General features: G+C 61.9%; 51 protein-coding genes (1 of these 51 running past the window's edge). 42 read left to right on the forward strand and 9 right to left on the reverse strand.

Going from position 1 to position 57,671, the window contains the following annotated elements; translation table 11 throughout:
* The first annotated feature begins 206 nt into the window (after positions 1-206).
* The 31 genes from ASN89_RS13800 (at position 207) to tatC (ending at position 30,479) form a co-directional block, all read left to right on the forward strand.
* Positions 207-3,311: a DEAD/DEAH box helicase gene (locus tag ASN89_RS13800; protein WP_058049653.1), complete on the forward strand. Its 3,105-nt coding sequence runs from the start codon at positions 207-209 to the stop codon at positions 3,309-3,311.
* 49 nt (positions 3,312-3,360) lie between these two features.
* Positions 3,361-4,488, forward strand: coding sequence for a PAS domain-containing sensor histidine kinase (locus ASN89_RS13805; protein ID WP_058049654.1), 1,128 nt, complete (start codon positions 3,361-3,363; stop codon positions 4,486-4,488).
* Between the two features lie 137 nt (positions 4,489-4,625).
* The gene (locus ASN89_RS13810) at positions 4,626-5,306 is read left to right on the forward strand and encodes a response regulator transcription factor (RefSeq protein ID WP_034753797.1); all 681 of its coding nucleotides are present in this window, start codon (positions 4,626-4,628) and stop codon (positions 5,304-5,306) included.
* Between the two features lie 18 nt (positions 5,307-5,324).
* Positions 5,325-5,471 carry a hypothetical protein gene (locus ASN89_RS29305; RefSeq protein ID WP_200969039.1) on the forward strand — a complete coding sequence of 49 codons (147 nt, stop codon included), beginning with the start codon at positions 5,325-5,327 and terminating at the stop codon, positions 5,469-5,471.
* A 143-nt stretch (positions 5,472-5,614) separates the two neighbouring features.
* Positions 5,615-6,322: a transposase gene (locus ASN89_RS13815; RefSeq protein ID WP_058049655.1), complete on the forward strand. Its 708-nt coding sequence runs from the start codon at positions 5,615-5,617 to the stop codon at positions 6,320-6,322.
* A 194-nt stretch (positions 6,323-6,516) separates the two neighbouring features.
* Positions 6,517-11,217 carry a glutamate synthase-related protein gene (locus ASN89_RS13820; RefSeq protein ID WP_058049656.1) on the forward strand — a complete coding sequence of 1,567 codons (4,701 nt, stop codon included), beginning with the start codon at positions 6,517-6,519 and terminating at the stop codon, positions 11,215-11,217.
* Between the two features lie 79 nt (positions 11,218-11,296).
* The gene (locus tag ASN89_RS13825; RefSeq protein WP_058049657.1) at positions 11,297-12,760 is read left to right on the forward strand and encodes a glutamate synthase subunit beta; all 1,464 of its coding nucleotides are present in this window, start codon (positions 11,297-11,299) and stop codon (positions 12,758-12,760) included.
* Positions 12,761-13,021: 261 nt separating this feature from the next.
* Entirely contained in the window at positions 13,022-13,831 is an 810-nt protein-coding gene (locus ASN89_RS13830; protein WP_082654569.1) for an ABC transporter ATP-binding protein, read from the forward strand.
* Positions 13,828-14,610 carry a lipid asymmetry maintenance ABC transporter permease subunit MlaE gene (mlaE, locus tag ASN89_RS13835; RefSeq protein ID WP_058049659.1) on the forward strand — a complete coding sequence of 261 codons (783 nt, stop codon included), beginning with the start codon at positions 13,828-13,830 and terminating at the stop codon, positions 14,608-14,610. The genes ASN89_RS13830 and mlaE overlap by 4 nt, the downstream gene beginning before the upstream one ends.
* A gap of 80 nt (positions 14,611-14,690) precedes the next feature.
* On the forward strand, positions 14,691-15,161 hold the full coding sequence (gene mlaD / locus ASN89_RS13840) for an outer membrane lipid asymmetry maintenance protein MlaD (protein ID WP_034753810.1): 471 nt from the start codon (positions 14,691-14,693) through the stop codon (positions 15,159-15,161).
* Positions 15,158-16,039: a VacJ family lipoprotein gene (locus tag ASN89_RS13845; protein ID WP_046683188.1), complete on the forward strand. Its 882-nt coding sequence runs from the start codon at positions 15,158-15,160 to the stop codon at positions 16,037-16,039. Before mlaD ends, ASN89_RS13845 begins: the two co-directional genes overlap by 4 nt.
* Positions 16,040-16,110: 71 nt before the next feature.
* Positions 16,111-16,746 carry a phospholipid-binding protein MlaC gene (locus ASN89_RS13850; protein ID WP_046683189.1) on the forward strand — a complete coding sequence of 212 codons (636 nt, stop codon included), beginning with the start codon at positions 16,111-16,113 and terminating at the stop codon, positions 16,744-16,746.
* Positions 16,747-16,798: 52 nt separating this feature from the next.
* A complete protein-coding gene (locus ASN89_RS13855) occupies positions 16,799-17,146 on the forward strand; it encodes a lipid asymmetry maintenance protein MlaB (protein WP_046683190.1) in 348 nt (115 codons plus the stop codon).
* A 211-nt stretch (positions 17,147-17,357) separates the two neighbouring features.
* On the forward strand, positions 17,358-18,275 hold the full coding sequence (locus ASN89_RS13860) for an ABC transporter ATP-binding protein (protein ID WP_058049660.1): 918 nt from the start codon (positions 17,358-17,360) through the stop codon (positions 18,273-18,275).
* The gene (locus ASN89_RS13865; RefSeq protein ID WP_034753822.1) at positions 18,272-19,033 is read left to right on the forward strand and encodes an ABC transporter permease; all 762 of its coding nucleotides are present in this window, start codon (positions 18,272-18,274) and stop codon (positions 19,031-19,033) included. Before ASN89_RS13860 ends, ASN89_RS13865 begins: the two co-directional genes overlap by 4 nt.
* Positions 19,034-19,079: 46 nt before the next feature.
* Positions 19,080-19,316, forward strand: a complete 237-nt coding sequence (locus tag ASN89_RS13870) for a BolA family protein (RefSeq protein ID WP_010402134.1) — start codon at positions 19,080-19,082, stop codon at positions 19,314-19,316.
* A gap of 4 nt (positions 19,317-19,320) precedes the next feature.
* Entirely contained in the window at positions 19,321-20,571 is a 1,251-nt protein-coding gene (gene murA / locus ASN89_RS13875; protein WP_046683192.1) for a UDP-N-acetylglucosamine 1-carboxyvinyltransferase, read from the forward strand.
* 12 nt (positions 20,572-20,583) lie between these two features.
* Positions 20,584-21,252: an ATP phosphoribosyltransferase gene (gene hisG, locus ASN89_RS13880; RefSeq protein ID WP_034753828.1), complete on the forward strand. Its 669-nt coding sequence runs from the start codon at positions 20,584-20,586 to the stop codon at positions 21,250-21,252.
* A gap of 24 nt (positions 21,253-21,276) precedes the next feature.
* Positions 21,277-22,602: a histidinol dehydrogenase gene (gene hisD, locus ASN89_RS13885; RefSeq protein ID WP_058049661.1), complete on the forward strand. Its 1,326-nt coding sequence runs from the start codon at positions 21,277-21,279 to the stop codon at positions 22,600-22,602.
* Positions 22,599-23,540, forward strand: coding sequence for a DNA-methyltransferase (locus ASN89_RS13890; RefSeq protein ID WP_058049662.1), 942 nt, complete (start codon positions 22,599-22,601; stop codon positions 23,538-23,540). The genes hisD and ASN89_RS13890 overlap by 4 nt, the downstream gene beginning before the upstream one ends.
* Positions 23,541-23,573: 33 nt before the next feature.
* Positions 23,574-24,668, forward strand: coding sequence for a histidinol-phosphate transaminase (hisC, locus tag ASN89_RS13895; RefSeq protein ID WP_058049663.1), 1,095 nt, complete (start codon positions 23,574-23,576; stop codon positions 24,666-24,668).
* Positions 24,669-24,687: 19 nt separating this feature from the next.
* Complete coding sequence (gene hisB / locus ASN89_RS13900) at positions 24,688-25,278, forward strand: imidazoleglycerol-phosphate dehydratase HisB (RefSeq protein WP_010402123.1); 591 nt, start codon at positions 24,688-24,690, stop codon at positions 25,276-25,278.
* A gap of 35 nt (positions 25,279-25,313) precedes the next feature.
* Positions 25,314-25,952 (forward strand): imidazole glycerol phosphate synthase subunit HisH, encoded by a 639-nt coding sequence (gene hisH, locus ASN89_RS13905; RefSeq protein WP_082654566.1) that lies wholly within the window; start codon positions 25,314-25,316, stop codon positions 25,950-25,952.
* 54 nt (positions 25,953-26,006) lie between these two features.
* Positions 26,007-26,780: a 1-(5-phosphoribosyl)-5-[(5-phosphoribosylamino)methylideneamino]imidazole-4-carboxamide isomerase gene (gene hisA, locus ASN89_RS13910; RefSeq protein WP_034753842.1), complete on the forward strand. Its 774-nt coding sequence runs from the start codon at positions 26,007-26,009 to the stop codon at positions 26,778-26,780.
* 60 nt (positions 26,781-26,840) lie between these two features.
* On the forward strand, positions 26,841-27,602 hold the full coding sequence (gene hisF / locus ASN89_RS13915; protein WP_058049664.1) for an imidazole glycerol phosphate synthase subunit HisF: 762 nt from the start codon (positions 26,841-26,843) through the stop codon (positions 27,600-27,602).
* 33 nt (positions 27,603-27,635) lie between these two features.
* Positions 27,636-28,073, forward strand: a complete 438-nt coding sequence (hisI, locus tag ASN89_RS13920; RefSeq protein ID WP_034753847.1) for a phosphoribosyl-AMP cyclohydrolase — start codon at positions 27,636-27,638, stop codon at positions 28,071-28,073.
* A complete protein-coding gene (locus ASN89_RS13925) occupies positions 28,070-28,441 on the forward strand; it encodes a phosphoribosyl-ATP diphosphatase (RefSeq protein ID WP_034753849.1) in 372 nt (123 codons plus the stop codon). Before hisI ends, ASN89_RS13925 begins: the two co-directional genes overlap by 4 nt.
* A gap of 15 nt (positions 28,442-28,456) precedes the next feature.
* Positions 28,457-28,828: a histidine triad nucleotide-binding protein gene (locus tag ASN89_RS13930; protein WP_046683196.1), complete on the forward strand. Its 372-nt coding sequence runs from the start codon at positions 28,457-28,459 to the stop codon at positions 28,826-28,828.
* Positions 28,829-28,908: 80 nt separating this feature from the next.
* A complete protein-coding gene (gene tatA, locus ASN89_RS13935; RefSeq protein ID WP_058049665.1) occupies positions 28,909-29,145 on the forward strand; it encodes a Sec-independent protein translocase subunit TatA in 237 nt (78 codons plus the stop codon).
* Between the two features lie 48 nt (positions 29,146-29,193).
* A complete protein-coding gene (gene tatB / locus ASN89_RS13940; RefSeq protein ID WP_046683198.1) occupies positions 29,194-29,727 on the forward strand; it encodes a Sec-independent protein translocase protein TatB in 534 nt (177 codons plus the stop codon).
* Complete coding sequence (tatC, locus tag ASN89_RS13945; RefSeq protein WP_035823092.1) at positions 29,724-30,479, forward strand: twin-arginine translocase subunit TatC; 756 nt, start codon at positions 29,724-29,726, stop codon at positions 30,477-30,479. The genes tatB and tatC overlap by 4 nt, the downstream gene beginning before the upstream one ends.
* Positions 30,480-30,563: 84 nt before the next feature.
* Here tatC and ASN89_RS13950 read toward each other — a convergent pair whose 3' ends face one another.
* From ASN89_RS13950 to ASN89_RS13970, 5 genes are all read right to left on the reverse strand, one after another.
* Entirely contained in the window at positions 30,564-30,944 is a 381-nt protein-coding gene (locus ASN89_RS13950; protein ID WP_046683199.1) for a hypothetical protein, read from the reverse strand.
* A 171-nt stretch (positions 30,945-31,115) separates the two neighbouring features.
* A complete protein-coding gene (locus ASN89_RS13955; protein ID WP_058049695.1) occupies positions 31,116-32,975 on the reverse strand; it encodes a DUF885 domain-containing protein in 1,860 nt (619 codons plus the stop codon).
* Between the two features lie 141 nt (positions 32,976-33,116).
* Positions 33,117-33,605: a hypothetical protein gene (locus ASN89_RS13960; RefSeq protein ID WP_058049666.1), complete on the reverse strand. Its 489-nt coding sequence runs from the start codon at positions 33,603-33,605 to the stop codon at positions 33,117-33,119.
* Positions 33,606-33,660: 55 nt separating this feature from the next.
* A complete protein-coding gene (locus tag ASN89_RS13965; RefSeq protein ID WP_058049667.1) occupies positions 33,661-37,830 on the reverse strand; it encodes a DEAD/DEAH box helicase in 4,170 nt (1,389 codons plus the stop codon).
* On the reverse strand, positions 37,827-39,770 hold the full coding sequence (locus tag ASN89_RS13970; RefSeq protein ID WP_058049668.1) for a prolyl oligopeptidase family serine peptidase: 1,944 nt from the start codon (positions 39,768-39,770) through the stop codon (positions 37,827-37,829). The genes ASN89_RS13965 and ASN89_RS13970 overlap by 4 nt, the downstream gene beginning before the upstream one ends.
* Positions 39,771-39,970: 200 nt before the next feature.
* Between ASN89_RS13970 and hemE the strand changes: the two genes are divergently transcribed.
* Positions 39,971-41,056 carry a uroporphyrinogen decarboxylase gene (gene hemE / locus ASN89_RS13975; RefSeq protein WP_035823084.1) on the forward strand — a complete coding sequence of 362 codons (1,086 nt, stop codon included), beginning with the start codon at positions 39,971-39,973 and terminating at the stop codon, positions 41,054-41,056.
* Between the two features lie 841 nt (positions 41,057-41,897).
* Positions 41,898-43,955 carry a primosomal protein N' gene (locus ASN89_RS13980; protein WP_058049669.1) on the forward strand — a complete coding sequence of 686 codons (2,058 nt, stop codon included), beginning with the start codon at positions 41,898-41,900 and terminating at the stop codon, positions 43,953-43,955.
* 1 nt (position 43,956) lies between these two features.
* On the opposite strand, the gene ASN89_RS13985 is transcribed toward ASN89_RS13980, so the two are convergent.
* On the reverse strand, positions 43,957-44,847 hold the full coding sequence (locus ASN89_RS13985) for an ArgP/LysG family DNA-binding transcriptional regulator (protein WP_058049670.1): 891 nt from the start codon (positions 44,845-44,847) through the stop codon (positions 43,957-43,959).
* A gap of 129 nt (positions 44,848-44,976) precedes the next feature.
* Here ASN89_RS13985 and ASN89_RS13990 point away from each other — a divergent pair, with 129 nt between their 5' ends.
* Positions 44,977-46,425, forward strand: a complete 1,449-nt coding sequence (locus tag ASN89_RS13990) for a dihydrolipoyl dehydrogenase (RefSeq protein WP_058049671.1) — start codon at positions 44,977-44,979, stop codon at positions 46,423-46,425.
* Between the two features lie 166 nt (positions 46,426-46,591).
* On the forward strand, positions 46,592-47,713 hold the full coding sequence (locus ASN89_RS13995; protein WP_235501968.1) for an HD-GYP domain-containing protein: 1,122 nt from the start codon (positions 46,592-46,594) through the stop codon (positions 47,711-47,713).
* A 1-nt stretch (position 47,714) separates the two neighbouring features.
* On the opposite strand, the gene ASN89_RS14000 is transcribed toward ASN89_RS13995, so the two are convergent.
* Positions 47,715-48,200 carry an SRPBCC family protein gene (locus ASN89_RS14000; RefSeq protein ID WP_058049672.1) on the reverse strand — a complete coding sequence of 162 codons (486 nt, stop codon included), beginning with the start codon at positions 48,198-48,200 and terminating at the stop codon, positions 47,715-47,717.
* A gap of 209 nt (positions 48,201-48,409) precedes the next feature.
* On the opposite strand from ASN89_RS14000, the gene ASN89_RS14005 reads away from it, so the two are divergent.
* On the forward strand, positions 48,410-50,470 hold the full coding sequence (locus ASN89_RS14005) for a UvrD-helicase domain-containing protein (protein WP_046683205.1): 2,061 nt from the start codon (positions 48,410-48,412) through the stop codon (positions 50,468-50,470).
* Between the two features lie 7 nt (positions 50,471-50,477).
* Here the strand turns inward: ASN89_RS14005 and ASN89_RS14010 are convergent, their stop codons facing one another.
* Both ASN89_RS14010 and ASN89_RS14015 read right to left on the reverse strand, forming a co-directional pair.
* Complete coding sequence (locus ASN89_RS14010; RefSeq protein ID WP_058049673.1) at positions 50,478-50,834, reverse strand: addiction module antidote protein; 357 nt, start codon at positions 50,832-50,834, stop codon at positions 50,478-50,480.
* Complete coding sequence (locus tag ASN89_RS14015) at positions 50,831-51,217, reverse strand: type II toxin-antitoxin system RelE/ParE family toxin (protein ID WP_200899209.1); 387 nt, start codon at positions 51,215-51,217, stop codon at positions 50,831-50,833. The genes ASN89_RS14010 and ASN89_RS14015 overlap by 4 nt, the downstream gene beginning before the upstream one ends.
* A 160-nt stretch (positions 51,218-51,377) precedes the next feature.
* Between ASN89_RS14015 and ASN89_RS14020 the strand changes: the two genes are divergently transcribed.
* From ASN89_RS14020 to ASN89_RS14045, 6 genes are all read left to right on the forward strand, one after another.
* Complete coding sequence (locus tag ASN89_RS14020; protein ID WP_046683207.1) at positions 51,378-51,596, forward strand: SlyX family protein; 219 nt, start codon at positions 51,378-51,380, stop codon at positions 51,594-51,596.
* Positions 51,597-51,750: 154 nt separating this feature from the next.
* Positions 51,751-53,910, forward strand: coding sequence for a M3 family metallopeptidase (locus tag ASN89_RS14025; protein WP_235501969.1), 2,160 nt, complete (start codon positions 51,751-51,753; stop codon positions 53,908-53,910).
* Positions 53,911-54,139: 229 nt separating this feature from the next.
* Positions 54,140-56,293, forward strand: a complete 2,154-nt coding sequence (locus ASN89_RS14030) for a M3 family metallopeptidase (RefSeq protein ID WP_058049675.1) — start codon at positions 54,140-54,142, stop codon at positions 56,291-56,293.
* 109 nt (positions 56,294-56,402) lie between these two features.
* Positions 56,403-56,615, forward strand: coding sequence for a VF530 family DNA-binding protein (locus tag ASN89_RS14035; protein WP_034753881.1), 213 nt, complete (start codon positions 56,403-56,405; stop codon positions 56,613-56,615).
* A gap of 11 nt (positions 56,616-56,626) precedes the next feature.
* Positions 56,627-56,905: a DUF4404 family protein gene (locus ASN89_RS14040; protein ID WP_034753883.1), complete on the forward strand. Its 279-nt coding sequence runs from the start codon at positions 56,627-56,629 to the stop codon at positions 56,903-56,905.
* A gap of 227 nt (positions 56,906-57,132) precedes the next feature.
* Positions 57,133-57,671: the 5' portion of a YgiQ family radical SAM protein gene (locus tag ASN89_RS14045; protein ID WP_058049697.1), read on the forward strand. It continues 1,723 nt past the right edge of the window; only the first 539 of its 2,262 coding nucleotides appear in the window; its start codon is at positions 57,133-57,135; the stop codon falls past the right edge of the window.

Raw genomic sequence — 57,671 nt, forward strand, 5'->3', positions numbered from 1 at the left:
ATCCGTCCAGTGGAGGCGAAAATGGCCCGCGACGGGCCATTTTCGCCTTCTGCGGACCTCAAGTGTCGTATTAAATACTTATTTTTTAGGCATCGCGCATTAAAACTGCTCAAAGAGCGTGTGTGAATCAAGCCAGCAACGGCTGTATGGCGGATAATATTGCCTGTTGCCGATTTGGATACGACCTTTACACAAAAATGCGCCCCATGGATTTTACCCGCGACGAAACCAGTGAAACCCCAGTTGCCCCGGCCAGCGCGCCGGGAGCGCCTTTGCCGTATGCCGTCGCTACCTGGCTGCAGCGGGTGGAGGCTGCCGCCCATCCGAAGGCCGTGCTGACGATTGCCGAGCCTGATCCCAAACTCAACGCGCATCGATTGATCTACGTGCTGGCGCCCACCAGCGGTGGCCGCCACGTGGCCCTGTGCCTGTACAAGGCGCGGCTGCGGCCAAATGGCGACGTGGCGGCGGCGTCGCCCATCAGCGAAATCTTCTCGCTGCTGTCCGCGCCGCCCAGCTTTTTGACGCCGGCCGACGAAGACCTCGTGCGTTTCTTCGTGGCCATGCGCAGCGGGCAGAATTCGCAGACGGGCAGCGCCACGGAGCCGAAGGGCAAGGTCGGCGCGGCCCTGCTGAAAATGCTGGCCGAGCAGGATAAGCTGCTGTGGGCCAATTCCTGGGCCGACGTCGGCAATGGCCTCGTGTACCCGCTGAAGGAAGGTCCCGTGCGTCCCGCCCGCCTGTTCTGGCGCGACGAAGGCAAGACCATGCGCCTGGGCTGGCAAGTGGACCCGCCGGAAGGCGCGAAGCACCATGGCGCCGACCAGATCGACTACATGCTGCCCACCGATCCGCCGTGGTACATCGACAATCTGTCGTGCGGCGTGCTGGAACTGAACCAGGGCGGCTCCGACATTTCCCTGGCCGACTTGCAGGCACTGGTGGCGCAGGCGCCGCCGTTGAACGCGAACGACAAGGTGCGCGTGTCGCAACTGCTGCTGGCGCAAGGCTTGCAGCATTTGATGCCGCTGCCGCAACCGTTGCCGCAGCGTTTGCGCAAGGACGTGCCGGCGCAACCGGTCTTGCTGCTCGATAGCGCCATGCTGGCCGATGGCAGCATCCAGCGCTGGAGCGACTTCGCCGTGCTGTCCTACGACTACGACGGCGAGCGCGTCTCGTTCGATCCGTCGCAGCGCGTGGTGCGGCAAGTGGGCGAGGTGACGGAAATTATCCATAGAAATACGGTCGATGAAGCGCGCGCGCTGGCCACCCTGGCCGAGCTGCAATTCAAGAAGCCGGGCTCGGCCCCCTTGAGCGGCTTGAAGGGCGCCTTGCAACTGCCGTCCCAGGCGGAATGGCTGCGTTTTGCCGAGTCCGGCATCGACGCCTTGCTGGAGCAGGGCTGGATCGTGGAAAAGACGGCCAAGTACCGCTACGACGTGAGCGACGTGGGCGACTGGTACGCGGAAATCGATGACCAGGACCCGGACAGCGGCAACGCCTGGTTCGAGCTGGAACTGGGCATCGTCGTCAACCACGAAAGAGTGCCGCTGCTGCCCGTGCTGGTGCAGCTGATCCGCAACGCGCCCAACGATTTCAATCCGAAAGTCATCGAAGCGCATGCGGACGATGACCAGATGCTGGCAACCTTGCCGGACGGCACGCGCGTGGCCCTGCCGTGGGGCCGTGTGCGCCCCATCTTGAACACCTTGGGCGAACTGTATTTCAGCGACAAGATCAAACATGCCGTGCGCATGTCTACCCTCGATGCGGCGCGCCTGGAAGAGCTGGCACGGGGCCTGGAGATGCAATGGACGGGCGGCGAGCAGCTGCGCGCCATGGGCCGCAAGCTGAGCCAGTTCGGTTCCGTGCAAAAAGTGGCGGCGCCAGCCGGCCTGCAGGCGACCTTGCGCGATTACCAGGCCGATGGCTTGGCGTGGATGCAATTCCTGCGCGACCATGACCTGGCGGGCATCCTGGCCGATGACATGGGCTTAGGTAAAACCGTGCAAACTCTGGCGCATATCCTGGTGGAAAAGGAAGCGGGCCGTCTCACGCATCCGGCGCTGGTGATTGCACCGACGAGTTTGATGGGCAACTGGCAGGACGAGGCGGCCAAGTTCGCGCCTTCGCTGAAAGTGCTGCTGCTGCAAGGCAAGGACCGCGCGCAGCAATTCGACCAGATCGATCAATGCGACCTGGTGCTGACGACGTACGCGCTGTTGCCGCGCGACGAGGAAACCTTGCGCGAGCACGATTTCCACCTGGTCATCCTCGACGAATCGCACTACATCAAGAATACGCGCAGCAAGGCGGCGCAAAGCGCGGGCCTGCTGCGCGCGCGCCACCGCCTGTGTTTGTCCGGCACGCCGCTGGAAAATCATTTGGGCGAACTGTGGTCGCAATTCCACTTCCTGCTGCCGGGCTTGCTGGGCGACGAGAAGACGTTCAATACGCAGTTTCGTCATCCGATCGAGCGCCAGGACGACCCGCTGCGCCGCATGCTGCTGAACCGCCGCATCAAGCCTTTCCTGTTGCGCCGCACGAAGGACAATGTGGCCAAGGAACTGCCGCCGAAGACGGAAATGGTGCGCAAGGTGGAATTGACGGGGCCGCAGCGCGACCTGTATGAAACCGTGCGTCTGGCGATGGATCAAAAGGTACGCGAAGAAATCGACAAGAAGGGCGTGGCCCGCAGCCAGATCGTCATCCTTGAAGCGCTGCTGAAATTGCGGCAAGTGTGCTGCGACCCGCGTCTCGTGAAATCCTTGCCGGCGAAGAAGCAGTCGGCCGGTTCGGCCAAGCTGCTCGACTTGATGCAGATGGTGGAAGACTTGCTCGACGAAGGGCGCAAGATTCTTGTGTTCTCGCAATTTACCAGCATGCTGGAATTGATCGAGGAAGAACTCGAGTCGCGCGACATCCCGTACGCGCTTTTAACAGGCGAAACGAAGGACCGGGGCGCGCAAGTGGCGGCCTTCCAGCAGGGCGCCGTACCGATCTTCCTGATCAGCCTGAAAGCGGGCGGCGTGGGCCTGAACCTGACGGCGGCCGACACGGTCATCCACTACGATCCGTGGTGGAATCCGGCGGCGGAAAACCAGGCCACGGACCGTGCCTGGCGTATCGGCCAGGACAAGCCCGTGTTCGTCTACAAGCTGATCGCGAAAGGCACCTTGGAAGAAAAAATCCAGCTGCTGCAGCAAAAGAAATCGGAACTGGCGCAATCGATCCTGGCCGAAGGCGAGTCGCAGAAGATGGCCCTCACGCAGGAAGACTTGCAGCAGATTTTCGCCCCGCTGGAAGATTGACGCTGCCGCGCGCTTATACTTGGCGATTCTTTCCTGCCAGGTATAACGCATGCTGCCCTTCCTCCTTCTGCTGCTTGCCGGCGTCATCCTCATGGCGCTGCGTTTCGTCCAGTTGCGCCGCGCTCTGCTGCGCGCGCGGGCGGGCGAAGCGCAGTTCCGCCTGCTGGCCGAACACGGCCGCGACGCGGCCTTCCTGCTCGACGCCACCACCCTCGAATTGCTCTACATCAGCCCCGCCGCGCAGCGCCTGACGGGCCATGACCTGCCTGCCTTGCGCGAGCACGCTGCGCACCTGGCGGCGGACGTGCCGGCCCGGCTGCAGCGCTGGCGCGACGGCGACACCAGCCGTTTGACTTTGCTGCGCGAAGTGGAATTGCCGCATGCGGACGGCCACCAGCTGGCGCTGGAAATCAGCTCGACCATCGTGCCCGCGGCGGCTGGCCGGGGCATGACCCTGGCGGGCACGGTGCGCGACGTCAGCGCGGCCCAGGCGCAGGAAGCGGAACGGGAAAAGGAGCAAAAGCGCTTCGCCTCGATGCTGTCGCATGAATTCCGCACGCCGCTGGCCACCATCGACGGCGCCATCCAGCGCCTCGTCTCGACATCGAAAGATGCCGACGAGGCCACGCGCAAGCGCTACGTAAAAATCCAGACGGCCGTCGACCGCCTGCTGGCCATGATCGACGATTATCTGTCGCCCGAACGCATGGCGGCCATCGGCCGCGAGCGGGCCGCCGACGGCATCGCGCCGCTGGCCTTGCTGCAGCAGGCGGCCGCCACCGTGCCTGCCAGCCACCCGGTGCAGCTGGAACTCGACGAAGACTTGCCGGCCCGGCTGCGCTGCGACGTGCCCGGCATGGCCCTGTGCCTGAAGATACTGCTCGACAACGCCGTCAAGTTCAGCCCGCCCGGCAGCGCCATTACCTTGTCGGCCAGGCTGGTGCCCGAAGGCGGCGTGGCGCTGTGCGTGCGCGATGCGGGGTCCGGCTTGCGGGAAGAAGAACTGGCGCAGCTGTTCGAGAAAGGAAGCCGCGGAAGTCATGCGACGCATCCGGGCGCCGGGCTGGGCTTGTACATGGCGCGCGCCGTGGTGGACGTGCATGGCGGGAGCTTGCAGGGGCATAATCTGCCCGAAGGCGGGGCAGTTTTCCGGATTTGGCTGCCGCTTCCTGGCTAGACAAGGAAAAGCCTTGCTTCCGCTGAAGGCAACCGTGATAATTCCTTGACGTAAACCTATTGTGCCGTCCATCATGGTGCAGAAGTGAATGGCATGGTTTGCCCACGGTAGCTCACTAACGGAAGAATGGCGTTGCAATGACGAAAATACTGATCGTCGAAGACAATCTGGACTACGCCGAAGACATGGCGGAGTTTCTCGTTGAGCTCGAACACGAAGTTCATATCACCAGCTCCGCTGGCGGGATGTGGACGGCGTTGAGTCATGGCAATGTCGGCGTGGTCGTGCTGGACCTGGGCTTGCCCGATGAGGATGGCTTCAACGTCATCCCCCGCATGCGCCAGCTGTATCCGCAAATCGGCGTGCTGGTGCTGACGGGGCGTGTCGCTTTCGACAGCCGCATCCTGGGTCTGCGCCTGGGTGCCGACCACTATCTGACCAAGCCGATCAAATTCCCCGAACTGGCCGCTCACATCGAAGCGCTCGACCGCCGCGTCGGTCCGCAAGACCCCGTGCCCGAGCCGGGCAAGTGGACCTTGAAGGTAAGTGCTCGCCAACTTGAGCTGATGGGCGCCGTCATCGCCCTGACGGAAAAGGAATTCAATTTCCTGCATCTGCTGACCATCAACACCCGCCCCGTACCGCGCGACGTCATCGTGGCCGGCATGGGCGGCGAAGATCCCGATGCGGGCCGCCGGGTCGACATGCTCGTCTACCGCCTGCGCAAGAAAGCCAAGACGGGCCTGGGCCAGGACTTGCCGCTGCGCAGCGCGTATGGCGAGGGTTACAGCCTGTCGGCCAGCTTTAATTTGTCCTGACCGCCACAGGCGGTCCACATGAAACTGCGTTTCCTGCTTGGGCTGTTGCTGATCGTTGGGTTGTCTTGTGCTGCCCTGTGGCTGCGTCAGGAATGGAAAATCGACAGCTGTCTCGACAATGGTGGCCGCTGGAACTATTCCCTTGCCGTTTGCGACGGCGCATGAGGCGCATAAGTATCCTGTTTTGCAATTAAGGGACAGAGTAAGCCGTTTTTTTCAGTATATAAGATAAAACAGGGTCAGAGTCGCGTCTCGCGCGCACAAGTGTGTAAAATCAAGGCCTTAGCCTATTTTTACCGAGTCTTGCCATGGCCCGTTTGCCCCGTCTTATCATTCCCGCACTGCCCCATTACGTGATCCAGCGCGGCAGCAACCGCCAGCCCGTGTTCCAGGACGCGGCCGACTATGCGCAATTCCTCTCGTGGCTGAAAACGGGCGCGAAAATGTTCAAGGTGGCCATTCACGCCTACGTTTTATTGCCTGATCAGCTACATTTTTTGGCCACGCCCAGCGATGCGACGGGCCTGGGGCAGTTGATGCAGTGGCTGGGACGCTATTACGTGCCGTATTTCAACCAAAAATACGGCCGCGAAGGGGCGTTGTGGCAGGGACGCTACAAAACTTCCGTCATCGATCCCGACAATTTCTTCCTCACATGCTGCCGCTACCTCGAATGCGTGCCCGTGCAAACGGGCGTGGCAGCCCAGGCGCTCGACCATGCGTGGTCGAGCTATGCCCACCATGCCGGTGTCCGCCCCGACTCCGTCATCACCGACCATGCACTGTACTGGGCGCTGGGCAACACGCCGTTTGACCGCGAGGCGGCGTATCTGCGCCTGTTCGAGCAAGGCCTGGGCGGCAGCCAGATGAAAGTGGTGGAACAGGCTGTATTGAAGGGCTGGCCGCTGGGTTCCGAGCCGTTCAAGCAGGCGCTGGAGCAGAAAATGCAGCGCCAAGTGCTGCCAGCCAAGCGGGGCCGTCCCCGCAAAATCGTGGCCGTAGCGGACGTCAATTGAAACCCGTTCGCATTTAAAACAAAAAATGATTCCTTTCTGACGTTTTATTGAAATCGCTTTGACTGTGTCCCTATTAAATTTTCATGGCGACGGAATCGAATTTAATTCGACTCCGACCCTAATTGTTCTGGTTGAGTTTTTTGTTGCGTTGCACTACTCTAGTTTTTCGATAGTCATATGCAGCGGAGAAGCCCATGAAAGCGCAAGGCCTGTACGACCCAGCCAATGAACACGATGCCTGCGGCGTCGGTTTCGTCGCCCATATCAAGGGCAACAAGACCCATTCGATCGTCGAACAGGGTTTGCTGATACTGAAAAACCTCGATCACCGGGGCGCCGTGGGCGCCGACGCGCTGATGGGCGATGGCGCCGGCATCCTGATCCAGATTCCCGATCAGTACTACCGTGAAGAAATGGCCAAGCAGGGCGTGGAATTGCCGCCGCCTGGCGAATACGGCGTGGGCATGGTCTTCCTGCCGAAGGAACACGCGTCGCGCATCGCTTGCGAACAGGAAATCGAACGCGCCGTGCGCATCGAGGGACAAGTCGTGCTGGGCTGGCGCAACGTGCCCATCGATACGGACATGCCGATGTCGCCCACCGTGCGCGCCAAGGAGCCCGTCATCCGCCAGATTTTCATCGGCCGCGGCCCGGACATCATGGTCACCGACGCGCTCGAGCGCAAACTGTATGTGATCCGCAAATCGTCGGGTCACGCCATCCAGGCCTTGAAACTGCTGCACGGCAAGGAATTCTTCGTGCCGTCAATGTCGGCCCGTACTATTGTGTACAAGGGCTTGCTGCTGGCCGACCAGGTGGGCGTGTACTACAAGGACTTGCAGGACGCGCGTTGCATCTCGGCCCTGGCCCTCGTCCACCAGCGTTTCTCGACGAATACCTTCCCGGAATGGCCGCTGGCCCACCCCTACCGCTTGATTGCGCACAATGGCGAGATCAACACCGTCAAAGGCAACTTCAACTGGATGCGCGCGCGCGAAGGCGTCATGAAGTCGGCCGTGCTGGGCGACGACCTGCAAAAGCTGTTCCCCCTGATCTATGAAGGCCAGTCCGACACGGCGTGCTTCGACAATGCGCTGGAACTGCTGTTGATGGCCGGCTACCCGATCGCCCAGGCGATGATGATGATGATTCCGGAAGCGTGGGAAAACCACACGACGATGGATGACAACCGCCGCGCCTTCTACGAATACCACGCTGCCATGATGGAACCGTGGGACGGCCCGGCCGCCATGGCGTTCACGGACGGCCGCCACATCGGCGGCACCCTGGACCGCAACGGCTTGCGTCCGGCCCGCTACATCGTCACGGACGACGACCTGGTGGTGATGGCGTCGGAATCGGGCGTGCTGCCGATTCCCGAATCGAAGATCATCCAGAAATGGCGTTTGCAGCCTGGCAAAATGTTCCTGATCGACCTGGAAGCGGGCCGCATCATCGACGACCAGGAATTGAAAAACACCTACGCCAACGCCAAGCCCTATAAAGCGTGGATCAACTCCGTGCGCATCAAGCTCGACGAGATCAAGCTGGCCGAAGGCCAGGCAAAGCTGGACCGCGCGCAGGGCGAAAAAGCCCAGCCGTCCTTGCTCGACCGCCAGCAGGCGTTCGGCTACACGCAGGAAGACTTGAAATTCCTCATGGCGCCGATGGCTGTCGCCGGCGAAGAGGCGACGGGCTCGATGGGCAATGACTCGCCGCTGGCCGTCATGTCGAACAAGCTCAAACCGCTGTATAACTACTTCAAGCAGCTGTTCGCGCAAGTGACGAACCCGCCGATCGATCCGATCCGCGAAGCGATGGTGATGTCGCTCGTGTCCTTCATCGGCCCGAAACCGAACTTGCTCGATACGAATAACGTCAACCCGCCGATGCGCCTGGAAGTGGCGCAGCCCGTGCTGGGCTTTGACGACATGGCCCGTCTGCGCAACATCAGCGCCCACACGGGCGGCAAGTTCAAGTCCTACGAACTGGACATCTGCTACCCGCTGGCCTGGGGCAAGGAAGGCGTCGAAGCATGCCTGGCCTCGCTGTGCGCGGAAGCCGTCGACGCCGTGAAATCCGGCCACAATATCCTGATCGTCTCGGACCGCGCCATTTGCGCCGACCAGGTGGCGATCCCTGCGCTCTTGGCCACGTCCACCGTGCACCAGCACCTGGTGAGCAAGGGCTTGCGCGCTTCCACCGGCCTCGTCGTGGAAACGGGCTCGGCCCGCGAAACCCACCACTTCGCCTTGCTCGCTGGCTATGGCGCGGAAGCCGTCCACCCGTATCTGGCCATGGAAACCCTGGCCGACATGGCGCATGGCTTGCCAGGCGATTTGTCGGGCGACAAAGCCATCTATAACTACACCAAGGCTGTCGGCAAGGGCTTGATGAAGGTCATGTCGAAGATGGGTATTTCGACCTACATGTCCTATTGCGGCGCGCAAATCTTCGAAGCCATCGGCTTGAACAAATCGCTGGTCGACAAATACTTCAAGGGCACGGCGTCGAACGTGGAAGGTATCGGCGTGTTTGAAGTGGCGGAAGAAGCGCTGCGCCTGCACGCGCTGGCCTTCGGCAACGATCCCGTACTGTCCGACAAGCTCGACGCGGGCGGCGAGTACGCGTTCCGCGTGCGCGGCGAAGACCACATGTGGACGCCGGACGCGATTGCCAAGCTGCAGCATTCCACGCGCAGCAACAATTTTTCCAGCTATAAAGAGTACGCACAAATCATCAACGACCAGAGCCGTCGCCACCTGACCCTGCGCGGCCTGTTCGAGTTCAAGCTGGACCCGACCAAGGCGATCCCGCTCGATGAAGTGGAACCGGCCAAGGAAATCGTCAAGCGCTTTGCCACGGGCGCCATGTCGCTCGGTTCGATCAGCACGGAAGCGCACGCAACGCTTGCGGTGGCCATGAACCGCATCGGCGGCAAGTCGAACACGGGCGAGGGCGGCGAAGATCCGAACCGCTACACGCAGGAATTGAAGGGCATCCCGATCCGCCAGGGCGACACCATGGCGTCCATCGTGGGCGCCGAGCAGATCGTCGTCGATATTCCGCTGCAGGAAGGCGATTCCATGCGTTCGCGCATCAAGCAGGTGGCGTCCGGACGTTTCGGCGTCACGGCCGCCTACCTGAACTCGGCCGACCAGATCCAGATCAAGATGGCGCAAGGCGCGAAACCGGGCGAAGGCGGTCAGTTGCCGGGCCATAAAGTGTCGGAATACATCGCCAGCCTGCGCTTCTCCGTACCGGGCGTGGGCTTGATTTCGCCACCGCCGCACCATGACATCTATTCGATCGAAGACCTGGCGCAGCTGATCCATGACTTGAAGAACGCCAATCCGCGCGCCTCGATTTCCGTAAAACTGGTATCGGAAGTGGGCATCGGCACGGTGGCCGCCGGCGTCACCAAGGCGAAAGCCGACCACGTGGTCGTTGCCGGCCACGACGGCGGCACGGGCGCCTCGCCATTGTCGTCCGTGAAACATGCGGGTACGCCGTGGGAACTGGGCCTGGCCGAAACGCAACAAACCTTGGTGCTGAACGGCTTGCGCAGCCGCATCCGCGTGCAGGCCGACGGCCAGATGAAGACGGGCCGCGACGTGGTCATCGCCGCCCTGCTGGGCGCCGACGAGATCGGTTTCGCCACGGCGCCGCTGGTGGTCGAAGGCTGCATCATGATGCGCAAATGCCACTTGAACACCTGTCCGGTGGGCGTGGCCACGCAAGATCCGGTGCTGCGCGCCAAGTTCTCGGGCAAACCCGAGTATGTCGTCAATTACTTCTTCTTCGTTGCCGAAGAAGCCCGCCAATTGATGGCGCAGCTGGGCATCCGCACGTATGACGAACTGATCGGCCGTGTCGACTTGCTGGACAAATCGAAGGCGATTTCGCACTGGAAGGCGCAGGGCCTGGACTTCTCGGCCATCTTCCACAAGCCGGAAACACCAAGCGGCCAAGCCTGCCGCCACGTGGAGTTCCAGGACCATGCGCTGGAAAAAGCGCTCGATCACAAGCTGATCGCGCAAGCGCGCGCGGCGCTGGAAAAGGGCGAGCGCGTCTCGTTCATCTCGCCCGTACGCAACCTGAACCGCACGGTGGGTACCATGCTGTCCGGCGAAGTGGCGAAGAAATACGGCCATGCCGGCTTGCCGGATGACACCATCCATATCCAGTTGCAAGGCACGGCGGGTCAGTCGGCCTGCGCCTTCCTGGCGCACGGCATCACGATCGACCTGGTGGGTGAAGGCAACGATTACGTGGGCAAGGGCTTGTCGGGCGGACGCATCATCGTGCGGCCCAATACCGAGTTCCGCGGCTGGGCCGTGGACAACATCATCATCGGCAACACGGTGCTGTACGGCGCCATCGCCGGCGAAGCTTTCTTCAATGGCGTGGCTGGTGAACGCTTTGCCGTGCGCAACTCGGGCGCCACCACGGTGGTCGAGGGCCTGGGCGACCATGGCTGCGAATACATGACGGGCGGCACGGTAGTGGTGCTGGGCAACACGGGACGCAACTTTGCGGCCGGCATGTCGGGCGGCATCGCCTATGTGTATGACCCGGCCGGCGACTTTGCCAGCAAGTGCAACACGGCCATGGTCAGCCTGGACAAGGTCGTGTCGGCAGCGGAACAGCATGTCGACCGCGACGCCTGGCATACGCAGCACCGCGATGGCGTGCCGGAAGCGGATGAGGTCATCCTGAAGCGCCTGATCGAGCGTCATTTCAAGCACACGGGCAGCACCCGCGCCCGCGTCTTGCTGGACGACTGGGCGGCGGCGCGCGGCAAGTTCGTGAAGGTCTTCCCGAACGAGTACAAGCGCGCGCTGATTGAAATGGCAGCTGACGCCGCCATGGAAGTCCAAGCCGTCGCCGCCTGAGCCAGCCAAGCTCATTGCCTAATGAATGACCAGGGAGCGGCCCGGCCGCTCCCCGCCAGCCAAATACAAAGGAACTATCGTGGGTAAAATTACCGGCTTCATGGAATTCAAGCGCCAGGACGAACACTATCTGGAGCCTGCCGCGCGCCTGAAGAACTACAAGGAATTCGTCTTGCACCTGTCGGACGCGCAAGCGACCGTGCAAGGCGCGCGCTGCATGGATTGCGGCATCCCCTTCTGCACCACGGGTTGCCCCGTGAATAACATCATTCCCGACTGGAATGACCTGGTGTACCGCGGTAACTACCGCGAAGCGCTCGACGTCTTGCATTCGACGAATAACTTCCCGGAATTTACGGGCCGCATCTGCCCGGCGCCGTGCGAATCGGCCTGCACCCTGGGCATTCATGAAGATCCGGTCGGCATCAAGTCGATCGAGCATAAAATCATCGACATGGGCTGGGAGCACGGCTGGGTCACGCCGCAGCCGGCAGGTTTTAGTACGGGCAAGAAAGTGGCCATCGTCGGTTCCGGCCCCGCCGGCCTGGCGGCGGCGCAGCAGCTGGCACGCGCCGGCCATGCCGTCACCGTGTTTGAAAAGAGCGACCGGGTCGGCGGCTTGCTGCGTTACGGCATCCCCGACTTCAAGATGGAAAAGTCGCACATCGACCTGCGCGTGAAACAGATGGAAGCCGAAGGTGTCGTCTTCCGCACCAGCGTGCTGGTCGGCAAGGATTTCCCGGCCCACGTGAATAACTGGGCCAAGGAAACCATTTTCCCGGAAGACCTGGAAAAAGAATTCGACGCCGTCATCATGGCCGGCGGCGCCGAGCAGCCGCGCGACTTGCCCGTGCCGGGCCGCGAGCTGAAAGGCGTGCATTTCGCCATGGATTTCCTGCCGCTGCAAAACAAGGTCAACGCGGGCGACAAGCTCAAGGACCAGATCAAGGCGACGGGCAAGCACGTGGTGGTGATCGGCGGCGGCGACACGGGTTCCGACTGCGTCGGCACCTCGAACCGCCATGGCGCCGCCTCGGTGGCTCAGTTCGAACTGATGCCGCAGCCGCCGGAACAGGAAAACAAGCCGCTCGTCTGGCCGTACTGGCCGACCAAGCTGCGCACCTCGTCTTCGCACGAAGAAGGCTGCGAGCGCGACTGGGCCGTGGCTACCAAGCGTTTCGAAGGCAAGGGCGGCAAGGTGGAAAAGCTGATCGCCTGCAGAGTCGAGTGGAAAGACGGCAAGATGAGCGAAGTGCCGAACTCGGAATTCGAGATGAAGGCGGACCTGGTCTTCCTGGCCATGGGCTTTGTTTCACCAGTACAACAAGTGCTGGAAGCGTTCGGCGTCGATACGGATGCGCGCGGCAATGTCAAGGCGACAACGGATGGCGCCGCCTGCTACCAGACCTCGGTGCCGAAAGTCTTTGCCGCCGGCGACATGCGCCGTGGCCAGTCGCTGGTGGTCTGGGCCATCCGCGAAGGGCGCCAGTGCGCGCGCGCCGTCGATGAGTTCCTGATGGGCGCATCGCTGCTGCCGCGCTAAAAAAACGAGCAATTGTCCGTTTTTTTGACAGGGCCACGGCGCGGATCGCGACGTGGCCCTTGTTATTTTTAGTTATCAAGTCAACAGCCATGCATGCCATCGGGCAGGGACGCGATGTGGCGGCCGAATTTCCACTACAATATCTGACTTTCGATTCATTAGTGTTGTATTCTTCCCCTTTCCGGGGCTGTCCCAAGGGGTGTCTCAGCAGAGGTTGGCGTTTCTGCACTACAATACGCCATTAAAATAGTGAGCTTCGTCGTGCCAAATCTTGTTGAGATCCGTGATTTACACTTTGCCTATGGAGAACGTTCGATTTTATCGGGCCTTCAAATGGATTTCCCACGTGGAAAAGTTGTGGCCGTCATGGGTGGCTCCGGCAGTGGCAAGACGACCGTACTGCGCCTGATCGGCGGGCAGCTGCGCCCCAGTTCCGGTTCCGTGAATGTGGACGGCCAGATCGTGCATACGCTGGGGACCGACGAGTTATACCAGCTGCGCCGCAAGATGGGCATGCTGTTCCAGCACGGCGCGCTGTTTACGGACTTGACGGCGTTCGAGAACGTGGCGTTCCCTCTGCGCGAACACACGGACTTGAATGAAGAGCTGATCCGCACCCTGGTGCTGATGAAGCTGCACGCCGTGGGCTTGCGCAATGCGGCGCAATTGAAGCCGGCCGAAATCTCGGGCGGCATGGGCCGCCGCGTCGCGCTGGCGCGCGCCATCGCGCTCGACCCCGAACTGATCATGTACGACGAGCCGTTCGCCGGCCTGGACCCGATTTCCATGGGCGTGACGGCCAATTTGATCCGCAATTTGAACGATGCGCTGGGCTCCACGTCTATCCTGGTATCGCACGATGTGAAGGAGTGTTTCGCCATCGCTGATTACGTCTATTTTCTGTCATCGGGCAAGATCGTGGCGCACGGCACGCCGGCCGAGATGGCCGTGTCGATGCATCCCTACGTCAAGCAGTTCGTCAATGCCGAGGCCGATGGCCCCGTGCCCTTCCATTATCCGGGCAAGTCGCTGGCCGACGACCTGGGTCTGCAGGCGGGGGGCGGCCGATGATCGCGCGTTTCCTGGCGTCGATCGGAGCGTGGTTGCGTCGTTCGGTACAAGACCTCGGCTTTGCCGTGCGTTCGTTTTTTATCATCATCGCCTCGTCGGGCGGCCTGTGGCGCCGTCCGCGCCTGGTGATTGAGCAACTGTTTTTTATCGGCAACCGCTCGCTGGTGATTACCGCCGTCTCCGGCCTGTTCGTCGGCATGGTGCTGGGTTTGCAAGGCTATTACACCTTGACCACGTATGGCGCCGAGCAGTCGCTGGGCTTGCTGGTGGCGCTGTCGTTGACGCGCGAACTGGGCCCCGTCGTGACGGCGCTGCTGTTCGCCGGCCGTGCCGGCACGTCGCTGACGGCGGAAATCGGCCTGATGAAGGCGGGCGAGCAATTGTCGGCCATGGAAATGATGGCCGTGAACCCGATCCAGCGCGTGCTGGCGCCCCGTTTCTGGGCCGGCGTGATCGCCATGCCGATTCTGGGCGCGATCTTCACGGCCGTCGGCATCGTCGGCAGCTACCTGGTCGGCGTGGTGCTGATCGGTGTCGATGAAGGCTCGTTCTGGTCGCAGATGCAAGGCGGCGTGGATGTCTGGAAAGAAGTGGGCAACGGCACCATCAAGAGCCTGGTGTTCGGCATCGCGGTGACGTTCATCGCGCTGTTCCAGGGTTATCAGGCACAGCCGACGCCGGAAGACGTGTCCGGCGCGACTACGCGCACGGTGGTCATTTCGTCGTTGATGGTGTGGTGGCTCGATTTCATGATGACGGCTTTGATGTTTAGCAAGTAATTGCCCATAGGCGAAAAAATTATCGGCCTGGGCAGTGTTCTGCGCAGGTGGCGGCAAGTAAAAATTATTTAGGATTGTTTATGCAACGTAAATCTTTGGATGTCTGGGTCGGCTTGTTCGTCTTGCTGGGTGTGGCGGCATTGATGTTTCTGGCGCTCAAGGCCGGCAATATGAGCTCGCTGTCTTTCAGCAAGACGTATACCATTAGTGCCAAGTTCGACAATATTGGCGGCCTCAAGCCGCAGGCGCCCGTCAAGGGCGCTGGCGTGGTGGTGGGCCGGGTCTCGGAAATCGTCTTTGACGACAAGACTTACCAGGCGCTGGTGAAACTCGACATCGAAGATGGCTACAAATTTCCGAAAGACAGCTCGGCCAAGATTTTGACGGCCGGTTTGCTGGGAGAGCAATATATCGGCCTGGAAGCAGGCGGCGATCTGGCGAACCTGGCAGAGGGCGACAAGATCGCCCGTACTCAATCGGCCACAGTGCTGGAAGACCTGATCAATCAGTTCATCTACAGCAAGGCAGCGGAAGGAAAGGACAGCAAATGAGCGAGTCGACCAAACAATCCCAAGGCAGCCTGGCGCGTATCGGCCTGGCCTTGGCCATCGCCGCCAGCGTGAGTGCTTGCGCCACCGGCACCAATCCGCGCGACCCGCTGGAAGGGTATAACCGCGCGATGTTCAAGTTCAACGACACCGTCGACCAGGTGGCCTTGAAGCCAGTCGCCACGGCCTACAAGAAGGTGACGCCATCGTTCGTGCAAACGGGCGTGGGCAACTTCTTCGGCAACTTGTCCGATGTGTGGAGCGCCGTGAACAACTTGCTGCAAGGCAAGGGTGAGGCGGGCTTGCAAGACGTCGTGCGCGTCAGCATGAACTCGACTTTCGGTATCTTCGGCCTGATCGACATCGCCTCGCAGGCCGGCATTCCGAAGCATAACGAAGATTTTGGCCAGACCCTGGGCTGGTATGGCGTCCAGTCGGGTCCGTACGTGATGCTGCCGCTGCTGGGCCCGTCGACCGTGCGCGACACGGCGGCCCTGCCGCTCGATATCGCAGGCGACCCATGGCGCTACAAGGATCCGGTCAATGTGCGCAATATCGGCACCGTGACGCGCGTGGTCGACAAGCGCGCCGCGCTGCTCGACGCGACCAATTTGATGGAAGCGGCCGCGCTGGACCGTTATGAATTCATCCGCGACGGTTTCCTGCAGGCGCGCGAAAGCAAGGTTTTCGATGGCGATACGGACCGCCGCGACCGTAAAGTGCCAAAAAACGACACCAGCGATTACGAGCCGGAGTACGAGGCAAAACCGCAGCCTGCCAATGACGCGCCTGCGGCAACGGCCGCCGCTGTGCTGGCGCCTGCGGATCTCGTAACATCTGGTAGCAATACCGTTGCTTCCGAGGCAAAGCCGCAGGAGTAAACTGGACGCAAGAACACCACGGCTGCGATCAACGCCAGCCGGTGCATAGCAACACCATGAAAGGTAAAACCATGAAATTGATGAAACAACTGCTGGCGATGGCCACAATCGCCTTTGCCACCGCCGCCCAGGCCGCCCCTGCTGTCGAAGCGCCGGACGTCCTGGTCAAACGCATCAGCCAGGACGTGATCGACACGGCCAAGGCCGACAAGGGCATCCAGGCTGGCGACATCAAGCGCGTCACCGAACTGGTGGAAAGCAAGATCTTGCCGTATGTGGATTTCCAGCGCATGACGTCGCTGGCAGCCGGCCGCCACTGGCGCGACGCCACGCCCGACCAGCAAAAGCAGCTGGCTGCGGAATTCCGTACCCTGCTGATCTACACGTACTCGGGCGCCCTGTCTCAGATCAAGAACGAAACGGTGGAATTCAAGCCGCTGCGCGCCGACCCGGCCGACACGGAAGTGGAAGTGCGTTCGCAGGTGAACGTGGCGCGCGGCGAACCCGTGCCCCTGAACTACCGCGTGGCGAAAACCCCGTCCGGCTGGAAGATCTATGACATCAACGTGCTGGGTGCGTGGCTGGTGGAAACGTACAAAAGCAGCTTTGCCAGCGAGATCAGCAAGGGCGGCATCGATGGCCTGATCAAGACCTTGCAGGCAAAAAACAAGGCCCTGGCCAGCCGTCCCGCTGCCAAAGCCAAATAATCGGCTATCATATAGCTCCTGACCCAGCTCCAGACCAGCGCAGCCCGACGCCATGCCCGACTCTCTCGACACCTTGCAGTCCCTGACTTCCCTGACCGTGCACAATGCCACTTCGGCATTGGAGCAGGGTCTGGACGCCATCCGCTCGGGTCAGACGAAGTTCGACTTGCGCAACGTCAAGGCCGTCGATTCGGCCGCCGTTTCCGTCATGCTGACGTGGCAGCGCGCCGCGCAGGACGCCGGCGCCGTGCTGGAGCTGAAAAACCTGCCGAACAACCTGAAAAACCTCACCAAGCTGTATGGCGTCTGCTCGCTCGTCTCGAGCACCTTGAGCGCCGACGACTGCGGCAGCGCCGGCGGCCACGCCGAACGCAGCCCGTCCGACCTGCATCATCATTGATCCTGTCCCACTCCCCGCATCAGCAGTAGCTTTCAAGCCGGCAGGCCAGCAGCGTCGCCGGATTGATCTCCAAGTGTTCCACGAATTTTCCAACTATAATTGACTGTTGCGCCGTCCTCGCCTGAAGGTGGCGCCCTGCACCGGCCTGCCGGCCTGGATGTCTCCGGCAACTGGCGCATCACACCAGACGCATTACACTTGAAACAAGCACATGACCGCAATTCAAATAACGAATGTAGAAAAGAGCTATAAATCGCTCAAGGCGCTGGGCGGCGTGTCGCTGGCCATCGAAGAAGGCGAGTTTTTCGGCCTGCTCGGTCCCAACGGCGCCGGCAAGACCACCCTCATTTCCATCATCGCCGGCCTGATACGCCCCGACGCGGGCACCGTCAAGATCCATGGCCACGACGTGGTCAAGGACTTCCGCAACGCGCGCCGCAACTTGGGCGTGGTGCCGCAGGAACTGGTGTTCGATCCGTTTTTCACCGTGCGCGAAACCCTGCGCCTGCAGTCCGGTTACTTCGGCCTGCCGAACAACGACAAGTGGATCGACGAGGTCATGGAAAACCTCGACCTGACCGGCAAGGCTGACACGAACATGCGCGCCCTGTCCGGCGGCATGAAGCGCCGCGTGCTCGTGGCGCAGGCGCTGGTGCACAAGCCGCCCGTCATCGTGCTCGATGAACCGACGGCCGGCGTCGACGTGGAACTGCGTCAGACCTTGTGGAAGTTCATCTCGCGCCTGAACCGCGAAGGCGGCCACACGGTCGTCTTGACCACGCACTACCTGGAAGAGGCGCAAGCCATGTGCCAGCGCGTGGCCATGCTGAAGACGGGCAAGGTGGTGGCGCTCGACACCATGTCGGCCCTGATCCGCCGCATCGCCGGCTCGCAGCTGCAGGTGCACCTGAAAAACGGCAGCCTGCCGGACGACCTGCGGCACCTGGTGCTGCATGCGGAAGAACAGCAGGCGCCGAACAAGTTCAGCTTGCGCGTCAACGAATACAGCGAAGTCGAGAAAATCCTCGCCTGCCTGCGCGAAGCGGGTGCCGAGATCGATGAAATGCAATTGCAACAAGCCGACCTGGAAGATATCTTCTTGCAGATCATGGATAAAGGTACCGTATGATTTCGACAGGATTTCGCACCCTCGTCTACAAAGAGACGCTGCGCTTCTGGAAAGTGGCGACGCAAACCGTGGCCGCGCCCGTGCTCACGTCGATGCTGTACCTGCTGGTGTTCGGCCATGTGCTCGACGGCCGCGTGGAGCCGAGCCCCGGCGTCAGCTACACGGCCTTTCTGATTCCCGGCCTAGTGATGATGAGCGTGCTGCAAAACGCGTTTGCCAATTCCTCGTCCTCGCTGATCCAGTCGAAGATCACGGGCAACCTGGTGTTCGTGCTGCTGACGCCCCTGTCGCACTGGGAAATCTTCTCGGCGTATGTGCTCGCTTCCGTCGCGCGCGGCCTGGCCGTGGGCTTTGGCGTGTTCGCCATCACCTGCTGGTTTGCCGACCTGTCGTTTGTCGCGCCGCTGTGGATCGTTGTCTTCGCGTTTCTCGGCGCCGCCATGCTGGGCACCATGGGCTTGATCGCCGGCATCTGGGCCGAAAAATTCGACCAGCTGGCCGCCTTCCAGAACTTCCTGATCATGCCGGCCACCTTTTTGTCGGGCGTGTTCTATTCGATCCACTCGCTCCCCGCCTTCTGGCAGACGGTGTCGCATCTGAACCCCTTCTTCTACATGATCGACGGCTTCCGCTACGGCTTCTTCGGCGTGTCCGACGTCAGCCCGTGGCTCAGCCTTTCCATCGTCGCCGGCTTCCTCGTGATCCTGGCGCTGGCGTCGATCCGCCTGCTGAAGAGCGGTTACCGATTGCGCCACTAACTGCGGCACCTCACATCACTACATTATTCAATATCAAGGACTTATCGTGACCACCACTCCAGAACTGATCCACGGCTATCTGTCGGCCGGCCTCGAATGCACGCACCTCGAAGTGGAGGGCGATGGCCAGCACTTCCAGGCCGTGATCGTCTCGCCCGCGTTTGCCGGCAAGCGCCTGATCGCCCGCCACCAGATCGTCTACGCGGCGCTGGGCGACCGCATGCGCGAGGAAATCCACGCGCTGTCGATGAAAACCCTGACACCTGAAGAATTCCAAGGATAAGCACATGGACAAGCTCCTCATCAACGGCGGCAACCGCCTGAACGGCGACATCGCCATCTCCGGCGCGAAAAACGCCGCCCTGCCCATCCTGTGCGCGGGCCTGCTGACCGCGGGCGACCTGGACCTGACCAACGTGCCGCATCTGCACGACGTGGCCACGATGCTGAAACTGCTGGGCCAGACTGGCCTGAAAGTGCAACAGGACGGCGACCGCGTGGTCCTCAACGGCAGCGCCATCGACACCCTGGAAGCGCCGTATGAACTGGTGAAAACCATGCGCGCCTCGATCCTCGTGCTCGGTCCCATGCTGGCGCGCTTCGGCGAAGCCAAGGTCTCGCTGCCGGGCGGCTGCGCCATCGGTTCGCGTCCCGTCGACCAGCACATCAAGGGCCTGGAAGCGCTGGGCGCCGAGATCCGCATCGAAGCGGGCTACATCTACGCCAAGTGCGCCAAGCTCAAAGGCGCGCGCATCGTCACCGACATGATCACCGTCACCGGCACCGAGAACCTGCTGATGGCCGCGACCCTGGCCGAAGGCGAGACCATCCTGGAAAACGCCGCCTGCGAACCGGAAGTGACGGACCTGGCCCACCTGCTGGTGGCCATGGGCGCGAAGATCGACGGCATCGGCACCAGCCGCCTGGTGATCCAGGGCGTGGACGCCTTGCACGGCGCCTCGCACGCGGTGATCGCCGACCGTATCGAAACGGGTACCTTCCTGTGCGCCGTGGCGGCCACCGGCGGCGATATCACCCTGCGCAACGTGCGCACCGATATCCTCGACTCTGCGCTCGACAAGCTGCGCGCCATGGGCCTGACGATGACCTTCGGCGCCGACTGGATCCGCGCCGAGATGTCGGCCCGTCCGAACCCCGTCAGCTTCCGCACGACGGAATACCCGGGCTTCCCGACTGACATGCAGGCGCAGTTCATGGCGGTGAACACCATCGCGAATGGCGCCAGCCGCGTCACCGAGACGATTTTCGAAAACCGCTTCATGCACGTGCAGGAAATGAATCGCCTGGGCGCCGACATCACCATCGAGGGCAACACGGCCATCATCGCCGGCGTCAAGCAGCTGCGCGGCGCGCCCGTGATGGCGACCGACTTGCGCGCTTCGGCGTCGCTGGTGATCGCGGCCCTGGCCGCCGATGGCGAAACCCTGATCGACCGCATCTATCACCTCGACCGCGGCTACGACCGCATGGAAGTGAAACTGTCGGCCGTCGGCGCGAACATCGTACGCATCAAATAACAAGGAACGAGCATGAACGGATCGAACAACGGTGACAGCTCCCAGCTGATCTTGGCGCTGTCGAAAGGCCGCATTTTTGAGGACACCATGCCGCTGCTGGAGGCGGCCGGCATCAAGGTGCTGGAAAACCCGGAAACCTCGCGCAAGCTGATCTTGGCCACCAACGATCCGAACGTGCGCGTCATCATCGTGCGCGCCAGCGACGTGCCGACCTACGTGCAGTACGGCGCGGCCGATTTCGGCGTGGCGGGCAAGGATGTCTTGCTCGAACACGGCGGCGAAGGCCTGTACCAGCCGATCGACCTGAATATCGCCGCCTGCCGCATGTCGGTGGCGGTGCAGGCCGGTTTTGACTACGAAAAGGCCGTGCACCAGGGCGCGCGCTTGCGCGTGGCCACCAAGTTCGTGCACACGGCGCGCGAGCACTTCGCCGCCAAGGGCGTGCACGTCGACCTGATCAAGCTGTATGGCTCGATGGAGCTGGCGCCTTTGGTCGGTTTGTCCGACGCCATCGTCGACCTGGTCAGCACGGGCAGCACCCTGCGCGCGAACAACCTCGTCGAGGTCGAGCACATCATGGAAATTTCGTCGCGCCTGGTGGTCAACCAGGCTGCGCTCAAGCTCAAGCGCGAGCGCTTGCAGCCGATTATCGAGGCGTTTGAACGCGCTTCGCAAGCCTAGACATTCAGTAGCAGAAAGCCGATTATGCCGATACAGATACGCAAGCTCGATTCAAGCCAGGATGGTTTCCAACAATCGCTCGACACCTTGCTGGCGTTCGAGGAGGGGACCGATGCGGCGATTGAAACGTCGGTCGCAAAAATCCTGGCCGACGTGAAAACGCGCGGCGACGCCGCCGTACTGGAATACACCAACCGTTTCGACCGCATCCCGCATGGCGGCGCGGCGGAAATGGCGGCCTTCGATATTTCGCAGGCCGAATTGCAGGCGGCCCTGAACGGCTTGCCGTCGGCCCAGCGCGAGGCGCTGCAGATCGCCGCCCAGCGCATCCGCGCCTTCCACGAACGCCAGCGCGAAGAACTGCGCGGCTTTACCTACACCGAGCCCGATGGCACGGTGCTGGGCCAGAAGATCACGCCGCTGGACCGGGTCGGCATCTACGTCCCGGGCGGCAAGGCAGCGTATCCGTCGTCCGTGCTGATGAACGCGATTCCCGCGCACGTGGCGGGCGTGAGCGAGATCATCATGGTGGTGCCGACGCCCGATGGCGTGAAAAACCAGATGGTGCTGGCCGCCGCCGCGATCGCCGGCGTGACGCGCGTGATCACCATCGGCGGCGCGCAAGCCGTCGGCGCGCTGGCGTATGGCACGCAGACGATCGCCGCCGTGGACAAGATCGTCGGTCCCGGCAACGCTTATGTGGCGGCCGCCAAGCGCCGCGTGTTCGGCATCGTCGGCATCGACATGATTGCCGGGCCTTCCGAAATCCTCGTGCTGTGCGATGGCACGACGGATCCGGACTGGGTGGCCATGGACCTGTTTTCGCAGGCCGAGCACGACGAACTGGCGCAAGCGATTCTGCTGTGCCCGGACGCCGATTACATCGCCAAAGTCGAAGAGAGCATCGCCAAGCTGCTGCCGACGATGCCGCGCCAGGCCACCATCAGCACCTCGCTGGCGGACCGCGGCGCCCTGATCAAGGTGCGCAGCATGGCAGAGGCCTGTGAAATAGCCAATTCCATCGCCGCGGAACACCTGGAAATCTCGGCGGAAAACCCGCAGCAGTGGGCCGAGCAGATCCGCCATGCGGGCGCCATGTTCCTCGGCCGCTTCTCGTCCGAATCGCTGGGCGACTATTGCTGCGGTCCCAATCACGTGCTGCCGACGTCGCGCACGGCGCGCTTTTCGTCGCCGCTGGGCGTGTACGACTTCCAGAAACGCTCGTCCATCATCTACGTGAGCGAAGCGGGCGCGCAAACCCTGGGCCGTGTCGCCGCCACGCTGGCGTACGGCGAAGGCTTGCAGGCGCACGCGCGCAGCGCCGAACTGCGCCTGAAGCCGCAGCCATGACGAAGTTGGCGGAGCAGCCGGACTGGGTCAACCGGGTCTATTGCGAAGATGCGCTGGCGGGGCTGGCGCGCATTCCCGATGGCTCGGTGGACCTGATCCTGACGGATCCGCCGTACAACCTGGGCAAGGATTACGGCAATGCCTCGGACCAGCAGTCGGTGGCCGACTACCTGCGCTGGACGGAAGAGTGGATCGATGCGGCGCTGCCCAAGCTGAAGGCCAACGGCAGCCTGTATATCTTCTTGACCTGGCGCTATTCGCCGGAGATCTTCGTCATGCTGAAACAGCGCATGGCGATGATGAATGAAATCATCTGGGACCGCCGCGTGCCTTCCATGGGCGGCAGCGTGCGCAGCTTTTCATCGGTGCACGACACCATCGGCTTCTTCGTCAAGCGCAAGGATTACTACTTCGACCTTGACGCGGTGCGCATTGCCTACGACGCGGCCACCAAGAAAGCCCGTTCGCGCTCGATCTTCATCGGCGCCAAATGGCTGGAAGTGGGCTACAACCCGAAAGACTTGTGGAGCGTATCGCGCCTGCACAAGGAACACCCGGAACGGGCCGACCACCCGACGCAAAAGCCGCTCGAAATCATCGAGCGCATGGTCAAGGCGTCATGCCCGCCCGGCGGCGTGGTGCTCGACCTGTTCATGGGCAGCGGTACCACGGCCCTGGCGGCAAAGCGCTGCGGGCGCGATTTCGTCGGCTTTGAATTGAACGCCGACTATTGCGCCATCATCGAACAGCGTCTGGCGGCGCTGACGCAGGAACTGGCCGAACCGGCCACATTGGCCGTGCCGAAGGCTGCCAAGGCGGCAGCGAAAAAGCCGGTGGCGGCCAAAAAGCTTGCCGTCGTGAAGAAACCGCCCGCCGTGAAAAAAGCGCCGGCCCGCAAGGCGCGCAGCGTCGCCGTGCCGGAAGACGTCGTCATTTAGTCTCCATTTAATTCCATCAGGAGTGTTTGCAGCATGTCTTTCCTCGATCAGTTAATCAGCAACACCGTGCGCGCCGATGTGCGGGCCGTCAAAAGCTACCAGGTCGCCGATGCCAGCGGTTACATCAAACTCGATGCGATGGAAAACCCGTATCCGCTGCCGCCGCATCTGCGCGAGGAACTGGGCGCGCGCCTGGCCGGCGTGGTGCTGAACCGCTATCCGCCGTCGTACGCCAGCCTGCAGGCGGCCATTTGCGCCAAGCTGGGCGTGCCCGCCGGCTACGATGTCATGCTGGGCAACGGTTCCGATGAACTCATTTCCATCCTGGCCATGGCCTGCGCCCATCAGGAGCCAGGCAAGCGCGCCGTGCTGCTGGCGCCCGTGCCCGCCTTTGTCATGTATGCGCGCTCGGCGCAGTTTGCCGGCATGGATTTCGTCGGCGTACCCTTGTTGCCGGACTTCAGCCTGGATATGCCGGCCATGCTGGCGGCCATTGAAGAACACCGCCCGGCGCTGGTCTTCCTCGCGTATCCGAACAACCCGACGGGCAACCTGTTTGCCAGCGCCGACATCGAGCGCATCCTGGCGGCCCTCGGCGACACGGGCATCGCCGTCGTCGACGAAGCGTATGAGCCGTTCGCGCAGCACAGTTTCATGGGCCGCCTGCCCGAGTTCGAGAACCTGGTGGTGATGCGCACCGTGTCGAAACTGGGCCTGGCCGGCATCCGCCTTGGCTATATGTCGGCCGCGCCGGCCCTGCTGGCGCAATTCGAGAAAGTGCGCCCGCCGTACAATGTGAATGTACTGACGCAGGCGGCGGCCGAATTCGCGCTCGATCACATCGACGTGTTGAATGCCCAGGCGGCCTTGCTCAACAGCGCGCGCGACGCGCTGGCGCTGCGCCTGGCGCAGCTGCCCGGCGTGACGGTATTTCCCTCGAAGGCAAATTTTCTTCTGATTCGTGTGGCTGATTCCGACGATGTTTGCGCAAAACTGCTTGCCCGCAGGGTTTTAATTAAAAATATGAGTAAAATGCATGCTGCGCTGGCCAATTGCCTGCGCATCAGCGTCAGCACCCCGGAAGAAAATTCCCTTTTTTACGATGCCTTCAAGGCATCCCTCGTTTAGCCTACCGCCAGAGCCTCCCATGAACCGCACCGCAGAAATCACGCGCAACACCAATGAGACGCAAGTTCGCGTCGCCCTCAACCTGGACGGCACGGGCCAGCAAAAGCTCAATACCGGCGTGCCCTTCCTCGACCATATGCTGGACCAGATCGCCCGCCACGGCTTGATCGATCTCGATATCGAAGCGACGGGCGACGTGCATATCGACAACCACCATACGGTGGAAGACGTGGGCATCACCCTGGGCATGGCCGTGGCCAAGGCCATCGGCGACAAGAAGGGCATCCGCCGCTACGGCCACGCGTACGTGCCGCTGGACGAGGCGCTGTCGCGCGTGGTGCTCGATTTCTCGGGCCGCCCTGGCATCGAATACCACATCCCGTTTACGCGCGCCATGATCGCCGGTTTCGACGTCGACCTGACCCTGGAATTTTTCCGCGGCTTCGTCAACCATGCGGGCGTGACCTTGCATATCGACAACCTGCGCGGCACGAATGCCCACCATCAATGCGAAACCGTGTTCAAGGCCTTTGGCCGCGCGCTGCGCATGGCTGCCGAGCTCGACGAGCGCGCGGCCGGCATCATTCCATCGACCAAGGGCAGCCTGTAAGCGCCCGCGAACCACTGTAGATTCCGAGATCAAACATGAATAAAATTGTGGTGGTGGATTACGGCATGGGCAATTTGCGCTCGGTGGCGCAAGCGTTGCGCGCCGTGGCGCCCGAAGCCGACGTGCGCATTTCCGGATTGGCGCAAGACATCGACAGCGCCGACCGCATCGTCTTGCCTGGCCAGGGCGCCATGCCCGACTGCATGCGCAGCCTGCGCGAATCGGGCGTGCTCGAAGCGCTGCTGCGCGCCGCCGACAGCAAGCCCGTGCTGGGCGTGTGCATCGGCGAGCAGATGCTGTTCGACGGCAGCGAAGAGGGCGATGCGGCCGGTTTGGGTTTGCTGCCAGGCAAAGTCGTGCGCTTCCAGCTCGACGGCCAGGTGCAGGAAGACGGCTCGCGCTTCAAGGTGCCGCAAATGGGCTGGAACCAAGTGTGGCAAACGGCGTCCCATGTCATGTGGGATGGTATCGACGATAACGCGTATTTTTACTTTGTGCACAGCTATTTTGCTCAACCTCAAGAGGCGTTGCACACGGTGGGCGAGACTGTCTATGGTGCGCCGTTCGCTTGCGCCGTCGCCCGTGATAATATTTTCGCCACACAGTTCCATCCTGAAAAAAGTGCTGCCGCTGGCTTGCAGCTGTACAAGAATTTCGTTCACTGGCAACCTTAACGTTAGCTATCCGGCTTTTTTTCGCTTCCCACTCACTCTGATACCACACTGACCATGCTGCTCATTCCCGCCATCGACCTGAAAGACGGTCACTGCGTACGCCTGAAACAAGGCGATATGGAACTTGCCACCGTATTTTCCGAAGACCCGGCCGACATGGCCCGCCATTGGCTGATGCAAGGCGCGCGCCGGCTGCACCTGGTCGACCTGAACGGCGCTTTTGCCGGCAAGCCGAAGAACGAAGGCGCCGTCAAGGCCATCCTGAAGGCCGTGCAAGATTTCGCCGTGGAAAACGACATCGAGGAAATCCCCGTGCAGCTGGGCGGCGGCATCCGCGACCTCGACACCATCGAGCGTTACCTCGACGCCGGCATCACCTACATCATCATTGGCACGGCGGCCGTGAAAAGCCCCGGCTTCCTGCACGACGCCTGCAGCGCCTTCCCGGGCCACATCATCGTCGGCCTCGATGCCAAGGATGGCAAGGTGGCAACGGATGGCTGGAGCAAGATGTCGGGCCACGAAGTGATAGACCTGGCGAAAAAATTCGAAGCCTACGGCGTCGAATCGATCATCTACACGGACATCGGCCGCGACGGCATGATGGGCGGCATCAATATCGACGCCACCGTCAAGCTGGCGCAAGCCGTCAAGATCCCCGTCATCGCTTCGGGCGGCCTGCACAATATCGGCGACGTGGAAGCGCTGTGCGCGGTACAGGCCGAAGGCATCGAAGGCGTCATCTGCGGCCGTTCCATCTATGAAGGCACGATCGACCTGGCGCAGGCGCAAGAACGCGCCGACGAACTGACCGACGCCGCCGTTTAAGCCTGCCCAGCCGGGAGCGTGCCTGCGCACGCCCGGCCTGGCGACAATCTGGATACCATCATGCTTGCAAAACGTATCATCCCCTGCCTCGACGTGACCAATGGCCGCGTCGTCAAAGGCGTCAATTTCACGGAATTGCGCGACGCCGGCGACCCGGTGGAAATCGCCCGCCGTTATGACGAGCAGGGCGCCGACGAAATCACTTTCCTCGACATTACCGCGTCCAGCGACAACCGCGGCCTGATCTTCGACATCATCGAAGCCGTGGCGTCGCAAGTGTTCATTCCGCTGACCGTCGGCGGTGGCGTGCGCGTGGTGGAAGACGTGCGCCGGCTGCTCAACGCGGGCGCCGACAAGGTCAGCATCAACACCTCGGCCGTGACGAATCCTCAACTGGTGTACGAGGCGTCGCAGAAGCACGGCTCGCAGTGCATCGTCGTCGCCATCGACGCCAAGCAGGTGTCGCCCGGCAAGTGGGAGGTGTTTACGCATGGCGGGCGCACCGCCACGGGCCTGGACGCGTTCGCATGGGCGCGTAAAATGGAAAGCCTGGGCGCCGGCGAAATCTTGCTTACCAGCATGGACCGCGACGGCACCAAGGTCGGCTTCGACCTGGGCCTGACGCGCGGCGTGTCCGACGCCGTCAGCATCCCAGTCATCGCCTCTGGCGGCGTGGGCGGCTTGCAGGACCTGGTCGATGGCATCAAGGTGGGCCGCGCGGACGCCGTGCTGGCCGCCAGCATCTTCCACTATGGCCAGCACACGGTGCAGGAAGCCAAGCGTTTCATGGCGCAGCAGGGCATCCCCATGCGCCTGGCGTAAACAGAAGCAGTAAAATCAGCAGGATAGAAGAACATGCAAAACGGAACCATCGTAGCAAGCAATGCCAAGTGGCTGAAAAAGGTCAAATGGGACGAGCACGGCCTGGTGCCCGTGATCGCGCAGGAAGCGGGCAGCAATGACGTGCTGATGTTTGCCTGGATGAACCGCGACGCGCTGGCGCGCACGGTGGAACTGGGCGAAGCCGTGTACTGGAGTCGTTCGCGCAAGAAACTGTGGCACAAGGGCGAAGAGTCCGGCCACACGCAAAAAGTGCTGGAAATCCGCCTCGATTGCGACGAAGACGTAGTCTTGCTGAAAATCGAGCAGGCGGGCGGCATCGCCTGCCATACGGGCCGCCACTCGTGTTTCTTCCAGAAATTTGAAGGCGATGAAAAAACGGGCGAATGGCAAGTCACGGACCCCGTCCTGAAAGACCCTGAGACGATTTACGCGGAAAGCAAGAGCAAATGAGCGAAACCCTGAAGCGCCTGGCCGCCGTGATCGAATCGCGCAAGCTGGCCAACGGCGGCGACCCCGCCACGTCGTATGTCGCGCGCCTGTTTGCCAAGGGCGATGATGCGATTTTGAAAAAAATCGGCGAGGAAGCGACGGAAACCGTGATGGCCGCCAAGGATGCGCGCCGCGACAACGACCCGTCGAAGGTCCTGTACGAATGCGCCGACCTGTGGTTCCACTCGCTGGTGATGCTGGCGCAGTTCGACCTGACGCCGCAGCAGGTGCTCGACGAGCTGGCGCGCCGCGAAGGCCTGTCCGGCTTGGAAGAAAAGGCGGCGCGCAAGGACGAGCTGCGCGACGCCGGCGAAACAGACAAACACTGACCTACTGGAGCGTGCGTGGATAACTGTATTTTCTGCAAGATTGCTGCAAAACAAATTCCTTCGACCATCGTGTATGAAGACGAAGACTTGCTGGCCTTCAAGGACATCAACCCGGCCGCGCCCGTGCACCTGCTGCTGATCCCGAAGCGCCACGTGGCCAGCCTGTCCGACTGCGACGATAGCCATACGGACATGCTGGGCAAGTTGCTGCGTTTGGCGCCGAAACTCGCTGCCGAGTTCGGCTGCGCCGTCACGTATGACGCCGATGGCGTGCCTGCCGGCGGTTTCAAGACCATGATCAACAGCGGCCCGAACGGCGGGCAAGAGGTGTATCACCTGCACATGCATGTGTACGGCGGTCCCCGTCCCTGGCGCGGTCAACACTGATTTCGCTGCGCGCCGGGTTCACGTGTATACTACCGGCATTGGTTGACGCTATTCGGGCACCGTCCCGCAAGGAGAATGTGATGGGTTCATTGAGTATTTGGCACTGGGTGATCGTTCTGGTCATCGTGATGCTGGTCTTCGGCACCAAGAAACTGGGCAATATCGGCGGTGATATCGGCAAGGCCGTCAAAGGCTTCAAGGACGGCGTCAAGGGCGACGATGACGCGCCGGCAGCCAATGCCCCTCCTGCTGCGCCATCGCAAGTGGCCGACAAAAGCACCATCGACGTCGAGACGAAAGAGAAAAGCAAGTCCTGATAGCGTGGCGGGGCGCTTGCCTCGTCCGGTAACAGCCCTTGTCCGCTTATGATCGATCTCGGTCTCTCTAAAATCGCCATCATCGGCGTGGTTGCGTTGATAGTCATCGGCCCTGAAAAGTTGCCGAGAGTGGCACGCATGGCCGGTACCCTGTATGGCCGCGCGCAACGCTACCTGAACCAGGTGAAATCCGAAGTCTCGCGCGAAATTGAAATGGAAGAGCTGAAAAACCTGCAGAAGGAAGTGCAGGACGCAGCCCATTCCGTCAAGCAAAGCGTGGAGAAATCCATGCATGGCGTGGAAAACTCGATCTCCGGCAATCTGGCCGAGGTGGAAAACGCCTGGCGCGGCGATTCGAGTTCGTATGATGAGCATCACGATGCCCATGAAGCCATGCTGCGCGCCACCAATGAAGACCTGGCTCGCAAGGCGCGCGAATTCCGCCGCAAGAAGCTGGTGCGCAATTCCGCCATCCCTGGCTGGTACAAGCAGCGCCATGGCGGCAAGCTGCACGTGCAGTCGGCGGCCGCCCGCGTGGCGCGCTTCCGTCCGCGCGCCAGTTCCTCCTCCTTTTACTCATGAGTAGCAAATCCCCGGTGGAAGAAACTTTTATCTCGCATCTGGTCGAGCTGCGCAACCGCCTGGTCAAGGCCTCGATCGGCATCGCCGTCGTCTGCGCCGTGCTGTTCTACTGGCCCGGCCCTTCTCACATCTACGATTTTATTGCGGCGCCGATGATCGCCTCGCTGCCGGCCGGCTCGAAAATGATCGCCACCGGCGTCATTTCGCCGTTCCTCGTGCCGATGAAAGTGACCCTGGTGATCGCCTTCATCGTCGCCTTGCCCTGGGTGCTGTACCAGATGTGGGCGTTTATCGCGCCCGGCCTGTACACGCATGAAAAACGCCTGATCGCGCCGCTTGTCATCTCGTCTTCCCTGCTCTTCATGGCCGGCGTGGCTTTCTGTTATTTCTTTGTGTTTGGCCGCGTCTTCCACTTCATCAGCGACTTTTCGCCGTCGTCGATCGCCGTCACGCCCGATATCGAAAACTACCTCGATTTCGTCATGTCGATGTGCCTGGCCTTTGGCGCCACCTTCGAAGTGCCCGTGGTGGTGGTGATCCTCGTGCGCATGGGACTTGTTTCCATTGCGAAACTCAAGGAAGTGCGCCCCTACATCATCGTCGGCGCCTTCGTGATTGCCGCCATCGTCACGCCGCCGGACGTCGTCAGCCAGTTCTCGCTGGCCATCCCGATGTGTTTGCTGTTCGAACTGGGCCTGCTGGTGGCGCCCATCTTCGTCAAGGCCACCCAGGCACCGGAAGAAGCGTCCTAGACGGTTTGCAATACGCGCAAGCAAAAGCCGCTGGCCTCTTTCGTGAGCAGCGGCTTTTTCTTTGGGCAATCACTTGGTGCGTGCTTACTGCAGCATCAGTTTGCTGAGGATGCCCAGGTTCAGCAGGATCAGGGTGCTCATCATCCAGTACACGTGCTTCATGTCCGCGCCATGGCGCAAGTCCATGCGTTCCAGGCGGGCGTCGAATTTTTGCTCCAGTGCATCTATTCTGGTATCGAATTTCAGTTCCAGTGCATCCACTCTGGTATCGACCTTTTGCGACACCAGCTTGATTTCCCCCAGCATATTGCGCTCCAGGGCCGCCAGTTCGCCATGCACGACCACGGCCGAGCCCAGTACTTCGCCCAAGGCCGTGGCATGGGCTTCCGCCTGCTGCGTGGGCACGCCGGCCGAGGCGAGGCGTTTGGCGTAATCGAGGGTGTCGAACTGGATGGGCATATGCATGGACGCTCCTGTATCCAGCCTAGCAGGAAAATCGGCAATTGCCAGTGAGGAGTGCGGTGGCGCCTGCCTTCCCGTCAGCGTAATGGACAGGCACGCCGGCGGTTTGCGGTGGCGCAAACGCATGCAAAAAGGGCGCCGCGGCGCCCTTTGCAAGGAGAGGATGCGTACGAGTTAATTCATCAGTTCCTTGATGACTTTCACGGGCGCGCTGCCGTAGCTGAGGAATTGTTCGTGGAAATCCTTCAGCACGAACTTGCTGCCCAGCGCTTGCTTGCGCTGTTCGCGCAAGTCCATGATTTCGCTGTAGCCGCTGAAATAGCTGGTCAGTTGCACCGAGCTCAGTTGCACGCGGCGCCATTTTTCCTTGGCTTCACGCTGGGTCTGGAAGGCCTGGCGCGTCAGCAGGTCGAGCGCTTGCGCTTCCGTCATGCCCAGCACGTGCACGCTGTAGTCGAGGATGGTGTTGGTGACGCTGCGCAAGTTCCACTTCGAATACATCAGCCACATTTCCGGCGCGTTATTGCCATAGCCCGATTCGAGCATCATGCGTTCGCCATACACGGCCCAGCCTTCGATCATGGCGCCATTGCCGAAGATGGACTTGACCAGGGACGGCGACTTGTTGGCGTAGACGAGCTGCGTGTAGTGGCCGGGGATGGCTTCGTGGATATTCAGGATCTGCAAGATCCAGTGGTTGTATTCGCGCAAGCTGCTTTCCGCCTGTTCCGGCGTTTCGCCATCGAGCGGCGTCACGTTGTAATAGGTGCGGTCCTGTGGGCGGTACGGGCCGGGCGCCTCGATGCTGGCGCCGGCCACGCCGCGCTGGTAAGCGGGCGTTTCACGCACGACGAGGGGCTTTTTCGGGTCCATCGTCAGCAGGTTGTGGCTGGTCACCCATTCCTGCAGCTCGGGGATCTGGCGGCGGATTTCCGGCACGAAGTCGGCGGCCGCCACGTGGTTGCTGGAGAGTTTGTCGATCACCATGCCGATCTTTGCCGTGCGGTCCGCCGGCTTGGCCGTTGCGCCCATGGTTTTCACCCACAGCTCGTCGGACAGGCTATCCATGTGCTCGAGCAGCTTTTCGCGCGCGGCCAGGGCCTTCTGGTACATCTGCTCGGCGCTCACGCTGGCCTGGATATCGTAGGCAAATTTCTGTTCATACAAATCCTTGCCGATGCGGAAGGAGCGCGCATTGCCGTTCTGCGCCAGCGCCGCATCCTGTTCCGTCAGCCAGGCCGCGTAGCCTTGCACGGCCGTGCGGGCTGCGGCGATGCGCGCGTTGTACAGCTGTTTTTCCGTCGGCGTCAGGATGGAGCCCTGTGCCGTCTTGTTCAGGTCGTCAAGCACGCTGAGCACGCCGGCGCTCTGGGCGATGGCCAACTGCGTGTGTTCGCGCGTGGGATTGACGATGCTGGCGCGCGCGGCCGCATAATATTGCGGCACGGTGGCGATGCGCTTGAGCAAGGTGCGCAGGCGCTGCGGCTGGGCCGCGTATTCCGTGTTCAGGATGAAGTCGATGGAACCGGCCACGTTGTACCGGGCGGGATTCCATTCGAATTCGCGGAAGGTGGTCAGATACCAGCGGTCCGATTGCAGTTTATTCGTCAGCAAGGCCAGGTCGGTACGCTGCTTGTCCGACATTTTGCCGGCATTCAGCTTGCCGAACTTGCCCAGCCATTCTTCGATGAAGGCCAGTTGCTTCTGGCGGCTGGCCGCGTCGGGAATGCTCAGGTTGGCGGCGCCATCGTACTTGCCGACGGAAATCGCGCTTTCCGGGTCCAGGCGCCACAGGGCCGTGAGGAATTGGCCGCTCAGGTTATTCATGGAGCGGTCGCTGCTGTTCTCGCTGGCGACGGCCGCGACCGTGGCTGCCGTGGCCGCCGTGACGACGGCCGCTTTCTTGGCGACGTTTTTCTTCTTGCTGCTGCTGGTGCTGGCCTTGCCGCTTTTCTGCGGCTTCTTGGCGGCGCTGGCCGGTGTCAGGGTAAAAGCCATCATCAATGCGGCGAGCGCAACTTTATTTCTTGTCAGCATAGTTTATCTCTTGAATATTTTGTCGTTTGTTCCTATCAGAAAATAATAAACTGATAATATAAGTAACAAACAACTATTGAAAGGTTGGCCTTGCTTGCCTGGGCGGCCCAAAGATTAGCACTAATTGTCCATGCGGCGCTAGACGATGATGGCGCTGCCGTGCAGCTGCTCCTGGTGGCGCGCATTGATGGCCGCCACGGCATCCTTGCCGCGCGCCATGCCGGTGGCGTGGATTTCCGTTTCCTGCGTGTAGCGCTGGCTGACGCGTACCGTGTAGGACTGGAACAGCCAGCTCCAGAAGTTCGTTTCATAGACGGCTTCATCCATGTCGCGCCATTTGAAGCCCGTCAGTTTCTTTTTCCACGGCAAGATGCCGGACGCCAGCCACACGCCCGCCTCATCAATGTACAGCTGGTAGCTGCGGATGGTCAGCAGGCGGTAGCCGACGATCAGGGCCGAGCCGATCAGCACGACAAAAGCGGCGCGCGCGTTGTACTTGAAGGCCAGCGGCAGGGCGGCAAAAAACAGCAGCACGGCGATGATGAACGTGCTGACATAGGCGGTCCAGGATTTGCCGCACAAAAAGGTGGCGCGCTGGCCGGCGCTGGTGGCGATATAGTCGGTCATGGCGTGGGAGAGCAACAGGAAAAATGGATCATCGCATGGAACGCGGCGGCGCCGTTCATTTTTTCAACCCCTCCTGCAGCATGCCCAGCATGTCATTGGCCGACATGCGCGCGGCCGCGTCGCTGCCTTCCAACAGACTGTCGGCCAGGTCGCGCTTGTGCTGGTGCAATTCGACGATGCCTTCCTCGATCGTGTGCTTGGCCACCAGCCGGTAAATGGTGACAGGGCGCAATTGGCCCATGCGGTGGGCGCGGTCCGAGGCCTGGTCTTCCACGGCCGGGTTCCACCAGGGGTCCATGTGGATCACGTAATCGGCCGCCGTCAAATTGATGCCCATGCCGCCCGCCTTCAGGCTGATGAGGAAGACGTCGCCGTCGCCCGCCTGGAATGCATCGACGCGGCGCTTGCGCTCCTGCATGGGCGTGCTGCCGTCGAGATACTGGTAACTGACGCCATGCTGCTCCAGGTGCTGGCGGATCAGGGTCAGATGGTCGACGAACTGGCTGAAGACGAGCACCTTGTGGCGGTTTTCCAGCAAGCCCGACAGCAATTGGGCGAAGGCCGCCAGCTTGCTGCTGGCCAGGCCCAATTCCGGCGCCACCAGTTGCGGATTGCAGCAGGCGCGGCGCAGCTTCATGATCTCGGCCAGGATCTGGATGGCTTTCTTGGATGCCGGCCCTTCCACCATGGCCAGTTTTTCCAGTGCTTCGCGGCGCAACGATTCGTACAGCGCCGTTTCCTGCGGCGACAATTCCACTTCCAGCACGATTTCCGTACGCGACGGCAATTCCGACAGCACTTGCGTCTTCGTGCGGCGCAGGATGAAAGGCGCGATCAGGCGGCGCAAGCGCAGGCGCGCGCCTGCCGCCGCCCGCTTGTCCTGATCCTTCTCAATGGGACCGGCGAAGCGCAAATTGAACTGGTCGAGCGTGCCCAGCAAACCGGGGTTGATGAAGCGGAACAGATTCCACAATTCGCCCAGGTGGTTTTCCAGCGGCGTGCCGCTGGCCACCATGCGAAAATCGCCTTGCAAGGCCATCACGGCTTGCGAGCGCTTGGTGGCGCCATTCTTGATTGCCTGCGCTTCGTCGAGCACGATCGTATGCCAGCGTACGCCGGCAAACATGGTCGCTTCCTGCTGCAGCAAGCCATAGCTGGCCACCACCACGTCGAAGGGCTGCAATGTGTCCAGCATGTCGGCGCGGTCGCCGCTGCCGAACAGTTTGATGTTCAAGGTGGGCGCGAAGCGCTGCGCTTCGCTGATCCAGTTCATGCAGACGGACGTGGGAGCGACGACGAGGGTGGGGCCGTTCGGCGCGCGCGCCAGGATCAGGGCCAGCGCCTGCAAGGTCTTGCCGAGCCCCATGTCGTCGGCCAGGCAGGCGCCCACGCCCCAGTGCGCCAGGCGCGCCAGCCATTCGTAGCCGGCCAGCTGGTAGTCGCGCAAGTCCGCCTGCAGTGTGCTGGGCAGCTGCGGTTGATAGTCGTCGAGGGCGCGCAGGCGCAGCAAGTGTTCGCGCCACAATTTGTCGGCCTTCACTCCACCCGCGTCATTGGCCAGCTCTTCCAGCGCGAAGGCGGCCAGCGGGTGGAGGTGCACGCCGTCGGCATGCGCCTCGCCATACGCGGCCAGTTCCGACAGACGGCGGTGCAATTCGTCGCTGAGCGCCAGGAACTGATTGTCGCCCAAGGCCACGAAGCGGCTTTTATTGTTCTGCATCAAGTCGAGCAGGGCGCGCAAATCCATCACCTTGTCTTCATCGATCTGCACTTCGCCGCTGGCGGCAAACCAGTCTTTTTCGCTCTTGATGTTCAGGCGCATCTGGCCGCTGTCGATGCGTTTCGACACGCGCATGGTTTCGCCTTCCGGCCAGGCCAGCACGATGCCAGCGGGGTCGAGCGCCTGCAGCTCGACCAGCAGTTGCAAGCCCAGCGCAGGCTGGCCCAGCAGCCACTCGCCATGCTCTTCTTCCGCCTCTTCCAGCACCAGGCATTTACCGATGAGCTGGCGCTGCGCTTCGCGCTCCGCGTTCAGGTCGCGCCGCGCCTGCACGGCCCGGCCCGCCACGTCGGCAAACACGCTTTCGGCGCCGCTGCCCGGTGCGTAATAGGCGCCGTTGTCGAGCAGCGGCCGTACCAAGATCTGCATTTTCAGGCCTTGCTGGTAGGGCAGCAGGTGCACGTGCAGGCGGTGGTCGGCCGTGATCGCTTCCGCGTCGCCGGCGCCGCCGCCGATGTCGGACTGTACGGTGACCATGGACGAGATGGCGCCGATCGCCTGCATGACCTGTTTCTCGGCATGCAGGGGCACGGACAGGCCCAGGCCCACGATGGCGCCGATGCGCCGGTGCTCGTCGAGGATGTGCACGACGCGCAAGCGCGTCGGCGTCTCGCGCTGCACCACGACATTGCTGCCGCTGTCCGGCAGGGGCGGCTGCATGCCCAGCCACAACTGCCCCTCGTGCGACTTGATCAGGAGCTCGGGCGCGCCGGCGATCAGTTCCACGCGCGTGTCGGGGTTGTCGAGCCAGAACACGAGCGGGTGGCCGACGAGCAGGACGGCGGCTTTGTCGAGCTCGACTTCATAGCGCGGCGCCGATGAATAGTATTGTTTGAATGGTGCGATGCTGCCCGCCGCGCGGGCGTCTTGCGGCGTGAGGAAATCGATGTCGCCCGCTTCCTCGGCCAGGCGTTTGAGCCCCATGGCGCGACCCTTGCTCCAGCCGCCGCGCGCGTCGCGTTTCTGTTCGCGCACTTCCACGGCCGTGAGACCAAAGCGCGGGTCGAACGCCACCAGCCACACGAGGCGGGAGACGCCGCCCAGCGCTTCGGCGGGCGCGTTCTGCTGCAGGTTGATGAGCGCGCTCAGCTGGCGCTGCCACGCTTCCTGGCGCTCGAACCACGGCGCCATGTCCGTCAAACCATGCTGCGCCCGCTTGGACGTGGCATAGCGCTCCTGCTGCGGCTCGCCCATCAAGCCCAGCAAGCCGGCCGCCTGGGCCGCGATCAGATCGTAGCCGGCCGCGTCGGCCTGCTGCGCCAGCGCTCGCAACTGGTCCTTGCGTTCGGTCAGTTGCGGCAGGGCCAGCCAGTAGTACAGCAAGGCCTGGAACAGCTGCGCCTGCAGTGCCGTTTCCCAGCTGCGGGTGGAAATGCTTTCCGCCTGCTGCACGCCGGCGCGCACGAGGCGCAAGGTATTGAGTTGCTGGTAGACGATGCTGTCGTGGTTCGGCTGCGCGTGCAGCGCGATATCGAGATAGGTTTCCGCGCTTTTCAGCAGTTTGGCGTCGTTGCCGCGCAGCAGGGCCAGCACGTATAAATGGCCGCCGATGCCCGTGAAGCACAGCTTGCGCTTGCCCGCGTCCTTACGCAGCCCTTTCAAGGCCGTTTCGTAGCCGGCCACGGCGTGCGCATGTTCGCCGCGCAACAGGGCGATACTGCTGTCGACAAACAGCGCCTGCGGTCCCTGCTGGCCTGCCAGGTAACGGGCGGCTGCGTCGAGTTCGCCGCACAGCAGGGCGTCTTCGGCCAGGGCCAATGGCAGGGCGGCGCCGATATGGTCGCCGGCCGCCGCCTGGCGCGCGTGGTGGGCGCGTGAATACGTGCGGATGGCGTGCGCCGTGCCTGGTTCACGGGGGGCGTTGCCCAGCAGCACGGCGAGGATGTCATCCTGCAGCTGCGGCATGACGAAAGACAGCATTTCCGGCTCGAACGGCCGGCCGAAAATCTCGATCAGCGGATGCAGCTGCTGCGCTTCATAGCAGGCCATGCAGGCGGCCAGGATGGCGGCCACATGGCGTACCTCGTCATTGCGCAGCAGGGCGATGCGCAGGCGCGCGACGCCCTGCCGGTAGCTGCGCAATTCGACATAGCCATCCCAGTTGCGGCGCACGGGGTTGATCAGCTCGATGGCCTGGCACAGGTCGCGAAACACCAGGTGTTCGATGGCCGCGCGCATGGCGGGCCAGCGCAATTTTGCTTCGCAGGCGAAGCCCCGTCCCACCACTTCGGACGCCAGCGCCTGCCGCGTCAAATGCTGCAGCATGTTCGTGACGGTGAGCAGGGCGAACGGCGTGCCGTCCGGCTCGACGACATTGGCGCGCTGCAAGTGTTCATACACGGCATGCTTGCCCACCGGTTCGCCAGTGATCGCCAGCAAGGCCAGGATCATCTGTTCGTGCTGCTCCAGGGCTGCAAACTCGTCAAGCAAGCGCTGGTCTGTCATGCGGGCAAATTGGCGATGTGGACGGGCGGTTCGCCAGCCGCCACGGGCAGGCCGAATACGCGCTGGTAGAAATACAGTTCCGCGTCCAGGGTGCGCATGATGTTTTCCGCCTTGCGGAAGCCGTGTCCCTCGCCTTCGAGCGGCACGTACGCGACAGGTACGCCGCGTGCCTGCAGGGCGTCGACCATCAGCTGCGACTGCTGCGGCGGCACGACCTTGTCGTCGAGGCCCTGGAAGAAGATCATCGGGCGCGACAGTTTATCCGTGTGGTGGATGGGCGAGCGCTCGCGGTACAGCGCCTCGGCTTGCGGCTGCGAAGCGATCAGGTAATCGGTGTAGCGCGATTCGAACTTGTGCGAATCGTCGTCCAGGCCTTTCAGGTCGGATACGCCATAGTAGCTGGCACCGGCCTTGAAGACGTCGTGGAACGTCAATGCGCACAGGGTCGTCAGGCCGCCCGCGCTGCCGCCGCGGATGATCAGGCGCTCCGGGTCGGCCAGGCCGTTGGCGGCCAGGTAGCGCGCGCCGGCGATGCAGTCTTCCACGTCGACGATGCCCCATTGCCCGCGCAGCGCGTCGCGGTATTCGCGGCCGAAGCCGCTGCTGCCGCCATAGTTGACGTCGAGCACGCCGATGCCGCGGCTGGTCCAGTACTGCGTCGCCAGTTTCAAGGTATTGCTGGCCATGCTGGTGGGGCCGCCATGGCTGATGACGATGACGGGCGGTAACGTTCCCGCAGGCGCCTGCACGTCGCCATTGGTGGGTGCATAAAAGAAGGCGTAAGCCGTGCGGCCATTGCTGCTTGGGAAACTCAAGCTGCGCGGCACGGACAGATACTCGAGCGCGGGCAAGTGTGCGATCGACTGGGCCAGCACTTCCAGCTCATGGTTAGCCAAATCGATGCGCGCCAGTTCCAGCGCAATGGTCGGGCTGCCGCCCAGCAGCGCGACAAAGCCGGGACCCACGCGCAGTTCGCGGATTTCCTGATACGGGTGGGGAATCGGCTCGAGCTTGGCCGCCGCCACGTTCAATTGCGCCAGGTAGCTGATGCCGGCCTGGATATACGTGCAGACGATCTCGTCGTCGGAAAGAAAACCGTACATGCTGCCGCCGAAGGTCCAGTGCGGCGTGGCAAATTCCGCTTCCATCGGGCACAGGGCCTCGATGTCGGCGCCGTGCAGGCGGTACAGATTCCACCAGCCGCTGCTGTCGGAGACGAAGTGCAGCAAGCCGTTCGGCGACCATTCCGGCTGGCAGATCGATTCGCGGGCACCGCCGGCGATCAGGCGTGGCGAACCGAGGCTGCCGTCCGCGTGCACGTCGGCCAGCCACAGTTCCGTGCCTTGCCACGGCAGGCGCGGGTGGTCCCAGCTGATCCAGGCCAGCTGGCTGCCGTCCGGCGACAAGCGCGGTGCCGCATAGAAATCGTGGCCCCGTGCCAGTACCGTTTCGCGCCCGTCGAAGCCGACGGCGGCCAGGCAGTTTTCCGGCTGCGCATGGCCTTCTGCCGGATGCTGCTCGCGCACGGCGATCAGGCGGGAACGGGCCGCATCGACAACGAAGTCCGCGTGGCGCGTGTTGCCGCCCGTGGTGAACGCTTCGGGTGCGCCGTCGCCGGCCACGCGGTACAGGCAATTGTCGGCAAAATGCGAGAAATACACGGTATCGCCGGCCACGGCATACGCGCCGCCGCCGTATTCATGCACGCGGGTGCGCACATTGAACGGTGCTGGCGTCAGTTCATCGACACGCGCGCCGCGCTGGCGCAGCAGGGTGTTGCGGCCCGCCTCGCTGGCGCGTCCGGCCAGCCAGAACACGTCGGCCCCATCCGCACCGCCCAGGGCCAGCTGCGTCAGCGGCGAGGCGCCGGCGGCGACGATGGCCGCGCTGATCGGCGATGGCCAGATGCCATAAGGGGTGCTGGATGCGGTCGAGGTCATGCGGGCTCCGTATAGTGAGGGGATCAAGGGCCGCCAGGCAGGGTCAGGGCGCGCGGCGGCGTGCATCATCATAATGGAAGGGCAGGCACAACGAAAGTCATCGCTGTGCGTGGCAAATGCTGCAAAGCGGCACCGGAATCAATGAAATGGCGGCGATTGGATGCGATAATACCGCTTCTCCAAGCTATTGATTGCCTTCCATGCCACAATTTGCTCCGCTCCAGAATGATACTTTCCTGCGCGCCCTGCTGCGCCAGCCGACCGAGCATACCCCTGTCTGGCTGATGCGCCAGGCGGGCCGCTACCTGCCCGAATACCGCGCCACGCGCGAGCGGGCCGGTTCCTTCCTGGGCCTGGCAAAGAATCCCGATTACGCCACCGAAGTGACCTTGCAGCCGCTGGAGCGTTTCCCGCTCGACGCGGCCATCCTGTTTTCCGACATCCTGACGGTGCCTGACGCCATGGGCCTGGGCCTGTACTTTGCCGATGGCGAAGGGCCGAAATTCGAGCGTCCGCTGCGCACGGAGCAGGACGTGAAGGCGCTGCAAGTGCCGGACCTGGAGTCGCTCGACTATGTCTTCAAGGCCGTCACGCAAATCCGCACGGAACTCAACGGCCGCGTGCCGCTGATCGGTTTTTCCGGCAGCCCGTGGACCCTGGCGTGCTACATGGTGGAAGGCGGCGGTTCGAAAGAATTTCACACCATCAAGAAGATGCTGTACAACCGCCCGGACCTGATGCACCACATCCTGGCCATCAACGCCACGTCCGTGGCGCAATACCTGAATGCGCAAATCGATGCCGGCGCGCAAGCCGTAATGATTTTCGATTCCTGGGGCGGTGCGCTGGCCGATGGCGCGTACCAGGAATTCTCGCTGGCCTACATGCAGCAAGTGGTGGCGCAGCTGAAACGCGACAAGGATGGCGTCAAGATTCCCGCCATCGTGTTTACCAAGGGTGGCGGCCAGTGGATCGAGCAGATCGCCGACATCGGCGCCGATGCCGTGGGCCTGGACTGGACCGTCAACCTGACGCGCGCGCGCCAGCTGGTCGGCCATAAAGTAGGCTTGCAGGGCAACCTCGACCCGGCCATCCTGTTCGCCAGCCCGGATCAGATCCGCGCCGAAGTGGCGAAAGTGCTCAACGCCTTCGGCGCGCCATCGGCCGGCACGGGCCACGTGTTCAACCTGGGCCATGGCATTTCCCAGTTCACGCCGCCGGAATCCGTGGAAGCCATGGTGGAAGCCGTGCACAGCATGAGCCGCGCCATGCGCAGCGGCCAGTAAGCATTCGTTTTCCCCTGGCGCAGGGGCAGAAAAGGCAGGCTTTCCAGTGGAAGCCTGCCTTTTTCTTTGCTGCGCCTTAGCAAGAAATACCGACTTATGCACAATTTTTTTTGCTGCGGAAATAAGAGGCAGTGTCAAAGCCATGCCCGGGGACGCTCCGCAAGTACTTGATTATTAAGACATAAAAAATCCATTGATCGGCGGACTTTGTTGCTATTGATAAGGTTATTCTTTCGTTCGCCTTCCTTATTCCTTCATTGTCCACAAAGTTATCAACAGATTCTGTGGATAAAATTGAAAAGTATTTTGTTAACCGATACTTAGCGCCGATGTTCAGGTTTCACGTGAAGTGTATGTTGCACTGCATGATAATTGAACAATGTTTCGCCGGCCGGCAGATAAAAACGAACGCTTGCCCGGCAATTGTCAACTTTGCCGCATGCCGCTCCCGTTTTTCCCGTTCGGACGCCTCAAAATGGTGCTGATTTCTGTATAAATACATTACAAATGGTTCAGTTATGCACAGCGGCGGGAATGCCCTGCGGATTTCCAGCCTCCCGGGCGTCAATTTTTAAGTCATTGATTTTAAAAGATTAATTTTTATTGCGTGCCGCTCTTGACGGCGATCGAAATTTTCTGTCCACATTTTTCTGAAAGTTAATTTTGCTTTGTCCACAAAGTTATCCACAGAATTTTCTTCAGGCACGATGACATGCTGCCCTGTTCGCCGTTAGGCGTTTGATGGACGAAACAAGTATCATGGCCCGCTGGCTTGATGCCTGACATTCCGCGCGCCATCGATCTGGCGGCGCGCTTTTTTATTGAGATAGGCCCACCCCCCATGTCGCAGTGCATTTTGACGTCGTGCATCCTGAAAATCGCGCTCGACACGCCCTTGAACGCCCTGTTCGACTACCGCTGGAACGCGGCGGCCGATGCCGGTGCGGACGCCGCCGCACCGCTGCCGCAAGTGGGGCAGCTGGCGCTGGTGCCGTTCGGCCGGCGCGAAGTGATGGGGCTGATCGTCGGCGTGTCCGACAGCACCGACGTGCCCGCCGCGAAATTGAAGGACGTGCTGGCCGTGCGCAGCCAGCTGGCGCCGCTGTCGGAACAGTGGCTGGCGCTGGCCGCTTTTGCCGCCGATTACTACCAGCGCCCGCTCGGTGAAGTGGCCCTGCCGGGTCTGCCGAAGAATTTGCGCGTGCTCACCACGGTGGCGCTGGACCGCGCCATCAAGAAGCTGGCCAAGCTGGCCGATGCGCACGACGGCACGCCGCTGAACATGCCGGCCCTGAATGCCGCCCAGCAAGAAGCGGCAGACACTATCGGCGGCGCCCAGGGTTTCAAGCCCACCTTGCTGTACGGGGTGACGGGCAGCGGCAAGACGGAAGTGTATCTGCAAGCCTGCGCCCAGGTGCTGGCGCGCGAGGACGATGCGCAAATCCTGATTCTAGTGCCGGAAATCAACCTCACGCCCCAGTTGGAAGGCAATATCCGCGCGCGATTTCCCGGCGTCATGCTGGCCACCTTGCACAGCAGCCTGTCCGAAGGCGAGCGCATGCTGCACTGGCTGGCTGCCCACCAGGGCCAGGCGCGCATCGTGCTTGGCACGCGACTGGCCATCCTGGCGTCCTTGCCGAAGCTCAAACTGATCGTCATCGACGAGGAACACGACCCATCCTACAAGCAGCAGGAAGGCTTGCGCTACTCCGCGCGCGACCTGGCCGTGTGGCGCGCCTGGCAATTACAGATTCCCATCGTGCTCGGTTCGGCCACGCCATCGCTGGAAAGCTGGCACCACGCACAGACGGGGCGCTACCGCAAGCTGGAATTGCGCGAGCGGGCCGTCAAGAATGCGGCGTTGCCGCGCGTCAAGATTTTGGACATGGAGCGCGACAAGCCGAAAGATGGCCTGACTTCGCATCTGGTAGCCGCACTAAAACTGCGCATGGAGCGGGGGGAGCAGTCGCTGCTGTTCCTGAACCGGCGCGGCTATTCGCCCGTCATCTGCTGCGAATCGTGCGGCTGGATCAGCAATTGCACGCGTTGCACCTCGTTCATGGTGCTGCACAAGCCCGAACATCGCTTGCGCTGCCACCATTGCAGCCTGGAGTTGCGCATTCCCCGCCATTGCCCCACGTGCGGCAACGTCGACTTGCAGCCGCTGGGCCGCGGTACGCAAAGGGTGGAAGAGGGCTTGCAGCAATTGTTTCCCGAGGCGCGCATCTTGCGCATCGACGCCGATTCCACGCGCAAGAAGGGCAGCGCGCAGGAGGCGTTCGACACCGTGCACCGGGGCGAAGTGGATATTCTGATCGGCACGCAGATGGTGGCCAAGGGCCACGATTTCAAAAAGCTGACCCTGGTCGGCATTTTGAATCCGGATACAGCCCTGTTTTCGCAGGATTACCGGGCCAGCGAACGGCTGTTCGCGCAATTGATGCAGGTGGCGGGCCGCGCCGGGCGAGCCGCGCAGACGGAAGGTGGCAGCGTCAGTGAAGTGCTGATCCAGACGCGCTATGCGCGCCATCCGCTGTACGACGCCGTCGTCAATCACGATTACGACCACTTCGCCACGACCTTGCTGGAGGAGCGGGCGCAAGCGGCGCTGCCGCCGTACCTGTTCCAGGCCCTGCTGCGCGCCGAAGCGCCCGAGCTGGCCACAGCCATCGAATTCCTGCAGGCGGCGAAAGAATGCATGGAACACCCGCAGGTGACCATCAATGACCCGATTCCCATGAGCATGACGCGCGTCTACAACGTGGACCGCGCCCAGTTGCTGCTGGAATCGAGCTCGCGGCCCGCGCTGCAGGCGTTCCTGAAGGAGTGGCTCACTGAATTGCGCGCCATGAAGACGCGCGTGAAATGGTCGCTGGAAGTGGACCCGCTGGATATTTGAATTACTGCAGGTAATCGCGCGCCGACTTGACGATCTGCTCGGACAGCAGCTTGGTAAACGGCGTGTCCAGGGTCCAGGCGTGCCAGCTCAGCGGCACGTCCAGGGTGTTGCCGGGCATCAGATCGACCAGTCTTTCCGTCGCCAGCGCTGGCGCTGCCAAGCGCTGCGGCATCAGGCCGTAGGCCAGGCCATCCTGGACGCAGCCGCGGCGCGCCGCTTCCACCGGTAAAGTATGGTGCGGAAACGGTTCGCGCATGCTCAATTGTTCAGCGAGGAAACGCGCCAGCAAACTGTGCTGGCCCACGACGGCGGGCGCCAGTTGCACCGCCTCGGCAATAAAACCATCGCCGAACCAGTGGCCGGCAAACACGGGTGTTGCCACGCAGACATAGGGCAGGGTGCCCAGCGGCGTGACGCTGGTGGCGGCCGCCGCGTCGATGGCCGTGCCGGACTCGGCTGCCACGCAGCCAAACACGGAGCCGTCGCGCACCATCTGCAAGGCGCTGTCGCTGTCGGCCAGGCGCACGTCGAGCTGGCAGCGCGGCGGCGCCAGCAGGGCGGGCAAGGTGTCGGGGAACCACGTGGCCAGGCTGTCGGCATCGATGGCGATGGCGATTTCCGGCATGCTGACGCTGTTGCCCAGGTCGATGTCGAGCGACGCTTCCATCAGCTTGACGTTGCGGTGATGCACGATCAGGCGCTGGCCCAGGCCCGTCGGCACGGCTGGCTGGCCACGGATGATCAGCAATCGCCCGCTGGCGTCTTCCAGCGCCTTGATGCGCTGAGAGACGGCCGACTGGGTGATGCCCAGCGCCAGGGCGGCCTTGTCGAAACTGCCATGGCTGGCCACGGCGTCCAGCACGGCCAGCGCGCGATAATCAAGTGATCCCATTAGCTCAGCTTATAAATTTTGAAAATGATTAGTTATACTAATGCATATATTGCTGCAAAGTAAAACCTTATTTTTGGCAAACGGGTAGTATCGAACGCTGTGAGCAACCTCAATGAGATGGATAGCACCATGAAGACGATACAAGTGGATGTGGCCGTGATCGGCAGCGGTACGGCCGGCATGACGGCGCACAGGGCGGCGCGCATGCAGGGCAAGCGCGTGCTGATGATCGAAAGCGGGCCGTACGGCACGACCTGCGCCAGGGTGGGCTGCATGCCCAGCAAACTCCTGATCGCAGCGGCCGAGGCGGCCCATGCCGTGGCCGCCGCGCCCGGTTTCGGCGTGCATCCGGGGCCCGTGCGCATCGATGGCCGGCAAGTGATGGCCAGGGTGCGCAGCGAGCGCGACCGCTTTGTCGGCTTCGTGCTCGACGGCGTCAACGCCATCCCCGACGAAGAGAAACTGCACGGCCATGCGCGCTTCATCGGACCAGGCAAGCTGCAGGTGGATGAGCATACGATCGTCGAAGCCACCAGCGTAGTCATCGCCACCGGCTCCACGCCCATCGTGCCGCCCGAGTGGCAAGCGGCGGGCGAGCGCCTCATCACCAGCGACGCCGTGTTCGAGTGGACGGATTTGCCCAGCTCGGTGGCCGTGGTTGGCAGCGGCGTCATCGGTCTGGAACTGGGCCAGGCGCTGGCCCGCTTGGGCGTGCGCGTGACCCTGTTTGCGCGCGGCAATAAAGTCGCGCAGCTGACGGACCCGCTGGTGCTGCGCGAGGCGGACGCCGTGCTGGCGCGCGAACTCGATATCCGTTTCATGACCAAGGTCGCGCGCATGGAAAAAACCGTCGATGGCAGCGGCATCCTGCTGACCAGTAGCGATGACGCCGGCGTGGAAAAAAGCGAGCAGTTCGAGTATGTGCTGGCCGCCATCGGCCGCGCACCGAACGTGGACAAGATCGGCCTGGAAACGGCGCAAATCGAGCTCGACCGCCATGGCGTTCCCCTGCATGACCCGCACACCATGCAATGCGGCAAGAGCGCCATCTTCATCGCCGGCGATGCCGACAACGAACTACCGCTGCTGCCCGAAGCGGCCGACGAGGGTCGCATCGCGGGCGACAACGCGGCGCACTTTCCCAATGTGAAGCCGGGCTTGCGCCGCACGCCGTTGACGATTGCCTTCACGGAGCCGCAGATCGCCACCCTGGGCGCCACGTACCAGCAATTGTGCGTGAGCCACGCGGGCCGCTTTGCCGTCGGCGCCGTGTCGTTCGGCAACCAGGGCCGCAGCCGCGTGATGCTGCAAAACCAGGGCTTGCTGCGCGTGTATGCGGAGTTCGGCAGCAAGCGTTTTCTCGGCGCCGAGCTGATCGGCCCACGGGCGGAACACCTGGGCCATTTGCTGGCCTGGGCGTGCCAGGCCCAGTTGACGGTGCCGGCCATGCTCGACATGCCGTTTTACCACCCCGTCATCGAGGAAGGCGTGCGTACGGCCTTGCGCGAACTGGCGCTGCACCTGGAAAAAGACCCGGAACATGCGTCCGGCTGCGCCGATTGCACACCGGGACCTTGAAGGCAACTTTATGATTTACATAATTTTGTAGACAAGCTCACATGATTGCGCGATCATCGCTGGCACATTGAAATATTGATTAAAGGCAAAAAACATTTCAATTGGCACATGCCGCCCATGCCGCAATGGTAAAAAGGGCGGCGGCTGGCGATGACACGGAGACGATGTGAAAATTCGGCGCATTTACGCGGGAGAACTCGCCCTGGGCGTGGCCCTGCCTTGGGACGTGCATGGCGAGACGGGCAGCTTGCTGGCCAGGCTGGGCCATGTCATCAGCAGCGAGAACCAGATCGCATTGCTGCTCGCGCGCGGCGTCATCGCCGATACCAGTGCCGACGTGCCGCGCACGGCCACGGAAGCGCCATCGGCGCTGCGCATGCTGAACCTTGTCACGGCCGGACTGGCCCTCGTCTTGCCGGCCATTGCCGCCGGGCAGGCGGGCAGCCATGCATTCCTCGCGCCGCTGGCGCAGTTGGTGGAAGAGGCCGTTGTTCTGGACGCCGACGTGGCGCTGGCCTGCATTTTGCACAACCAGGGCGCGGGCGACTTTGCCGTGCGCCACAGCGTCGACACGGCCGTCATCACGGCCCTGCTGGCGCGCGCCCTGAAACTCGATGACGGCGTGATCCGCAGCGTGGTGCTGGCCGCGCTGAGCATGAATGTGGGCATGCTGGAACGCCACGCCCATTTCCAGCACAAGGCGGGCCCGCTGGACGCGCAGGAACGGGCATATTTGCGGGCCCATCCGCAAGCGGGTGTCGACTTGCTGCGCGCGGCGGGCGTGACGGACGCCGTCTGGTTGCAGGCCGTGCTGCAGCACCATGAAAATATCGATGGCAGCGGCTATCCGCTGGGTACGCAAGGCGAGGCGATCGGCATCGGCGCGCGCCTGATCATGCTGGCCGACCGCTATTGCGCGCGCGTGTCGAAGCGCAGCTACCGCCAGCCCTTGCTGCCGAACGTGGCCCTGCGTGAAATGCTGATGGCCGACAAGGCTACCCTGGATGCGCCGCTGGCGTCCCTGCTGGTGCGCGAACTGGGCATCTACCCGGTCGGCACCTTCGTCAAACTGTTGAATGGGGAGGTCGGCGTCGTCACGCGCAAGGGGCTGAATGCCACCACGCCCCATGTGCAGTCGCTGGTAGGCCCCCGCGGCGCGCGCCTGGACGTGCCGCTGCGGCGCGATACGCGCGTGGACTTGCATGCGATTCGCGAAGTGCTGAGCGCCGAGCAGGCGGGACTGCAGTTTCGCCCCGATCAGTTGTGGGGCCGCAGCGCGCGAATTTGATTTAGTTCAGCAAGCCCGCATCGAGCCGTCCTTCGAGCGCCAGTTCGCGCATGATGCGCACGGTGTCGATGTCGGACTCCTTGTAGGCCGAGCGGCGGAAGTCGTCGTACAGGGCGTTGGCCGCGTCGGTGGCTGCGTCGTGGCCGTCGTCGTACTGGAAGCGCACCCACATGCTCACTTCATCGGGCATTTCGATGGTCATCACCAGCGAGGACGCGCTGATATCCTGTTGCGCCGGCACTTCGTAGCGCACCTGCAGTTGCGGTATCAGCACCACCTTGTCGTTGATGACCAGCTCGCCATAGCGCAGGCTGCGCGCGAAACCGGCATCGCTGCGCTCGCTGATCTGGCATTCGTCGAGGTGCGGCACGAACAGCTTCGGCGACTCGGCGCGCAAGACCAGGCCGCGCCAGACTTGTTCCAGGGTCAAGGTGTCGATCAGCGGGTTCAAGGGATCGTTGATTTCAATCAGGTGTTCAAATTTCATGGGACTGCCATTCGGTAAGTGGGCGCGCACGGGCGATATAGGCGGAATGGTACTCCAGGCGTGGCATCGCCGCACGCATTGAATCGGCCAAGATGGCGTCACATGGCGATATATCAATGCCATTGCCTGTTTTTCGGGCAGGGTCCGCCATGCAAATAGCCTGCGCGACGCTGTTACAATGGGCTGCTGTTCCCTGCGGAAATACCCTGATGTCCAAAGCACCACAGTTCGGTCTGAATGCGCCCCAAAGCGAAGCGGTTACCTACCTCGACGGCCCTTGCCTCGTGCTGGCGGGCGCCGGTTCGGGCAAGACGCGCGTGATCACGCAAAAGATCGCCCATCTGATCGAAGACCGGGGCTATGACCCGCGCACCATCGCCGCGCTGACCTTCACCAACAAGGCGGCGCTGGAAATGCAGGAACGCATCGCCAAGCTGTTGAAACAGCCGCGCCAGGCCAAGCAGTTGACTGTGTCGACCTTCCACTCGCTGGGTGTGAAAATCCTGCGCCAGGAAGCCAATGGCGTGGGCTTGAAGGACCGCTTTTCCATCATGGACAGCGACGACTGTTTTTCCCTCGTGCAAGATCTTGCCATTACCACCGATAAACAGGTCATACGCGGCATCCAGAATGCCATGTCCCTGTGGAAAAATGGCCTGATCGATCCGGACATGGCCCTGGCGCAAGCCAAGGATGAGGACGAAGCGAATGCGGCGCGCATCTACCGCAGCTATGTGGCCACCCTGTCCGCCTACCAGGCCGTCGATTTCGACGATCTGATCCGCCTGCCCGTGGAACTGTTCCGCAACAACGGGCCCGTGCGCGACAAGTGGCAGCGCCGCCTGCGCTATCTGCTCGTCGATGAATACCAGGATACGAACACCTGCCAGTACGAACTGGTGAAACTGATGGTGACGGGCATCGGCAAGAAGCCGATGTTTACGGCCGTGGGCGACGACGACCAGGCGATTTACGCGTGGCGCGGCGCCACCGTGGAAAATCTGAAAACCCTGGAAACGGATTTCCCCGATCTGCGCGTGATCAAGCTGGAGCAGAATTACCGTTCCACCATGCGCGTGCTGAACGCGGCCAATGCCGTCATCGGCAATAACCCGAAACTGTTTGAAAAGTCGCTGTGGTCGGAGCACGGCCTGGGCGAGCCGATCAAGGTGCTGGGCATGCAGACGGACGAGCAGGAGGCGGAGCAGGTCGCCATCATGATCTCGGCCGACCATTTTGAACGCAAGAACAAATTTTCCGATTACGCGATTTTGTACCGGGGCAACCACCAGGCGCGCATCATCGAGCAGTGCCTGCGCAAGGAGCGCATCCCGTACACGATTTCGGGCGGCCAGAGTTTCTTCGACAAGGCCGAGATCAAGGACATCATCAGTTATCTGCGTTTGCTGGCGAATGAAGACGATGACCCGGCCTTCATTCGCGCCGTGACGACGCCGCGCCGTGGCGTGGGCCAGTCGACGCTGGAGGTGCTCGGTGCGTTCTCGGGGCAGTGGCAGTGCTCGCTGTTCCAGGCCGTTTTTAAAGGCGGCATCGAGGCCAAGCTGACGGACCGCCAACTGGGGCCGCTGCGCGACTTCTGCAACTTCATCAACGACCTCGAATCGCGCGCCAGCCGTCCCGGCGCGGCCGGCAGCGGCGACAACGCGGCCGAAGTGCTCGATGACATGATGAAGGAAATCCACTACGAATCGTATCTGTACGATGCTTTCGAGGAACGCCAAGCGCAAAGCAAGTGGCAGAACGTGCTGGAATTCGTCAACTGGCTCAAGGAACGGGGCCGGGGCGGCAAGGACCGTGACGGCGAAGAAAAGAACGTGCTGGAATTGACGCAGATGGTGGCCTTGATGACCATGCTCGAGGGCAAGGACGAGGAGCAGGACGCCGTGCGCATGTCCACCCTGCACGCGTCGAAAGGGCTCGAGTTTCCGCACGTGTTTCTGGTGGGCGTGGAAGAGGGGATCTTGCCGCACAAGGGCGACCCTGACGCGCCGGCCGAAACCATCGCCGCGCGCATCCAGGAAGAGCGGCGGCTGATGTACGTGGGCATCACGCGGGCGCAGCGCACCTTGCACATCACGTGGTGCAAGAAGCGCAAACGGGCCGGCGAGCAAGTCCATTGCGACCCGTCGCGCTTCATCAAGGAAATGCAACTCGACGTGGGCGATGCCGTGCCGACGGAGGCGGAAGTCATTTCGCCGAAAGAACGCCTGGCGCGCATGAAGGCCTTGCTGGCCGCGCCGAAGGGCTAAGCGGCGTTTACGCTTCCACAGTGCCGTCGGGCGCGGTTTTCGGCACGATGGCCAGCTGCATGCCCAGCGCATCGAGCATCTTTAAAATGGTTTCAAAGCGCGGTTTACTGCCTTCGCGCAAGGCTTTATACGCGCCTTCACGCGTGATGTCGGCCCGGGCCGCCACCTTGCCCATGCCGTGGGCGCGCACCACGTCGTTCATGGCGGACTGGAACAGTTCGGCGTTGCCGGTGGCGACGATTTCGCTCATGTAGGCGGCCACGGCGGCTTTGCTGGTCAGGTGTTGTGTGGGATCAAATTTGCTCAATCCCAGCGCGTCGAGGTCGTCGAGGTCGAAGGTATCGCCATGGATGTCTTGATTCATGTCTTTCGTGCTCCTGTCGATGGGCTGGCTGCCGCTTTTTGCTTCCGGATGGCCGCCTGTTGGGCTTTCAATGTTTTCAGTATCGCTTGCGCGTGCTTGATGTCGCGCCGCTGGCTCGACTTGTCGCCACCGAGCAGCAGCAAGATCAGGGTGCCCAGGTTGGTCTCGTGAAAATACACGCGCCAGCCCGGTCCCGTCTGTAAAAAACGCAGCTCGCACACGCCTTCGCCCACGGGCCGCCAGTCGCCCTTTTTACCGTGCTGCAAATGCTTGATGCGCGCATCAATGGCGGCGGCAGCCACGTCGTGCAGGGAGTCTTCCCAGCGGCGGTATTCAGCCGTCTTGCGCGTGTCGATCAGGTCAGGCAAAGTGGATACGTCCATTGTAATCGTTTGTTCTCATTCGTCAAGCAGTTTGATTCAGTCATAAGGGAAGAATAGGCAGAAATGACCGCCTGACCGATGAGAATGGACGAGGTTTGTCCTGGCTCACGCCGCTGCGGCGGTAGAATGCCGCTTTCAGTCAGGAACCACCGAGAGCACCATGGACAATGCAGAACAGATGGAAATACGTTTCGTCGACATCGAAATCAAGCTGGCGCAGCAGGAAGACCTGGTCGAATCGCTGAACCAGATGGTGTACCAGCAGGGCAAGCGCATCGACCAGTTGGAAGCGATGCTGCACAAGCTGGGCGAACATGTGCGCGACGGGGCACAGCAGGCAAATGGCGGGCTGGTCAACGAGCGTCCGCCACATTACTAAATCGGCATCGTGATGCGGGACACATGAAAACCGTTCATCACTGGCGGGCGCGCTACCATCGGTAGTTGCTGGTGACGCAAGTGTTTCAGGCTGTTATTATTTCAGGCTGGCCCGCGACACAATCGCGGCTCTCTTGCGTTTCTTGAAAGAAGACATGACCCGTCCAACAATGCTCGTCATCGCCGCCAGCCTGATGCTGGCGCCAGCCGCCGCCGCTTTTGCCGCCACCGCGGCGCCTGCCACTATCGCTACCGCGGCGGCAACGCTGCCTGCCTCAAACCCGTTTGCGCAAGCGAGCAGCCTGCCATTCAACTATCCGCCGTTCGACAAGGTGCAGGACGCGGACTACGCGCCCGCCTTTACGGCAGGCATGGCCGCCAACCTGGCGGAAATCAGTGCGATTGCGAACAACAAGAAACCAGCCACGTTCGACAACACCATCGTGGCCATGGAGCGCTCGGGCCAGTTGCTGAGCCGTGTGCGCACCGTGTTTTCCGTGATGTCCGGCTCGAATACGAATGACACGATCCAAGGCCTGGAACGCGAACTGGCGCCGAAAATGGCGGCTCACAGCGACGCGATCATGCTCAACGACAAGTTGTTCAAGCGCATCGACACCCTGTACGCCAAGCGCGACAAGCTGGGCCTCGATGCCGAATCGAAACGCTTGCTGGAGCGTTACCACACGGACTTCGTGCGCGCCGGCGCCAAGCTGTCGGCGGCGGACAAGGAAAAGCTGCGCGCCTACAACGGCCAGCTCGCTGCCCTGTCGACCAAGTTCGCACAAAATGTGCTGAAGGAATTGAACGCGTCGGCCGTCGTCGTCGATACGCGCGAAGAACTGGATGGCCTGTCGCCTGCCGCCATCGAAGTGGCCGCCGGCCTGGCCAAGAAGCGCGGCCTGGACGGCAAATACGTGATTGCCCTCGTCAACACGACGGGCCAGGCGCCGTTGTCGCTGCTGACCAACCGCGCCTTGCGCGAACGCATCATGGCCGCTTCGCAAGCGCGCGGCAGCCGTGGCGGCGAGTTCGACAACACCCAGGAAGTGCTGGAACTGGCCAAACTGCGGGCCGAACGTGCCGCGCTGATGGGCTACCCGAACTACGCCGCGTATTCGCTGGAAGACCAGACGGCGCACGACACCACCGCCGTGAACGCCCTGCTGGGCGAGCTGGCGAAGCCGGCCGTCGTCAATGCGCGCCGTGAAGCGGACGATATCCAGAAGGTCATCGATGCAGGCAAAGGCGGCTTCAAGGTGGGCGCCGCCGACTGGGCCTTCTATAGCGACAAGGTACGCGCCGAACGCTACAACTTTGATGAAACGCAATTGAAACCGTACTTTGAAATGCACAGCGTGCTGACCAAGGGCGTGTTCTTTGCCGCCGGCAAGTTGTACGGTCTCACGTTCAAGCAGCGCACCGACTTGCCCGTCTACACGTCCGACATGCTGGTCTACGACGTCTTCAATGAAGACGGCACGCAGCTGGCGATTTTCACGCTCGATCCTTACGCGCGCAGCAACAAGCGCGGCGGCGCTTGGGCGAATGCCTATGTAGGCCAGTCGACCTTGCTGGGCCGCAAACCCGTCATCGCGAATAACCTGAACATTCCAAAGCCGGAAGCGGGCCAGCCGACCCTGATGACGTTTGACGAAGTCAACACCATGTTCCACGAATTCGGCCATGCGCTGCACGGCATGTTTTCGAACGTGAAATACCCGCGCTTTGCCGGCACCAGCGTGCCGCGCGACTTCGTCGAGTACCCGTCGCAAGTCAATGAAATGTGGGCGCTGTGGCCGGAAGTACTGCAAAACTATGCCAAGCATTATCAGACGGGCGCGGCGATTCCCGCCGAGCTGCTGGCGAAAGTGACGGCGGCCGACAATTTCAACCAGGGCTACAAAACCACGGAATACCTGGCGTCGGCCCTGCTGGACCAGCGCTGGCACCAGCTGACCCCGGCGCAAATCCCGACCGACGTGCTGGCGTTTGAAAAAGCCGCCTTGACGGATGCCGGCGTCGATTTCGCCCCGGCGCCGCCGCGCTACCGCACCACGTATTTCTCGCATGCGTTCGCGGGCGGCTACTCGGCCGGCTACTACGCGTATTTGTGGTCGGAAAAGCTTGATGCCGACACGGTCGAGTGGTTCAAGGAAAACGGCGGCCTGACGCGCAAGAACGGCGACTGGTTCCGTACTAAACTGCTGTCGCGCGGCGGCAGCGCCGATGCGCTCGACATCTACCGCAACTTCCGCGGTCGTGATGCGAAGATCGAGCCGCTGCTGGAACGCCGTGGTTTGAACGGCAAGTAATCCTCGTACCCGTCACCGGCCTGGCCGGTGATGAACATCAGTGGCCGCCAAGCAATGGGCGGCCATTTTTATTTGGCGAATCGCCACGCAGGCCGTGGTAAACCGCGCAGTTGGCGTGATGCACCACAGGATCGCCCATGTTGGATGACGCCTGTGTGACAGGCTGCTATGATCTGCCACTGGCCCGCGACGCGATCGCGGCTCTTCCCCGCGCTTTCAGAAAGATGTCATGATCCGTCCACAACTGCTCGTCATCGCCGCCAGCGTCATGCTGGCCCACGCCGCTCCGTCCGCCATGGCTGCCGCCACCGCAAAATCCGCGCCCGCCGCTGCCATCAGCGCCCAGAACCCCCTGCTGAAAGCCAGTCCGCTGCCATTCCAGATGCCGCAATTCGGCCTGATCAAGGATGAGCACTACGCGCCGGCGTTTGCCGAAGGCATGAAACGCCAGCTGGCTGAAGTCAACGCCATTGCGAACAATCGCCAGGCGCCCACGTTCGAGAACACCATCGTGGCGCTCGAGCGCACGGGGCAGCTGCTGCACCGCGTGAATAGCATCTTCAGCAACATGACCTCGACCAATACCAATGCCGTGCTGGAAGCGGTGGAAGTGGACGTGTCGCCAAAACTGGCCGCGCATGGCGATGCCATCACCTTGAATCCGAAATTGTTTACCCGCATCGACACCCTGTACGCCAAGCGCGACAAGCTGGGCCTCGATGCCGAATCCCTGCGCCTGCTGGAGCGCTACCACACGGACTTCGTGCGCGCCGGCGCCAAGCTGTCCGATGCGGACAAGGAAAAATTGAAAGCCTATAACGCCGAGCAGGCAGGCCTGGAAACGGCCTTCGCGCAAAACGTGCTGAAGGAAACGAATGCCAAGAGCATCGTCGTCGACACGCGCGCCGAACTGGCCGGCATGACGGACAGCGATATCGACACGGCCGCCGCCGCCGCCAAGGAACGCGGCTTGACGGGCAAGTTCGTCATCGCCCTCGTGAACACCAGCGGCCAGCCGCCGCTGGCCGTATTGACGGATCGTAAGACACGCCAGCGCCTGATGGATGCGTCGCTGAACCGGGGCAGCCAGGGCGGCGAGTTCGACAACCGCGCCATCGTGCTGAAGCTGGCGAAACTGCGCGCTGAACGGGCCACCTTGCTCGGTTACGCCAACTACGCCGCGTATTCGCTGGAAGACCAGACGGCCAAGACGACGACGGCCGTCAATACGCTGCTGTCGGAACTGGCGAAACCGGCCGTCGCCAACGCGCGCCGCGAAGCGGCCGACCTGCAGCAAGTGGTCGATGCGGAAAAAGGCGGTTTCCAGGTGGCAGCGGCCGACTGGGCCATCTACACGGACAAGCTGCGCAAGCAGCGTTTCAATTTCGATGAAAACGAGCTGAAACCGTACCTGGAATTGAATAGCGTGCTGAACAACGGTGTCTTCTTTGCCGCCAATAAACTGTACGGCATCAGTTTCAAGGAACGTAAAGATCTGCCGGTGTACAACCCGGACGTGCGCGTCTACGACGTGCTCGACGCCGACGGCAAGCCGCTGGCCCTGTTCATCGCTGACTTCTATGCGCGCGGCAACAAGCATGGCGGCGCGTGGATGAATGAATACGTGTCGCAGTCAATGCTGATGGGCACGCACCCGGTCGTGGCCAATCAATTGAACATTCCAAAGCCGCCGGCCGGCCAGCCTACCTTGCTGACCTTCGACGAAGTGACGACCATGTTCCACGAATTCGGCCATGCGCTGCACGGCATGTTTTCGAACGTGAAATATCCGCGCTTTGCCGGCACCAGCGTACCGAGCGACTTCGTCGAGTATCCATCGCAAGTCAACGAAATGTGGGCCGTGTGGCCGGAAGTGCTGCAAAACTACGCCAAGCACTATCAGAGCGGCGCGGCCATGCCGCAGGAATTGCTCGACAAGGTCACGGCGGCGAAGAAATTCAACCAGGGTTTCATGACGACGGAATACCTGTCGGCAGCGTTGCTGGACCAGCGCTGGCACCAGCTGGCGCCGAACCAGATCCCGACCGACGTGCTGGCTTTTGAAGCGGCGTCGCTGAAGGATGCGGGCGTCGATTACGCGCCCGTGCCGCCGCGCTACCGCACCAGCTACTTCTCGCACAGCTTCTCGGGCGGCTACTCGGCGGCGTATTACGCTTACCTGTGGTCGGAAAAACTGGATGCGGAATCGGTCAACTGGTTCAAGGAAAACGGCGGCCTGACGCGCAAGAATGGCGACTGGTTCCGCAGCAAATTGTTGTCGCGCGGCGGCAGCGTCGATGCGCTGCAACTGTTCCGCGACTTCCGCGGCCGCGATGCCACCGTGGAACCGCTGCTGGAACGCCGCGGCTTGAACGCGAAGTAAGACGCCCTCATCAGAAGCTTGCGTTGCGTTGACATGGCGCACGCAAGCTTTCCGTGCCGGCGGCGTAGAATTGAGTAAGATGTAATTAAGAAGGCAGTCGAAAGAGTATATGAGTCAGCAAGATTTGAATGGCATTACCCTGGAAGGTATCGTGACGCGCCTGCAAGCCCACTACGGCTGGGACGGCCTGGCCAAGCACATCGATATCAATTGCTTCATCAGCGATCCCAGCATCAAGTCGAGCCTGAAGTTTTTGCGCAAGACCCCGTGGGCCAGAAGCAAGGTGGAACAATTGTTCCTGGACACGCAATTTACTGACTGACAGGAAAAAACATGGATAGCAAACTCAAGGAATCGTTGCAACAACTGCATTCGACACTGGAAACCAGCGGCCCCGTCGATGAAGAACTGCATGGTTTGCTGCAAAAACTCGATGTCGACATCAAGTTGCTGATGGAAAAACGCGCCGCGCAGGAACAGGAAGAAGAGTCGACCACCTATGGACTGGCCGAGCGCAGCCAGGAATTGTCGGCCAAGTTTGCCGTCAAGCATCCGAAACTGGAGCCGGCGCTGCGGGAACTTGGTGAAATTCTTGCCAACATGGGTATTTGAATAAATTGCGGGAATTGCCGGGCCTTGTCCAGCCGGGACGGGCCTTCTTTCTCCCAAGTAATTGAAAAATAAACGTTTTTTGTACTGAAATCCAACAGTAAAAAGCAGGCCGTCAGGTTGGAAATGGCCAATTCCGGTACAATTCGTACCCTATGAGCTCCCCTACCAATTTATTTGCGACCGTTCCCAAGCGGTCTGCCCGCGCTGCCGTGGCGCCTTTCCTGCCGATGTCGCGTGCCGAGATGGACGCGCTGGGCTGGGACCAGTGCGACGTCATCCTCGTCACGGGCGACGCCTACATCGACCATCCGAGTTTCGGCATGGCCCTCGTTGGCCGCCTGCTCGAAGCGCAAGGTTACCGCGTTGGCATCATCAGCCAGCCGGACTGGCTGTCGGCCGAAGCGTTCCGCATCCTCGGCAAGCCGCGTCTGTACTACGGCATTACCGCCGGCAACATGGATTCCATGGTCAACCAGTACACGGCCGACCGCAAGATCCGCTCCGACGACGCCTATACGGCCAATGCCGAACCGAACAAGCGCCCTGACCGCGCCGTCACCGTGTACGCCCAGCGCGCGCGCGAAGCGTATCCCGACGTGCCCATCGTCATCGGCAGTATCGAAGCATCGTTGCGCCGCATCGCCCATTACGATTACTGGTCGGACAAGGTCCGCCGTTCCGTCTTGCCCGATTCCAAGGCCGATCTGCTGATCTTCGGTAATGCCGAACGGGCGCTGGTCGACCTGACCCACCGCCTGGCCGCCGG

It is taken from the genome of Janthinobacterium sp. Ant5-2-1 (assembly GCF_001445815.1).
Taxonomy (GTDB): Bacteria; Pseudomonadota; Gammaproteobacteria; order Burkholderiales; family Burkholderiaceae_D; genus Janthinobacterium; species Janthinobacterium lividum_E.

Excerpts from the sequence above, each read along its gene's own strand:
- ASN89_RS13800 (WP_058049653.1), top strand. The coding sequence starts at position 207 with ATGGATTTTACCCGCGACGAAACCAGTGAAACCCCAGTTGCCCCGGCC.
- ASN89_RS13805 (WP_058049654.1), top strand. The coding sequence starts at position 3,361 with ATGCTGCCCTTCCTCCTTCTGCTGCTTGCCGGCGTCATCCTCATGGCG.
- ASN89_RS13810 (WP_034753797.1), top strand. The coding sequence starts at position 4,626 with ATGACGAAAATACTGATCGTCGAAGACAATCTGGACTACGCCGAAGAC.
- ASN89_RS29305 (WP_200969039.1), top strand. The coding sequence starts at position 5,325 with ATGAAACTGCGTTTCCTGCTTGGGCTGTTGCTGATCGTTGGGTTGTCT.
- ASN89_RS13815 (WP_058049655.1), top strand. The coding sequence starts at position 5,615 with ATGGCCCGTTTGCCCCGTCTTATCATTCCCGCACTGCCCCATTACGTG.
- ASN89_RS13820 (WP_058049656.1), top strand. The coding sequence starts at position 6,517 with ATGAAAGCGCAAGGCCTGTACGACCCAGCCAATGAACACGATGCCTGC.
- mlaE (WP_058049659.1), top strand. The coding sequence starts at position 13,828 with ATGATCGCGCGTTTCCTGGCGTCGATCGGAGCGTGGTTGCGTCGTTCG.
- mlaD (WP_034753810.1), top strand. The coding sequence starts at position 14,691 with ATGCAACGTAAATCTTTGGATGTCTGGGTCGGCTTGTTCGTCTTGCTG.
- ASN89_RS13845 (WP_046683188.1), top strand. The coding sequence starts at position 15,158 with ATGAGCGAGTCGACCAAACAATCCCAAGGCAGCCTGGCGCGTATCGGC.
- ASN89_RS13850 (WP_046683189.1), top strand. The coding sequence starts at position 16,111 with ATGAAATTGATGAAACAACTGCTGGCGATGGCCACAATCGCCTTTGCC.
- ASN89_RS13855 (WP_046683190.1), top strand. The coding sequence starts at position 16,799 with ATGCCCGACTCTCTCGACACCTTGCAGTCCCTGACTTCCCTGACCGTG.
- ASN89_RS13860 (WP_058049660.1), top strand. The coding sequence starts at position 17,358 with ATGACCGCAATTCAAATAACGAATGTAGAAAAGAGCTATAAATCGCTC.
- ASN89_RS13865 (WP_034753822.1), top strand. The coding sequence starts at position 18,272 with ATGATTTCGACAGGATTTCGCACCCTCGTCTACAAAGAGACGCTGCGC.
- murA (WP_046683192.1), top strand. The coding sequence starts at position 19,321 with ATGGACAAGCTCCTCATCAACGGCGGCAACCGCCTGAACGGCGACATC.
- hisG (WP_034753828.1), top strand. The coding sequence starts at position 20,584 with ATGAACGGATCGAACAACGGTGACAGCTCCCAGCTGATCTTGGCGCTG.
- hisD (WP_058049661.1), top strand. The coding sequence starts at position 21,277 with ATGCCGATACAGATACGCAAGCTCGATTCAAGCCAGGATGGTTTCCAA.
- ASN89_RS13890 (WP_058049662.1), top strand. The coding sequence starts at position 22,599 with ATGACGAAGTTGGCGGAGCAGCCGGACTGGGTCAACCGGGTCTATTGC.
- hisC (WP_058049663.1), top strand. The coding sequence starts at position 23,574 with ATGTCTTTCCTCGATCAGTTAATCAGCAACACCGTGCGCGCCGATGTG.
- hisB (WP_010402123.1), top strand. The coding sequence starts at position 24,688 with ATGAACCGCACCGCAGAAATCACGCGCAACACCAATGAGACGCAAGTT.
- hisH (WP_082654566.1), top strand. The coding sequence starts at position 25,314 with ATGAATAAAATTGTGGTGGTGGATTACGGCATGGGCAATTTGCGCTCG.
- hisA (WP_034753842.1), top strand. The coding sequence starts at position 26,007 with ATGCTGCTCATTCCCGCCATCGACCTGAAAGACGGTCACTGCGTACGC.
- hisF (WP_058049664.1), top strand. The coding sequence starts at position 26,841 with ATGCTTGCAAAACGTATCATCCCCTGCCTCGACGTGACCAATGGCCGC.
- hisI (WP_034753847.1), top strand. The coding sequence starts at position 27,636 with ATGCAAAACGGAACCATCGTAGCAAGCAATGCCAAGTGGCTGAAAAAG.
- ASN89_RS13925 (WP_034753849.1), top strand. The coding sequence starts at position 28,070 with ATGAGCGAAACCCTGAAGCGCCTGGCCGCCGTGATCGAATCGCGCAAG.
- tatA (WP_058049665.1), top strand. The coding sequence starts at position 28,909 with ATGGGTTCATTGAGTATTTGGCACTGGGTGATCGTTCTGGTCATCGTG.
- tatB (WP_046683198.1), top strand. The coding sequence starts at position 29,194 with ATGATCGATCTCGGTCTCTCTAAAATCGCCATCATCGGCGTGGTTGCG.
- tatC (WP_035823092.1), top strand. The coding sequence starts at position 29,724 with ATGAGTAGCAAATCCCCGGTGGAAGAAACTTTTATCTCGCATCTGGTC.
- ASN89_RS13950 (WP_046683199.1), bottom strand. The coding sequence starts at position 30,944 with ATGCATATGCCCATCCAGTTCGACACCCTCGATTACGCCAAACGCCTC.
- ASN89_RS13960 (WP_058049666.1), bottom strand. The coding sequence starts at position 33,605 with ATGACCGACTATATCGCCACCAGCGCCGGCCAGCGCGCCACCTTTTTG.
- ASN89_RS13965 (WP_058049667.1), bottom strand. The coding sequence starts at position 37,830 with ATGACAGACCAGCGCTTGCTTGACGAGTTTGCAGCCCTGGAGCAGCAC.
- ASN89_RS13970 (WP_058049668.1), bottom strand. The coding sequence starts at position 39,770 with ATGACCTCGACCGCATCCAGCACCCCTTATGGCATCTGGCCATCGCCG.
- hemE (WP_035823084.1), top strand. The coding sequence starts at position 39,971 with ATGCCACAATTTGCTCCGCTCCAGAATGATACTTTCCTGCGCGCCCTG.
- ASN89_RS13980 (WP_058049669.1), top strand. The coding sequence starts at position 41,898 with ATGTCGCAGTGCATTTTGACGTCGTGCATCCTGAAAATCGCGCTCGAC.
- ASN89_RS13985 (WP_058049670.1), bottom strand. The coding sequence starts at position 44,847 with ATGGGATCACTTGATTATCGCGCGCTGGCCGTGCTGGACGCCGTGGCC.
- ASN89_RS13990 (WP_058049671.1), top strand. The coding sequence starts at position 44,977 with ATGAAGACGATACAAGTGGATGTGGCCGTGATCGGCAGCGGTACGGCC.
- ASN89_RS14000 (WP_058049672.1), bottom strand. The coding sequence starts at position 48,200 with ATGAAATTTGAACACCTGATTGAAATCAACGATCCCTTGAACCCGCTG.
- ASN89_RS14005 (WP_046683205.1), top strand. The coding sequence starts at position 48,410 with ATGTCCAAAGCACCACAGTTCGGTCTGAATGCGCCCCAAAGCGAAGCG.
- ASN89_RS14010 (WP_058049673.1), bottom strand. The coding sequence starts at position 50,834 with ATGAATCAAGACATCCATGGCGATACCTTCGACCTCGACGACCTCGAC.
- ASN89_RS14015 (WP_200899209.1), bottom strand. The coding sequence starts at position 51,217 with ATGGACGTATCCACTTTGCCTGACCTGATCGACACGCGCAAGACGGCT.
- ASN89_RS14020 (WP_046683207.1), top strand. The coding sequence starts at position 51,378 with ATGGACAATGCAGAACAGATGGAAATACGTTTCGTCGACATCGAAATC.
- ASN89_RS14025 (WP_235501969.1), top strand. The coding sequence starts at position 51,751 with ATGACCCGTCCAACAATGCTCGTCATCGCCGCCAGCCTGATGCTGGCG.
- ASN89_RS14030 (WP_058049675.1), top strand. The coding sequence starts at position 54,140 with ATGATCCGTCCACAACTGCTCGTCATCGCCGCCAGCGTCATGCTGGCC.
- ASN89_RS14035 (WP_034753881.1), top strand. The coding sequence starts at position 56,403 with ATGAGTCAGCAAGATTTGAATGGCATTACCCTGGAAGGTATCGTGACG.
- ASN89_RS14040 (WP_034753883.1), top strand. The coding sequence starts at position 56,627 with ATGGATAGCAAACTCAAGGAATCGTTGCAACAACTGCATTCGACACTG.